The organism is Sphingopyxis sp. BE235, from assembly GCF_031457175.1.
Classification (GTDB): Bacteria; Pseudomonadota; Alphaproteobacteria; order Sphingomonadales; family Sphingomonadaceae; genus Sphingopyxis.
In genome coordinates this window covers 221,092-275,808 of record NZ_JAVDWC010000003.1, presented here as the reverse complement: position 1 = coordinate 275,808, position 54,717 = coordinate 221,092, and the positions used below count along the sequence as shown (strand labels likewise).

Sequence of the window (54,717 nt, the reverse complement as noted above, 5' to 3'; positions counted from 1 at the left end):
ATGTCCGACGAAACGCACCCCCGCGCTGCGGTCGATGAAGAAGGACAGCCCGCTCTGCGTCGTTTTCGCCATGCGGCCTTGCGTGAAATCCTCGCCCGCCGCGATTTGCGGCGCCCACATTTCCTCGAGCGAAGACCGTTTCAGCACCAGATCATAGTCGGCTTGGCGCGCCGGATCGCCGAGCAGGAACGCCGCATATTTTGCCATATCGGGCATCGGCGCGTTGAGCCCGCCATTCGACACCGTCACCCCCGTATCGACATCGAACGGCGCCGCGACCCGACGGCCGTCGCGAATATAGTAACTGTGCGACCGGTGCCGCAGCAGGTGCGGCGGGGTGCGATCGAAATAACTGGCATGCATGCCCAGCGGCTTCAGGATGTTTTTGTCGACATAGACTTCATAACCCTCGCCCGACAAACGCTCGATAACCTGCCCTAAATAGACGATGCCGGGATTGGAGTAGCCGAAACGGCTTCCCGGCTTAAACTCCACCCGAGTGTAGGGCAGCATCGCAGCCAACTGCGCCCAGCCCTTGGGCTCGAACGGCTGCCAGTCATGATCGCGCCACGGCCAGGTGCCGCTGCGAAAGCCCGCGCTGTGGCTCATTAGCTGGCGCAGCGTGATCGCTCCCGTGTCGCCATAGGGATTGTGGACGGCCGCCAGTTCGGGGACATAGCGAACGACCGGATCGTCGAGCGACAGCAGCCCACGATCGCGCAATTGCATGATCGCGATCCCGGTCATCGTCTTGGTGATCGATGCCCAATGATAGATGGTGTCGGCATCGACGGGGACATGCGCGTCGGCATCCTGCTCGCCCAGATGGTCGGCAACGACGGTCCGGCCGTCACGTACAACGTAGAAACTGCTTCCCGCGATCTTCGCCCGGCCGGCTTCGCTGCGGTGCAGCTCGCGAAAGTCGCCAAGCGCCGCATCGAAGCGCGACTCTTCGGCCGCCGCCGGATTGGCTATCAGAACAAGTGCGGCAGCAATCCAGCGCGACATGGCGATCCCTCCTGTTCAACCACGAAAGGAGACGGTGGCCGAAGGCGGTCAGAAATGGAAGTCGGGAAGCTCCGCGAGCGCGATGCCCAATGCCTCGGCCCAGCCGTCGGCGACGCTTTCGAAATAGGGGTCGTTGCGCTCGAACCGCCGTTCGCGCACCGTGGCAAAATCGTCGCGCTCATGGACGCGAAGGTCGATCGGCAGGTCGACGCCGGCATTGGCGCGGATCGTCGAATCGAACGAGACGCAAAGCAGCTTCACCGAATCCTCGAACGACATCGCCGGGTCGTACGAGCGCACGATGATCGGCCGCCCATATTTGGTCTCGCCGATCTGGAAGAAGGGATTATCCTCGCCCGCCTCGATGAAATTGCCCTCGGGATAGATCAGGAAAAGCCGCGGTTCGGACCCCTTGATCTGCCCGCCGACGATCAGCGACGCGCGGAACAGCGATTCCGCCGCGGGCCCTTCGTCGCTGTGGCGCATCACGATGTTGCGCAGCGTCTCGCCGACGATCGTCGCGACCGCGAACATCGACGGCGCGGCGAGGATCGAAGGTTGGCGTTCTTCGGGCGCCTTGGTGCGCTCGTCGAGCAGACTGACGACCGCCTGCGTCGTCGCCAGATTTCCCGCCGACATCAATGTGATCACGCGCTCGCCGGGCACGTGCCAGCTGCGCATCTTGCGGACCTGCGAAATGTCGTCGACACCCGCGTTGGTGCGGGTGTCCGACATGAACACCAGTCCCTTGTTCAAACGCATGCCAACGCAATAAGTCATCGAATCCCGTTTTCCCCGCCCGGAAAGTCCTGATCGTCCGGCCCGCTTATTGCTGGACCTGCAATTGAACAACCAGATTTTCCTGCGCCGCACCATAGCGCATGCCGCGAACCGGGGCAGCGTCGCGGTAATCGAGCCCCGTCGCGACGCGAATATAGCGCTGGTCGGGCGAATGGCCGTTGCTGACGTCGAAGCCGATCCATCCGATATGCTCGAAATGCGCCTCGGCCCATGCGTGCGTCGCATCCTGATGCGTGCGGTCGTTCATCATCAGATAGCCCGACACGTAACGCGCCGGATGGCCAAGGTGGCGCATCGCGGCGATGAAGATATGCGCATGGTCCTGGCACACCCCGCCCTCGCTGCCGAGCGCCTGTTCGGCGGTCGTCTCGGCATCGGTAAAGCCGATCCGGTACGCCAGCCGGTCGATGATCAGCGCCGACAGCGCATGCGCGCGCTCGATATCATTGCTGTAGTCGCGGCCGAGCTGTGCGGTCAGCGCGCGGACGTGCCGCCCCGCGCGCGTCAGCGGCGTGGGTCGCAGAAAGGTCCACAGCGGCATCGCGCCGCGATGCTGCCCGATCACGCCGTCCCAGGTTTCCAGCTCGACCTCACCCTGACAGCGGATGACCATCTCGCTCGCCCCGCCCTGCACCGCAATCAGGTCGACGCCGTTGCCGTGGTGGTCGGTGTAGTGCAGTTGCTGCGCGCCGCCCTCGACCTCGATCGTCCAGCCATGGACACGCTGCTGCCCCGGCCGGTCCTTCGGCGTGAGTTTCAGCTGCTGCAGCGCATAGCTGACCGGCGCATCATATTGATAACGGGTGGTATGTTCGACGCGCAGTTTCATTCCACAAACCTGTAATCGCGCTCGACCTGCCGTGCGAGAGCGGCGGTGTCGCGAAGAAAGCTGGTCACATATTGGTGCAGGCCGCCGTCGAAGATCGACTGGATCGGCCCGGCGAGCTTCTCATGGCTCAGCGCATGCGCCAGCCGCCAGCCCTCGGTCTCCTCGCCATAATGCCGCTGCAGCTGCGCCAGATGATCCTCCATCCGCTCGCAGCAGAAAGCGAGGCTGCGCGGCATCTGGCGATAGAGGATCAGGAATTCTGCGATCTTGAGCGCGCTGATCTCGGCCCCGTAAAGCCAGCGATAGGCGCGGTGCGCCGACACCGACCGCAAAATCGTTTCCCACTGCACATTGTCGATCGACGTGCCGATATGCGCGACCGACGGCAGCAGCAGATAATATTTGACGTCGAGGATGCGCGCGGTGTTGTCGGCGCGCTCCAGAAACGTACCGAGCAGCGCAAAATGATAGCCGTCGTTGCGCAGCATCGTGCCGTTCAATGCCCCGCGGACATGCGCGCTCTGCTGGCGGATCGTCGTCAGCACATCGGGCAGATCGTCCTCGCGCACCGGCCGCTTCAGCAGCGCAACCAGCGTCATCCAGCTCGTGTTGACCGCCTCCCACGTCTCGCGGGTCAGCGCGGTGCGCGCGGTGCGCGCGTTGTCGCGCGCGAGTTTGATCACCGAAAGGATGCTCGACGGATTGGCGGGATCGCGAAGCAGGAAGTCGATCACGCGCGCCGAGCTGTAATCGCCGTGCGCCGCCTTGAATGCCTGATTGACCCCCGCGGTCACGAGCACCGACTTCCATTCGGCCGCCGCCGTGCTCGACCGCGTCAGCGCGATGCGAAACCCCGCGTCGATCAGGCGCGCATTATTCTCGCTTCGCTCGAGGTAACGCGCCATCCAGAAGAGCGAGCCTGCGGTCTTGCCGAGCATCAGTCTTCCAATACCCAGGTGTCTTTGGTGCCGCCGCCCTGGCTCGAATTCACCACCAACGATCCCTTGGTCATCGCGACGCGCGTCAACCCACCCGGCGTGATCGTGACCCCCTGCGGCGACATCAGCACAAAGGGGCGAAGGTCGACGTGGCGCGGCGCGAGGCCCTTCTTCGTAAAGATCGGCACGGTCGATAGCGACAGCGTCGGCTGCGCGATATAATTGCCGGGGTTCGCCTCCAGCTTGGCACGGAAGGCCGCGAGCTCCTTTTTGCTCGCCGCGGGGCCGACGAGCATCCCGTAACCACCCGACCCGTGGACTTCCTTGACGACGAGTTCGGGCAGCCGGTCGAGCACTTCGCGCAAATGCTCGGGGTCCGAACAGCGCCACGTCGGCACATTGGGAAGCAGCGCCTTTTCGCCCGTATAGAATTCGATGATGTCGGGCATATAGCTGTAGAGCGCCTTGTCGTCGGCGATGCCGGTGCCGGGCGCGTTGGCGATGGTGATGCCGCCCGCGCGATACACGTCCCATATCCCCGGCACGCCGAGCATCGAATCGGGGCGGAAATTCAGCGGATCGAGGAAATCGTCGTCGACGCGGCGATAGACGACATCGATCGCCTTATAGCCCTGCGTCGTGCGCATCGCGACGCGCCCGTCGATAACGCGCAGGTCATGCCCCTCGACCAGTTCGGCGCCCATATGGTCGGCGAGGAAGCTGTGCTCATAATAAGCGCTGTTGTGGATACCGGGGGTCAGCACCGCGACGGTCGGCGTGCCGCCGCATGCGGGCGGTGCGCACGCGGCGAGCGATTTCAAGAGGTTGATCGGATAGTCGCTGACCTCGCGCACCGGCACTTTCGCGAACAGCTCGGGAAACATCTGGAGCATCGTTTCGCGGTTTTCGAGCATGTAGGACACGCCCGACGGGGTGCGCGCATTATCCTCGAGCACGTAGAATTCATCGGCGCCGGTGCGCACGATGTCGGTGCCGCTGATGTGCGTATAGATGCCGCCCGGCGGGTCGAGCCCCATCATCATCGGCAGGAACGCCTCGTTCCCCGCGATCAGGTCGGTCGGCACGCGCCCGGCGCGCAATATCTCCTGCCGGTGATAAATGTCGTGGAGAAAGGCGTTGAGTGCGCGCACGCGCTGTTCGATGCCGCGCGACAGGCGGCGCCATTCGCTCGCCGAAATGATGCGCGGCACGACGTCGAAGGGGATCAGCCGCTCGTCGCCGTCGGCGGCGCCATAGACGTTGAAGGTGATCCCGGTGGTACGGAACAGCGCCTCGGCCTGCTGCGCCTTGCGCTGGATGCGCGTCGCATCCTCGGCCTCGAACCACCCGCAATATTCGCGATAGGGCGACCGGGTTCCGCCCTCCTGGCTCGTCATTTCGTCGAAAAATGAAATGCGCCTGCCCTTTCCACGCAACATGCCATCATCCGCCGCGCGAGAGCGAGCGGCGCACTCATGTTCCTGCTGCTGCGCTACCTGACGGCTACGTGGCCACCAGGCTTGTGAGGCCAATGCTAATCGCGCCCGCGGGCCTTGGCAAGCGGGCGCGTAAGCCGTGGTGTTACCGTAACATCAAACACTTGCCCCGCGCCCGAAGGCGTGCGGCGAGCGCGTCAAATCGCGCCGTGGCAGTGCTTATACTTGCGGCCCGAACCGCACGGGCACGGCGCGTTGCGGCTGATGTCGAGCGTCGCATAGGGATTGTCTCCCTCGGGCATGTCCGGACGCGGGATCTGCATCGGCGGCAGCGTGTTCGCGATCACGCCCAACTGTCCACCGTCGAGATCGGCGCTGTTGTCCTCGCCCGTGAACGGATCGATGTGCGTGGTCAGGAAATCGGGCAGGTCGGGCAGCGGCATCGGCTCGGGCTCTTCGAAGCGCAGGTCGATCCGCGCCACGGTGCGCGTCACATCCTCGCGGATATTCTGCAGCATGCGCTCGAACAGCGCGAAGGCTTCCTGCTTATATTCGTTGATCGGCTGCTTCTGCGCATAGGCGCGCAGGAACACGACCTGACGCAGCGCGTCGAGCGTCGACAAATGCTCTTTCCAATGATGGTCGAGCGTCTGGAGCAGCACCGATTTCTCGATCCCCTTCCACGTTTCCTGATCGACGAGCGCCGCCTTTTCGGCGGCGACCGCGTCGGCTGCCGCCTGAATGCGTTCCTCGAACATTTCGGCGTCGACCGCGTCTTCCTGCATCCACGCATCGATCGGCGGCGAAAGGTCGAGGATGTTCTCTACCCGCTCCTTCATCTGTTCGACGTTCCACTGTTCGGGATAGCTGCCCGGGGGGCATGCGTCGGCGATGATCGAATTGACCGTTTCGGCGCGCATCGCAGTCATCACCTCGTCGACGGTCTCGCTGTCGATGATCTCGCCGCGTTGTTCATAGATGACCTTGCGCTGGTCGTTCATGACGTTGTCATATTCGACGACCTGTTTGCGGATGTCGTAGTTGCGCGCCTCGACCTTCTTCTGCGCGGTCTCGATCGCCTTCGACAGCCATTTCGATCCGATCGCCTCGCCATCCTCCAGATTCTTGTTCATCATCTTGGAGAACAAGGTGTCGGGGCCGAATATGCGCAGCAGGTCATCGTCGAGGCAGAGGTAGAATTTCGACAGGCCGGGGTCGCCCTGGCGCCCCGAACGGCCGCGCAGCTGGTTGTCGATGCGACGGCTTTCGTGACGCTCGGTCGCGAGCACGAACAGCCCGCCCGCGGCGAGCACCGCCTCACGCTCGGCGGCGACCTCTTCGTGGATGCGGGCGATCGCGGCGTCGCGCTCGGCGCCTTCGGGCAGGTCCTTCAATTCGTCGCCGATGCGGAATTCTTCGTTGCCGCCGAGTTTGATGTCGGTGCCGCGGCCCGCCATGTTCGTCGCAATCGTGACCGCACCGGTGCGGCCCGCCTGCGCGACGATATGCGCTTCGCTTTCGTGGAAACGCGCGTTGAGCACGCTATGCGGCACGCCGTCCTTTTCAAGGAAGGACGACAGCAGCTCAGACTTTTCGATCGATACCGTGCCGACGAGCACCGGCTGGCCGCGCTCGTTCGCCTCGCGGATCGTCTTGGCGATCGCGCCGAACTTGTCGGTGATATTCTTGTAGAATTCATCCTCGTCGTCGACGCGCGCGATCGGACGGTTGGTCGGGATGTTGACGACATTCATCTTGTAAATGTCGAAGAATTCGGCGGCTTCGGTCGCCGCGGTGCCCGTCATGCCGCTGAGCTTGGGGTACATGCGGAAATAATTTTGGAAGGTGATCGATGCGAGCGTCTGGTTCTCGGGCTCGATCTGCACGCCCTCCTTCGCCTCGACCGCCTGATGCAGTCCGTCGGACCAGCGCCGCCCGTCCATCATGCGGCCGGTGAATTCGTCGATGATCACGACCTTGCCGTCCTTGACGATATAGTCGGTGTCGATGCGGAACATCTGGATCGCCTTCAACGCCTGATTGACGTGATGCACGACCTGCGTGTTTTCGATGTCGTAGAGATTGTTGCCCTGGAGCAGGCCGGCGGCTTCGAGCAGGCGCTCGACATGCTCGGTGCCGTCCTCGGTCAGGTTGATCGACTTGGACTTTTCGTCCTTCTCATAATCATCATCGGTCAGGTTGAGGACGACTTCGTTGACGCGGATATAAAGCTCGGACTTGTCGTCGGTCGGACCCGAGATGATCAGCGGGGTGCGCGCTTCGTCGATCAGGATCGAATCGACCTCGTCGACGATGCCGAAGTTGAAGGTGCGGTGGACCATCTGCTGGCGGTCGAACTTCATATTGTCGCGGAGGTAATCGAACCCCAGCTCGTTGTTCGTCGCATAGGTGATGTCGCTGTTATAGGCGTCGCGGCGCTGCGTCTCATTAAGGTTCGGGACGATGATGCCGGTCGTCAGGCCCAGGAAGCCATAGACGGTGCCCATCCATTCGGCGTCGCGCGTCGCGAGATAGTCGTTGACGGTAACGACATGGACGCCCTTGCCTTCGAGCGCGTTGAGGTAGCAGGGCAAAGTCGCCATCAGCGTCTTGCCTTCGCCCGTCGCCATTTCGGCGATCTCGCCGCGGTGGAGGACGACGCCGCCGACCATCTGCACGTCGAAATGGCGCATGCCGAGCGTGCGGACCGCGGCCTCGCGCACCGTCGCAAAGGCTTCGGGCAGGATGTCGTCGAGCGTCTCGCCGGCTGCGAGCCGATCGCGGAACGCCTGCGTCTGCGCCTGCAGCCCGGCGTCATCGAGCGCCTGCATCGCGGGTTCGAACGCGTTGATCTTGTCGACGATCTTGCGGATCGAGGCGACATAACGGTCGTTGGACGAGCCGAACAGGCTCTTGGCAAGGCCAGAAAACATGGAATTTCCCTTGGGATTAGAATGAATTGGCGGCGCTTCGACCGCGCGAACATATGAAAAAGGCCCCTTTGCGGGGCGGCGCCTCAAGAAAGGCGCGAAAAAGCCGCTCTATTCGAGCGCGCGGTCGCTGCCGGTGAGCAGGCCGGGAAGATGCGGCGGGGCCGCCTTGCGCGGCTTGCCGCTCCCGCTGGAGACGCGGCGGGTCGGCGTCGTGGTGGTCGGGCGACGCTCGACGTCGCTCGTTTCGGCCTTGCCCGCGGTTTCGGCGAACATCACCAGCGACCCCATCGCCGCCGGAACGGCAGGCGCGGCAACGGCCCGGTCGGCGGTCGCCAGGCCGGTCAGTAATGCCAAAAGGGTCAGCAACAGCCGCAAGAATCGCCCCTAACTACATCCGGAGCCCTGATTATTGCGCCCCGTTCCCTGAACATAGGGTGAAAGTCGTGTGACGTCTAGGGCTGGCGGCTCATTTGGCGACCGCCGGGGCATCCTCGATCGTCAGGTCGCTTCGCAGAATCACCCGTTTCGCAACCTTCGTCCCATTGGCGTCGACGAAAGGCGTGAAACGCGCCTGCGAGCCGAACATGTCGCAGGGCGTCATTCCGTTCGGTGCAGCACCGAATTTGCCGGTGTTCGAAAAGCGGCATTCCTCGACGCGGCCGTCGGCGCCCAGCAGCACCGTCATCGTCGCGCTGCCCGGCTCTCCCAACGGGAAAGTCGGACCGGACGGAATCGATACGCCGGCGCCACCGTCCCCGGCGTCGCGTGGCAGCGCCCATTGGAATTTCGCCGCGACGACCCCCTTCGTCGGCTTTCCCTCGCTGTCGAGCGCCGGCAAGAATTTGCCGTCGCTGCGCATCAACGCGCATGCTGCCGCGTCGAGCGTGGCGGACAGGCTGCTTTCATTGACCTTGCAACCCGCGACCTGCCCGGCACTGTCGATATTGAGTTCCATGTGGACCACGCCCTCCTCGCGCGCAGCGCGCGCTGCCGCGGGATAGTGGGCGGCGGGGTCGATGCGCTTGAACGCGTCGTCGGGGATCGCACCGCGCGGCCAGCTTTCCTGAGCCGGGTCGAGGTCGAAGCCAGCAACCGCTACCGGATAGGTGCCTTTCCCGGGGATCTGCCAGCGTATCCGGTTGCTGTATGTCCCGCCGACAGCGTCGCCGCGCGCGTTGCGCCCCGGCGTAAAGCGCGCGCGTTGCAGGATCAGCTGGCAGGTCAGCGCATCGAGATCGCCATGGCCGCTCGGCGCGATGATGTCGCAGCCCGTGGGCAGACCGTCAGCGCCGATCGTCAGTTTGAATCCTGTCGTTCCTTCGCGCTCCTCACGCATCGCGCTCGCCGGATAGTCGTCGTTCGTGACCCAGCTTCCCGGATTGGTCGCCGGTGCCATCCCCTTTTCCACGTCTGCGGCGTCTCCTTGCGCCGCAGCCAGCGCCAGCACGATCGCTATCCCCGATTGCAACATTGCCCCCTCCCCCTTCATCCCAATTGTGGGTTCAAGCCCTTTACTTCGATCAGAAAGCTCTTCGGCTTCTTGAACAATTTGCTCTTCCGGTCGACCTTCAACCCGACGACTTCGGCCAGCTCCATCACGAAATGAACGCAGTTGCGCTTGTTCAGGCTGTAGCTCGGCTGCTCGCGGTCACGCCATTCGGCAACTTTGGCCATCACCAGCGCATAGGTTGCATCGTCGACCGTCACGTCGAACTGGCGATCGCTCTTGGCGATATAATCGGGCTCGGACGACTCCACCTTGCCCTTCACCGATCCCAGAAGGATCGCGGGGCTGACCGAAACCGCGGTGAAACCGTAATTGGCGTCGACCACCTCGCCCGTCGCATCGAGTGTGCCCTTCATCACGATGAAGGCATGCGGGAACCGGTCGCCGAAATCATGGCTGTAGAAACTCACGACCACCTCGGCGCGCGCCGGGGCGGTGAGGCCCGCGCACAGCATCAGCAACGACAGGAAGAAAAAGCGAAGGCCGCGGGTCATCATCGGCGCCCTCTTAGCGAGCCGTGCTTCGCCTTGCCAAGCCGCGATTGCCGCTTGACGGAAACGTCCACTTCGCATCTTGTCGCGCTGACATCAATGTAAGGAGGAGCCCCATGGCACGAAAGGCGATTTTCATCACCGGCGGCGGATCGGGGATCGGCCGTGCGGTCGCGCGCCATTTCGCCGGGCAGGGCTGGTTTGTCGGCATCGCCGACGTCAACCGCGCCGGGATCGATGAAACCGCCGCGCTGCTCGCCGAAGGCGCGTCGTCGCGCCATGTGATGGATGTCCGCGATCGCGACCAGTGGAAGGCCGCACTCGACGAATTTGCGAAAGCCAGCGGCGGCCGCCTCGACGTCCTCTTCAACAACGCCGGCATCGGCACGGGCGGGCAGTTCGCCGATATGCCCCCGGCCGAGGCCGATCGGTTGATCGCGATCAATTTCGGCGGCGTCGTCAACGGCATCTATATGGCGCTGCCGCTCCTGCGCGCGACCCCGGGATCGACAATCCTCAACACCGGATCGGCGTCGGGATTCTACGGGGTCGCGGGCCTCGCCATCTATTCGGCGACCAAGTTCGCGGTACGCGGCCTCACCGAAGCGCTCGAAATCGAATTCGCCAAACATGGCATCAAGGTCCGTTCGCTGATGCCGGGCTTCATCGACACGCCCCTGCTCGATCAGGTCAGCGCCGACAGCAACGAACCCGCGCGCACCCGCCTGTCCGACAGCGGCTTCGAAATCGTCCCCGTCGAGCGCGTCGCCGAAGCCGCGTGGGACGCGGTGCACGGGACGAGCGTCCACACCACGGTCGGCAAGATGGCAAAGCGCCTGTCACGCCTCGCGCGCTGGTTCCCCGGACTGATTGTCCGCCAGTCGAAGAAGATCGACGCGCTGGGCGCCGCGGCGCATTGAGCTATTCGGCAGTGGCGCCGGCTTCGGGGTGAGCAGGTGCGGTTCCCCCACGCACTTCGTCATCCCGGACTTGATCCGGGATCCACGACGATGGTGCGGCTACGGATCCCGGATCAAGTCCGGGATGACGATGATAGATAGGTCAGGTCGAAAACTTGCCGGCTATTTTTCGTTCCCGCACGTCACCGACCCACTACCCACATTGCGCACCGTACAGACCGGCCTACCCAGCACGACGGTCTTGCCGATCCCGCGCGAGGTGATCGCCGCGCTCTTCGCCGCGCGCAGGATGTGATCGCCCGCCCCCTCGCTGTCGCTGATCAGCTCGTCGACCGACAGCGCGCCCGCGTCGACCGCGCCCGCACCCGACAATGTCATCTGCGCGTTCTTGGCGGCGCCGCCGAGGGTCATCGTACCGTTTCCGATCATCGCGACCTGCAACCGATCGGTACTAATCTGGCCGACGACCAGCCGCCCGGGCCCGCGCAGGCCGACCATCGCGCGCTGTCCTTTCAGTCTGTCGATCTGGAGCGACCCCGCGCCCGAAAGCGTCGCCGCGCGCAGGTTCGCGGCATTGATGCGTACCGTCACGGGACCGCGCGGCCCGCGGCGCTTCTCGTCGCCCGCGAACTGGCGCTCGCTGATCACGAGCTTGCCGTCGCGCGCTTCGACGCTCAGGCGGTCGAGCGCATCCTGCGGCCCGGTAGCCACGGCGCTGACGGGCGCGCGCGTCACGACCTCGACCGTCACATCGGCGCTGACGTCGATCGTCTCGAAGCTGGTGAGGCCAAAACGCTTTTCGGCGCCCCATGCGGGGCCGGCAGCAAGCAGGGCGGCGGCCGCGATCGCGGCGCATCTTGTGGCAAGCGTCATGGTGCCGCCTTACCCCGTACGGGCAGGCGGCACCAGTATTGCATCATTTACAGGTCGCGGTGCCCGAACCCATTTGCCGCGTCGAACAGCTCGCGCCGCCGCCAAGCGTCACATCGCCCGACCCGAGGATGCGGATATCGGCCTTGCCGGTCGCCTGTGCGTCGACATTGCCCGATCCGGTGACCGATACCTCGAGCGTCGTTGCGACGAGCCCGTCGGCGTCGATATCGCCCGACCCGGTGACGCTGAGCTCGCCCGACCCGATCGTGCCGCCGCCAATCTCGATATCGCCCGATCCCGACACGGTGATGTCGGCGCGCTTGCCCGTCAGCTTCGCGACCTTGAGGTCGCCCGATCCGGTGACCACGGCCTCGACAGCGTCGCCGTCGACATTGTCGGCGTCGATCGTTCCCGATCCGGTCAGGCGCACCTTGTTCAGCCGAGGCAGGGTGATCGCGATATCGACGTCATCCTCGTCGTTGCTCGAAAAGCTGAAACCCTCGCGCTTGCGGCCGATCTTCAAATCGGGACCGTCGAGTTTGATCTCGAGCCGGTCGAGCGCTTCCTTGCGGCCACGCGCGCTGATCGAGAAGCTGTCGCCCTGACGGATGGTGACGTCGTCGGGACCCGAAACCTCGACCGCGGTAAAGCCGGTCAGATCATAGGTCTGCGTCGTGATCGGACCGACGCTGGCCGGCGGCCCGCGCCGTTCGGCCGGCTTGTCGTTGCTCGGCGCCGCGCCGTTACAGCCGGTCACAAGCGCCAGCGGCAAAATCGCCATCATCCAGTTCCGCATCATCAATCTCCTCTGTGTATTGCTTACATAACACACGATGTCGGACGCTGTCCAGCGGTCTGCCATCTTGTCGCCACCTTCGGCGTCCAGAGGGCAATTTCTCCCCGAAACCGAAAGCCCGACCATGAGCGTAGCCTTTCGCCGCGAGAGCGACGACGAGCATAAGGAACCCGAATTCGAGCTGCCCATCGCGGTCGGCCCGAACCTGGTGACCCCGCGCGGACTGCGCCTGCTCGGCGAAGAGGTCACGCGGCTTGAGCGCGAGATCGCGGGAACCGCAGACGAGGACGCGCGCAAGAAGTTGCAGCGCCGCCTGCGCTATTTCCATACGCGGCAATCGACCGCCGAGGTGCAGGCGCCGCCCGCCGATGGCAGCGTCGGCATCGGCAGCCGCGTGACGTACCGGCTGAACAAGGCCGAAAAGACGATCACCATCGTCGGCGGCGACGAAGCCGACCCGGCACGCGGCCATATCGCCTTTTCCGCTCCGCTCGCCCGCGCGCTGATGGGCGCCGAGGCCGGCGAGAGCGTCGAATATCAGGACCGCGAGGATGCGATCGCGATCCTCGCCGTCGAAACCGATCCGGAGACGCAGGCATGAAAGACAAGTTCGAACGCCACAAACAGCCGTGGACCCCGACCGAGATCGACAAGCTCCACACGCTCGCCAAAAAGGGCATGCCGCTGAAGTCGATCGCGAAAGCGCTGACGCGCAGCGAGGAGTCGGTGAAGGCGCGCGCCAAGGCCGACAGCCTTCCGATCGCAAAGCTGCACTGATCCACCATGTCCACCAATGAATTTGATGCCATCGTGCTGGGTGCCGGCGCGGCCGGGCTGATGTGCGCCGCGGTCGCGGGCGCGCGCGGCCGCCGCGTGCTGCTGCTCGACCACGCCGACGCGGTGGGCAAGAAGATCCTCATCTCGGGCGGCGGGCGCTGCAATTTCACCAATGTGAATAGCGCGCCCGACCGCTTCATCTCGGCGAACCCGCATTTCGCGAAATCGGCGCTCGCACGCTACACTCCCGCCGATTTCATCGCGCTCGTCGAACGCCACGGCATCGCCTATCATGAAAAGACGCTCGGCCAGCTCTTCTGCGACGGCTCGGCGAAACAGATCGTCGCGATGCTGCTCGAAGAGGCCGCAAAAGCCGGCGTCGAGGTGCGTACCGGTCAGCCGGTGAGCGATGTCACCCACGCCGACGGCAAGTTCACCGTCCGCTTCGGCGATCAGAGTTTCACTGCCCCAGCGCTCGTCATCGCGACCGGCGGGCCGTCGATCCCCAAGATGGGCGCGACGGGCTTCGCTTATGACCTCGCGCGTCAGTTCGGATTGAAAGTGGTCGAGCCGCGCCCCGCGCTCGTTCCGCTGACGCTGGGCGGCGACGATGTGCTGTTCCGCGAATTGTCGGGAATCGCCGCCCCCGTCGAAGCGCGCGCGGGCAAGGCCGCCTTCCGCGAAGCCGCGCTGTTCACCCATCGCGGCCTTTCCGGCCCCGCGATCCTGCAGGTCAGCAGCTATTGGCGCCACGGCGAACCCGTGACGATCGACCTCTTGCCCGATGCCCCGCAAGGCTGGCTGCACGACGCCAAACGCACCCGTCCCCGCATCACCCTGCGCGCGGCCCTGGGAGCGTTGCTTCCCGACCGACTCGCCGAAACCCTCGCCGAACGCCTTGCGCTTCCCGGCGAACTCGGCGCCCAGACCGACCGCAAACTCGCCGATGCAGAGGCGCAGCTAGCGGGCTGGATTTTCCGCCCCAACGGCACCGAAGGCTTCGCCAAAGCTGAGGTCACGGTCGGCGGAATCTCGACTGCAAACCTATCCTCGCAAACAATGATGGCCAAAACCGTCCCGAACCTCTATGCGGTCGGCGAAGCCGTAGATGTCACAGGGTGGTTAGGCGGCTATAATTTTCAATGGGCCTGGGCCAGCGGACACGCTGCCGGACAGGTGATTTAAGCCCATTGAGCCCCTTTTCCGTCGGCCCGTCACCGCACCGGTGACCGCCCATATTATTGAGATAAAAATGCCTTTCGAAAATCTTTCTCCCGTCCTTTCGGACGCCCTTGTCGCGCGCGGCTATGAAGCGCTCACCCCCGTCCAGACGCAAGTCACCGAAGGCGAGGCCAAAGGCCGCGACCTGCTCGTCTCCGCACAGACCGGCTCGGGCAAGACCGTCGCGTTCGGCCTCGCGATGGCCGACGAGCTGATCGAGGACGGCCGCCTGCCCTTCGCGACCTCGCCGCTCGCATTGATCGTCGCGCCGACGCGCGAGCTTGCGCTGCAGGTCAGCCGCGAACTCGGCTGGCTCTATGCCAAGGCGGGCGCGCGCATCGCGACCTGCGTCGGCGGCATGGACGCCAGCAAGGAACGCCGCGCGCTCGGTCAGGGCGTGCAGATCGTTGTCGGCACCCCGGGTCGCCTGCGCGATCACCTCGAACGCGGCGCGCTCGACCTCACCGCGCTCCGCGTCGCGGTGCTAGACGAGGCCGACGAAATGCTCGACATGGGCTTTCGCGACGACCTTGAGGAAATCCTCGACGGCACCCCCGCAACGCGCCGCACGCTTCTCTTCTCGGCGACGCTGCCGAAGCCGATCGTCCAGCTCGCCAAGCGTTACCAGCAGGATGCGCTGCGCATCTCGACCGTCGGCGAAGACCGCGGCCATGGCGACATCGCCTATCAGGCGGTAACCGTCGCTCCCGCCGACATCGAAGGCGCGGTCGTCAACCTGCTCCGCCTCCACGATGCCGAGACCGCGATGCTGTTTTGCGCGACGCGCGACAATGTCCGCCGCCTCCACGCCAGCCTCGTCGAGCGCGGGTTCGCCGCGGTCGCGCTGTCGGGCGAGCATAGCCAGAATGAGCGTAACGCCGCGCTGCAGGCGCTCCGCGACCGCCGCGCGAAAGTCTGCGTCGCGACCGACGTCGCCGCGCGCGGCATCGATCTTCCGACGCTCAGCCTCGTCATCCACGTCGAAATCCCGCGCGACGCCGAAGCGCTCCAGCACCGTTCGGGCCGCACCGGCCGCGCGGGCAAAAAGGGCACCGCGGTCATCATCGTCCCCTACCCGCGCCGCCGCCGCGTCGACGGCATGCTGCGCGGGGCGCGCATCGAGGCCGAATGGATGGACGCGCCGACCGCCGCCGACGTGCGCAAGCGCGATCAGGAACGGTTGATGGAGAAATTGCTCACGCCGGTCGAGCATGAGCCCGAGGATATCGAACTCGCGCAGCGCCTGATGGCCGAGCGCACGCCCGAGGACATCGCCGCGTCGCTCGTCCAGGCGCACCGCGCGCTGATGCCGCCGCCCGAGGATCTTCTCGACAACAGCCCGCGCGGCCGCGACGCCGCCGGCCGCCCCGAGCGCGGCGAACGTTTCGAACGTCCGGAGCGCGGTGGCGATCACCGCGAGGGCTTCGAGGACAGCGTCTGGTTCCGCCTCAATATCGGCCGCCACCAGAATGCCGACCCGCGCTGGATCCTGCCTTTGCTCTGCCGCCGCGGCCATGTGAGCAAGAACGAGATCGGCGCGATCCGCATCGGTCCCAAGGAAACGATGTTCAACATCCCGCGTGGCATAGCCGATCGCTTCGCCGAAGCGGTGGTGCGCAGCGCCAACGCCGATGGCGAGGACGACAGCGGCGTGTCGATCACGCCAGCGCCCGACGGCCCGACCTATCCGCCGCGCCGCGACAAGGGTCCGCGCGACAACGCGCCCCGCAGCACGCTCGGCCGTGCGCCCGGCGGCGATCGCGGTTTCGGCGATCGTTCGGGTCCGCGCGGCCCGCGTGGCCCCGGCGGTCCCGGCGGCAACGAACGCTACAAGCCCAAGCCCTTCGGTCAGCGCAGTCCGCGCCGTCCGTCGAAATAAACCCTGAACCCCTCCCCCGACGGGGAGGGGCTTTTATCGCACCGCCCTTGCGCTCTTCCGTCCGGCCCACCAGATGGTCCGGACAGCAGGAGAGCGGCGCATGCAAGCGATCGAAGCCTTTATCGAAAGCCAGGGCGGACCCGAGGTCATCGACTGGCGCGAGGTGACGCTTGGCGAACCCGGCCCCGGCCAGGTGCTGCTGCGACAGACCGCGGTCGGGCTCAACTATCTCGACACCTATCACCGCGACGGCACCTATCCCGTTCCGCTGCCGAGCGGGCTTGGCGTCGAATCGGCTGGTGAAGTCATCGCCGTCGGCGCCGACGTCCACGGCCTCCAGCCCGGCGACCGCGTTGCGACCTTCGGCCCCGAACGCACCGCCTATGCCAGCGCGCGGATCGTCGGCGCGGCCTCGCTGTTCAAACTCCCCGCCGACATCGACGATGAAACCGCCGCCGCCGCGCTGCTCAAAGCCTGCACCGTCGAAATGCTCGTCGAACGCTGCGCGAAGGTTCAGGCCGGCTCGCCCGTGCTCGTCCACGCCGCCGCGGGCGGGGTCGGGCTCATCCTCGTCCAGTGGCTGAAGGCGATCGGCGCGACTGTGATCGGCACCGTCAGCACCGAGGCCAAGGCGCACACCGCGCGCGAAGCCGGCGCCGACCATGTGCTGATGTACAAGGCCGACGACGTCGCCGCGCACGTCCGCGAAATCACCGACGGCCAGGGCGTGCCCGTGACCTTCGACGGCATCGGCATGGCGACGTGGGACGTCTCGCTAAAGGCCACCGCGCGGCGCGGGCTGATCGTCAGCTATGGCAATGCCGGCGGGCCGGTGACCGGCGTCAACCTCGGCGTGTTGGCGCAGCATGGGTCGCAGTTCGTCACCCGCCCGACCCTGTTCGACTACTACCACCTTCCCGGCGAACGCGCCGCGGGCGCCGCGCGCGTGTTCGAGATGATCGCATCGGGCGCGGTGAAGATCACCGTCGGCCAGCGCTACGGGTTGCAGGATGCGGCAAGAGCGCACGCCGATTTGCAGGCGGGGCGCACGACGGGGTCGACGCTGCTGATTCCGGAGCATTCCTAACCGTCGCCCCCGAGAAGGCGGGGGCCGCTGGAGATGTAGCAAAAGGCCGATAGCGGCCCCCGCCTTCGCGGGGGCGACGTTACGCCTTCAACCGCTCCGCATGCCACGCAACATGCTCGGCCAAAAAGGTCGAGATGAAATAATAGCTGTGGTCATACCCGGGCTGCATCCGGATCTCGGCCTTCTGCCCCGCGCGTTCGCACGCCGCGACCAGCAATTCGGTCTTGAGCTGCTCGGCGAGGAAATTGTCGGCGTCACCCTGATCGACGAGCAGGTCGGGCACGCGCAGCCCCTGATCGAGCAGCGCGCACGCGTCATAGGCGTGCCAGTCCTCGCGGTTGTCACCGAGATAATTGCCGAGCGCCTTTTCACCCCACGGGCATTGCAGCGGCGCGACGATCGGCGAAAAGGCCGAGACCGAACGAAAGCGATCCTGATTGCGGAGGCCAATGGTCAGCGCGCCATGCCCGCCCATCGAATGGCCGGTGATCGCCTGCCGGCTCAGGTCGGCCGAAGCGAAATTGCGCAGCACCAGCGAGGGCAGCTCATCCTCGATGTATGAGCGCATGCGGTAATTCTTCGCCCACGGCTCTTCGGTCGCATCGACATAGAAACCCGCGCCCAGCCCGAAATCCCATGCGGCATCGGGATCGTCGGGAACACCCTCCCCGCGCGGGCTGGTGTCCGGCGCGATGAAGATCACGCCATGTTCGGCGCACGCCGCGCGATATTCGCCCTTTTCCATCACATTGGCGTGGGTGCAGGTCAGCCCTGACAGATACCAGAGGACCGGCAGCTTGGCCCCCGGCGCGTGATCGGGGATGAAGACCGCAAAAATCATGTCGGTGCCGGTGGTCGTGCTCGCATGCTTGTACACGCCCTGCGTGCCGCCATGGCTGCGAACGGTGGAGAGGGTTTCGAGGGTCATGATTCTTCCTGCACAGGGATGGCGGCGACAAGTGGCTGATGCCCCCAATGACGCAGCAGGTCGAGGATCGTTGCGCCCGGCAGCCCGAGCGTCGCGGTGTTGCGCAGCGGGTGGACGTTGACCGTTTCCGCTATCGCCAGCACTTCGTCGAGCACGATGGTGATGCTCCCCGGCACGGCGTTGATCGCCGCGAGCGGCGTCACCGACCCCGGCGAAATGCCAAGCAACCGCTCCATATCCTCGGCCTTGCCGAAGCTCACATGCTTGCATCCGATCGCGCCGGGCAGTGCCTTCAGATTGACGTGCGCGTCGGACGGCACGGTGACGAGCCAGAAGGCGCCGCTTTTGTCCTTCAGGAACAGATTCTTGGTGTGCGCCCCCGGCATCGCGGCGTGCACCGCGTCGCTCTCGGCAACGGTGAACACCGCTTCATGCTCATGCGCGGCAAAGGGGATCGCGAGCACACCCAAATCGGCCAGCAATCCCGCTTCGCCTCGCATCATGCTATCGGCTCAGACGACGCGGTGGAGCGCGCAGAGCTTGTTGCCCGAGGGATCGCGCAGGTAAGCGAGATAGAGCTGGCCGAACCCGCCTTCGCGCACGCCCGGCGGGTCTTCGATCGAAGTGCCGCCGTTGGCGACGCCGGCGTCGTGCCACGCCTTGGCCTGCTCGGGGCCTTCCATCGCAAAGCCGATCGTGCAGCCGTTGCCCGCGGTCGCGGGTTCGCCGTCGATCGGCGCACCGACGAGGAACAGCCCGCCATTGTACATATAGATCAGGCGGCCCTTGTCGTCGGTGATCGCGGGCTTGCCGCCGATCGCCTGAAAGGTCGCGTCATAGAATTTCTTGGCGGCTTCGAGGTCGTTCGCCCCGACCATATTGTGACTGTACATCGCCTTTTGCTCCTCCTGATTTTGGTTGCGAATCGATACCTACGCTGTCCCGCCGGGCAGGACCAGCCGCCTTTCTGTTCCGGATTCGTCAAAAATGACGAACCGGCGCGCCGCTTAAGGCTCCTAACGGAAAACCACGGTTTTGCGGCCATCGATCAAAACGCGCTGCTCGGCGACCCAGCGCACCGCGCGCGCCAGCACCTGCGCTTCGGTATCGCGCCCGATGCGGATCAATTCGTCGACCGAATCGCGGTGGTCGACGCGCTCGACCGCCTGTTCGATGATCGGCCCCTCGTCGAGGTCGCTCGTCACGAAATGCGCAGTCGCGCCGATCAGCTTGACCCCGCGCTCGTGCGCGCGGTGATAGGGTTTGGCGCCCTTGAAGCCCGGCAGGAAGCTGTGGTGGATGTTGATGCAGCGCCCCGACAGCTTCGCCGACAGATCCTGCGACAGCACCTGCATATAGCGCGCGAGCACCAGATGCTCGGCGCCCGCATCGGCCATGATCTGCAGGATCGCGGCCTCTTGTTCGGCGCGGTTGGCGTCGCTGACCGGCAAGTAGTGGAAGGGCACGCTGTGCCATTCGGTCAGCCGCCGCTGATGCTCGTGGTTCGACACCACCGCGGCGATGTCGATCGCGAGATTGCCGGTCGACCAGCGGTGGAGCAGGTCATTGAGGCAATGGCTGCCCTGCGACACCGCGATGACGAAGCGCGGCTTGACCCGGCTGTCGCTGATCCGCGCATCCATCGCGAAACGTTCGATGATCGGTGCGAACGCTTCCTGCACCGCGGCCAGTTCGCCGGGAAAGCGTGGCCCGGCACCGCGGAACTCGACGCGCATGAAAAAGCGCCCCGAATCGAGATCGGCATATTGCTGACTGTCGAGGATGAAGCCGTCGCGTTCCGCGAGCAGCCCGGTCACCGCCGCGACGATACCGACCGCATCGACGCAGCTGAAAGTCAGGACAAAGGCGGGCTGGTCCATTTCCATCACGCCAGCCGGTGCGTCGCGCACAGCTTGTTGCCGGCAGGATCGCGCAGATAGGCGAGATAGACCGTCCGCCCCGCGGTGACCTGACGAATGCCGGGCGGGTCCTCGATCGTCGTGCCGCCGTTCGCCGCGCCCGCAGCGTGCCACGCATCGACCGCCTCGGTCGACGCCGCGACGAAACCCAGCGTTCCGCCATTGGCCCCGCTCGCGGTTTCGCCATTGAGCGGCTTCGTCAGCAAAAAGCGCCCGCCGGCGTGCGAATAGATGAGCCGGCCCCATTCGTCGACGACGCCCGGCGGCACCCCGAGCGCGCCCAGCGCGGCGTCATAGAAACGGCGCGCGGCTTCGATATCGTCGGCGCCCAGCGCCACATGGCTGAACATGCCGGCCTCAGAACACCACGACCGAACGAATGCTCTCACCCGCATGCATCAGGTCAAAGCCCTTGTTGATCTCTTCCAGCCCCATGACGTGCGTGATCATCGGGTCGATCTCGATCTTGCCCGTCATATACATGTCGACGATCTTCGGCACGTCGGTGCGCCCCTTGGCGCCGCCGAACGCGGTGCCGCGCCAGTTGCGCCCCGTGACGAGCTGAAACGGACGCGTCGCGATTTCCTTGCCCGCCTCGGCCACGCCGATGATGATCGAGGTGCCCCAGCCGCGGTGGCAGGCTTCGAGCGCGGTGCGCATCACTTCGGTATTGCCCGTGGCATCGAAGGTGTAATCGGCGCCGCCGTCGGTCAGCTGGACGATCGCGGCGACCGTGTCTTCGCGGCTCATGCCCTTGGTATTGAGGAAATCGGTCATCCCGAACTTGCGGCCCCATTCCTCGCGCGCGGGGTTGATGTCGACGCCGATGATCCTGTTGGCACCGGCCAAACGAGCGCCCTGAATCACGTTGAGCCCGATGCCGCCGAGCCCGAAGACGACAACATTGTCGCCGACCTGCACCTTCGCGGTATTGATCACCGCGCCAACCCCCGTGGTGACGCCGCAGCCGATGTAGCAGCTCGACTGGAACGGCGCGTCCTCGCGGATCTTCGCGACCGCGATCTCGGGCAGCACGGTGAAGTTCGAGAAGGTCGAGCAGCCCATATAATGGAAGATCGGCTGGCCCTTGTAGCTGAAGCGCGTCGTGCCGTCGGGCATCAGCCCCTTGCCCTGCGTCGCGCGGATCGCGGTGCAGAGGTTGGTCTTGCCGGACAGGCAGCTTTTGCACTGGCGGCATTCGGGGGTGTAGAGCGGGATCACATGGTCGCCGGGAACAACGCTCGTCACGCCCGCGCCGACTTCGCGCACGATTCCCGCGCCCTCATGGCCGAGCACGCTCGGGAAGATGCCTTCGCTGTCGAAGCCGTCGAGCGTGTAGGCGTCGGTGTGACAGATGCCCGTCGCCATGATCTCGACCAGCACCTCGCCCGCCTTCGGGCCTTCGAGGTCCAGCTCGACGATCTCGAGCGGCTTCTTCGCTTCGAACGCAACGGCGGCACGGGTCTTCATGGCGTATCTCCCTTTCGCGCGTTCCCATCCCGCAAACGCCGCCGCAATGCAAGAGCAAGCCCGCGGAAACATAGCTATGGCATCGCTGTCAGAAGATCAGCGCGTCAGCACTCCACCACGCTGACCGCGAGCCCGCCCTTCGACGTTTCCTTATATTTGTCGCGCATGTCGCGTCCGGTCTGCAGCATCGTCGCGATCACCGTGTCGAGGCTGACGACATGCGTGCCGTCGCCGATCATCGCGATGCGGCTCGCGTCGATCGCCTTGATCGACCCCATCGCGTTGCGCTCGATGCACGGGATCTGGACGAGCCCCCCGATCGGGTCGCAGGTCAGGCCGAGATTATGCTCCATGCCGATTTCGGCGGCATTTTCGACCTGTGCGTTGGTGCCCCCCAAAGCCGCGGTCAGCCCCGCCGCCGCCATCGAGCAGGCGACGCCGACCTCACCCTGGCAGCCGACCTCGGCGCCCGAGATGCTGGCGTTGCGTTTGTAGAGCGCGCCGACCGCACCCGCGGCGAGCAGGAAGGTGCGCACCCCCGCATCGTCGCCGCGATAGCCGCGCCGGTAGAAGCGGATCACCGCCGGAATGATCCCCGCCGCGCCATTAGTCGGCGCGGTGACGACCTTGCCGCCCGCGGCATTTTCCTCGTTCACCGCCATCGCCCACAGGTTGATCCAGTCCATCATCGCGAGCGGATCGGTCAGATTCGCCTCGTGGCGGTTGCGAATGTCGTCGGCGATCTGCGGCGCGCGGCGCTTGACCTTCAGCCCGCCGGGCAGGACCCCCGTGCTGCAGCAGCCCGCATCGATCGACGCGTCCATCGCACCCGCGATCGCATCGAGCCCCGCCTCGACCTCTTCGAGGCTGCGGTGCGCAAGTTCATTCTCGAGCATCATTTCGGCGAAGCTCTTGCCCGACGCCGCGCCCATTTCGAGCAGGTCGGCGCCCGAGGTGAAGGCGAAGGGCAGTTCGACCTCATCCTCCGCGCCGCGGCTGTTGCGCCCCGCCTCATCCTCGTCGACGACGAAGCCGCCGCCGATCGAAAAATACATGCGCTTGGCGAGGATTTCGCCATCGCCGTCGCGCGCGGTGAAACTCATGGCATTGCTGTGAAAGGGCTGGCGCTGGCGCATCTGGAAATGCAGGTCGCTTTTCGGTTGAAAGCGTGCGCGCTGGCGGCCGAGCAGGTAGATAAAGCCTTCGCTCTCCGCCCGGTCCCAATGCGCCTTGATCGCGGCGAGGCTGGTCGATGCGGGGATTTCGCCGGCGAGACCTGCAACGATCGCGGTGTCGGCGGCGTGGCCCTTGCCGGTCAATGCGAGCGAGCCATAAAGGTCGGCTTCGACATGCACCGTCTTGCCAAGAAGCCCGGCCTCGTCGAGCCAGACGGTGAAACGCCGGGCGGCAACCATCGGGCCCACGGTATGCGAGCTGGAGGGTCCAACACCGATTTTGAAGAGTTCGAACAGGCTGATCGTCATGGCGGCCCTATAGGAGAAGGCGGACGATCCCGATAGGCCCACGCGGGCCAATTTTCGTTACGGCTTGCAATAAATCCTCCCTGTCGCGCAGCGATGGGGAGGGGGACCACCGAAGGTGGTGGAGGGGCAGCGACGGTGCGTCATTGCCCCTCCGTCAGCGCTTCGCGCTGCCACCTCCCCATGGCTTCGCCACAGGGAGGATCATCAGATCAGGCCGGATAGGTCCAGGTCGTATCGCGCGCGAAATTCTCCGCCGCGAAATCCCAGTTGAGCAGGTCGTCGACCACCGCGTCGACATAGGCCGGACGCAAATTCTTGCGGTCGATATAATAGGCATGTTCCCACACGTCGATCACGAGCAAAGGCTTGATGCCCGCAACCAGCTCGGTGCCCGCATCGTGCGTGTCGGTGACCGACAGCGTGCCGTCGCGCGAGACGAGCCACGCCCAGCCCGACGCGAAATGGTTGACCGCGGTTTCCTTGAGCTTCTTTTTCAGGTCATCGAGCGAACCGAAATCGCGTTCGATCGCGGCGAGCAGATCATCCTTCGGCGCGGTCTTCGACGGGCTCAGGCTTTCCCAATAGAAAGCGTGGTTCCATGCCTGCGCGGCATTGTTGAACAGGCCCTTGTTGCCCGATCCTTCGGCGTGGTGGACGATTTCCTCGAGCGGCTTCGACGCGAGGTCGGTGCCTTCGATCGCGGCGTTGGTCTTGTCGACATAGGCTTTGTGATGCTTGCCATGGTGCGTCGCCAGCGTGTCGGCCGAGATATGCGGCTCGAGCGCGTCCTGGGCGTACGGCAGGGGAGGATGGGCGATCGTCATGGCAGTCTCCATTTTATTATCGAGGGGGTTTGCGGCCTTAAACTCGGTATCGCGGCCGCGGGTTGCAACCCTGTGACCGCAAATTTTCCTATTGTTCCCCTCCCTTTTAGGGAGGGGTTAGGGGTGGGTCGCCGCAGGCGTTCTTCCTTGGCCGCCTACCCACCCGTGCTGCGAGTCACGCGCCTCGCAACACCCCCTCCCTAAAAGGGAGGGGAGAATTACGTCACCATTGCCTGCAATGTCGCGATCCGGTCGGCCTCTTCGGAGGGCTTGTCGCGGCGGATGCGCGAAATGCGCGGAAAGCGCATCGCGAGCCCCGACTTGTGGCGCTTAGACGCGTGGATCGAATCGAAGGCGACTTCGAGCACGAGCGATTTTTCGACCTCGCGCACCGGGCCGAAGCGGTTCAGCGTGTTGTCGCGCACGAACTTGTCGAGCCACTTCAATTCCTCGTCGGTGAAGCCCGAATAGGCCTTGCCGACGGGTAGCAACTCGCCCGCGTCGGACCAGCAACCGAAGGTATAGTCCGAATAGAAGCTCGCGCGGCGTCCATTGCCCCTTTGGGCGTACATCATCACGCAATCGGCGGTAAGCGGATCGCGCTTCCATTTATACCAGAGACCCGCGCGGCGCCCCGCCACGTAAGGGGCGTCGCGGCGCTTGAGCATCACCCCCTCGATCGCCGCATCGCGCGCACCCGCGCGGCGCTCGGCGAGGTCGCCGAAATCGGCGGCATCGATTACTTGCGACAGGTCGAAATGGCTGTCGGCGAGCCGCGGGACGAACGCTTCGAGCTGCCGACGCCGTTCGGTCCAAGGCAGCCCGCGCAGATCATTGCCGTCGACCGCAAGCAGATCGTACACGCGCACGAACGCCGGATAATCGGCGAGCATCTTCTTCGAGACGGTCTTTCGCCCGAGCCGCTGTTGCAGCGCGTTGAAGCTCGCGGCTTCGCCGCCCTGCACCTCGCCGCGCACAAGCAGTTCACCGTCGATCACCGCATTCTGATCGAACGCCGAAACCAGTTCGGGGAACGCCCCGCTGATCTCCTCGCCGCCGCGGCTATAGATCCGCGTCTCACCGCCACCGCGCACGATCTGGACGCGGATGCCGTCCCATTTCCATTCGGCGGCATAGTCGGCGAGGTCGACGCTTTCTTCTTCCAATGGATGCGCGAGCATGAAAGGACGGAAGAAGGCGACGTCGGCAAGGTCGGGCCGCTCCGCCCGTCCCTCGCCCCACGCAAACAGCGGCGCATAGGGCGGCGGGATCGCGTGCCACAGCTCCTCGACATCGTCGACGGGCACGTCGAACGCCTGCGCGAACGCCTGTTTCGCAAGCCGCGCCGACACCCCGACGCGCATCCCGCCCAAGGCCAGTTTCAGCAGCGCATAGCGCCCGTCGGCGTCGAGGCGGTCGAGGAGCGAGGCGACGACCGCAGGCGCATCGCTGCGGCTCGCGGCCGACAGCGCGTCGACCGCCGCCGAAACTGTGAGGTCTTCCTTCTTCCCCGGCGCATCGGGCCAGAGCAATGCCGCTGTCTCCGCCGTATCCCCCACAAAGTGCCGCGACAGACGAAACAATTCCTCGTCGACGCGGGTCGCCAGCAACGTCCGCACCGTCCCCGCTTTCACCGCCGGGAAATCGAGGCTCTCGGTCAGCGCCGCGATTGCCCAGCCGCGGTCGGGATCGGGGGCATGCCGCAGATAATCGACGATCAGCGCGAGCTTGCTGTTGCGCGAGCGTGTGTAGATCAGCCGGTCGATCAGGGCCGCGAAGCGCTTCACGCCTCCTCCTCCAGATCGCGGCCGACGAGGTGCAACGCGCGCGCCTTGCGTTGATGCAGCTCGCACCAGCGCAGCAGCCCGTCCTCGCTGCCGTGCGTGATCCAGCTTTCCTTTGGGTTCACCTCCGAAATCGTCGTCGTCAGTTCGTCCCAGTCGGCATGATCCGAAATCACCAGCGGCAGTTCGACCATCCGCTGCCGCGCGCGCTGGCGCCCGCGCATCCAGCCCGACGCCATCGCGGTCACCGGATCGGGCAGCCGCCGCGACCAGCGATCATTCAGCGCCGAGGGCGGCGCGAGGACGATCTGCCCCGCCATCTCGGCTTTGTCCGTCTCGCTCACCAACCGGAGCTCGCCGAGATCGACGCCGTGCACCGCATAAAGCTGGCACATACGTTCGAGCGCGCCGTGGATGAAGATCGGCGCATCCCATCCCGCACCGCGCAATTCGGCGATCACCCGCTGCGCCTTGCCGAGCGCATAGGCGCCGACGAGTATCGAGCGATCGGGCTCGGCGCGCACCGCGCCGATCAGCTTCGCGATCTCGTCGGCGGTTGGCGGATGGCGAAACACCGGCAATCCAAAGGTCGCCTCGGTGATGAAGATATCGCACGGCACGACCTCGAACGGGGCGCACGTCGGATCGGGCCGCCGCTTGTAATCACCGGTCACCACGATCCGCTCGCCTTGATATTCCATCAAGATCTGCGCGCTGCCGAGCACATGCCCCGCGGGATGGAAGCTGAAGCGCACCCCGCCGCGCTCGAACCCGTCGCCATATTCAAACGCCTGATTATGGCTCGCCTCGACATCGACGCCGTACCGCAACGCCATGATTGCGAGCGTCTCGGGGGTCGCGAATACCGCGCCATGGCCGCTACGCGCATGGTCGGCGTGGCCATGGGTCACCGCGGCGCGCTCGACAGGGCGCGAAGGGTCGATCCACAGGTCGGCGGGTTTCACATAAATGCCGCTCCCTTGCGGCTCGATCCAAGATTTGGGCCTGGCCATCAGGCGGCGAGTTTCCGCGCGCGGATCAGGTCGGCGACGAACGCTTTGCGCTCCGCAGCCGCGCGTTCACGGTCGGGAAGACGCAGCAGGAAAGACGGATGGATCGTCGCGACCAGCTTGCCGCCTCCCTCCAGTTCATGCACCGAACGGCGCATCGACTTGATACTCGCGCTCTTGCCCGTCACCCCGCGCAGCGCGCTCGCGCCCAGTGTCACGATCAGGTCAGGCTGAACAAATGCGCGTTCCTTGTCGAGCCACCAGCGGCAGACGTCGATCTCGCCCGTCGTCGGGTTCTGGTGGAGGCGGCGCTTGCCGCGTGGCTCGAACTTGAAATGCTTGACCGCGTTGGTCAGGAACAGCCGCGCGCGGTCGAGCCCCGCCTCCTCCAGTGCCTCGTTCAACACCTGCCCCGCGGGTCCTACAAACGGCCGCCCCTGCAAATCCTCCTGATCGCCCGGCTGCTCGCCGACGAGCATGATGCGTGCATCCTTCGGCCCCTCGCCCGCCACGCCTTGCGTCGCGTTGCAATAGAGCGGGCAGCGCGTGCAGCGATCAACCGCGCCCGCGACGTCACTCAGCGTCTTCACATCGTCGTCGAGGGCCAATTCGTCGGGCACGCGCGTCCGCCATTTATCGGTCAAGGGGTTCGCGAGAGAAACGGCCGCTTCGCGCATGCGTTCCACCCGCGCCCCGGCGCCCGCGAGCAACGGCGCGATATCCTGCGCCTCGGGAAGGTTCTTCCAATATTTCTTGGGCATTTCGGCGCGCATCGCGTCGATCTTCACCCGCGCGGGGTTGAAGATCGCGCCATAGTAAGTGCGCCACTGATCCTCGACGATATCGCTGTCGGGCACCTCCTCCTTCGTCCCGCGGGGGCCGTAGCTCAGATTCTCGCCCTGCCAGATCGCGCGCGCATCGGGCGTCACGATCGCCCAGTCCATGCCATAGAAGCGGCGCTGGAAAAATGGCGCGGTCAGCCGCAGGATGCGATGCGACGGTTCGAACCACGCCGCGAAACTCTCGCGTCCCGCCTCCTCGCCGAGCCGCCGGAAGCGCACGAACGCATGCATCTTATGCACATCGCGGCGGATCGCCTTGTCGGCCTTGCGCAGCCAGTCGACCTCGGCATCGGTGGTGCGCGCCAGCAATTGCCGGTCGCGCGCCGCGCGCCAGATGATCCGGTAGAGCCGCGCCGGGACTTCGGCATCGCGATGGCAGATCACGCGCTCGGCGATTTCGAGCAATTCGCGCGGCAGCGACACCGCGCCCGCGGGCGCTGCCATCACCGCGTCGCCGAACAGCGATGCGCCGTCCTCGCCGCCACGCCAGCTGACATCCTCGGGCGCCACGCCGCCCGCGAGCAGACTTCTCGCCGCACTCCGCCATTCGGCAAAATCGCCGGGCTGGGCGAGAATGACCTCCCTCACAGCGCCAACGCCAATTGCTCGGGCGGCGGCGCAAACCGCGCGCGCAGGTCCGCGCTGTCGGTGAGCTTCCCCGGCCGCCAGTCGAGGGTAACGATGAAGGGCAGAACTTTCTTCACCGACGCGGTCAGCTTCGCGAGGTCGCCGAGCCTGAGCTTGCCCAGCCGCCGCGCCGTAACGATGCGATCGACCGCGCGCGTGCCGAGCCCCGGCACGCGCAGCAGCAGCTCGCGCGGCGCGCGGTTGATGTCGACCGGAAACGCCTCGCGCCGCATCAGCGCCCATGCGAGCTTGGGATCGATCGCGAGGTCGAGCATGCCGCCGCTCGCACCCTCCATGATCTCGGCGCGCTCGAAGCCATAGAAACGCAGCAGCCAGTCAGCCTGATATAAGCGGTGCTCGGGCATCAACGGCGGACGCACCGGCGGCAGGTCGCTGCTCGCATCGGGGATCGGGCTGTACGCCGAATAATAGACGCGGCGGAGCTGATAGCCCGAATAGAGGTTCGTCGCGGTCTTCAAAATGTCGTCGTCGCGCGCCGCATCGGCGCCGACGATCATCTGCGTCGATTGCCCCGCGGGCGCGAAGCGCGGCGGGGTCGCCTTGCCGATCAGCCGGCTCTTCGCCGCCTCGATCGCATCCTCGGCGCCGACGCGCACCGACGCCATCGTCTTGCGGATCGTCTCGGGCTTTTTCTCGGGCGCGAAGCTCGACAGGCCCGCCTCCGTCGGCAGTTCGACATTGGTCGACAGCCGGTCGGCATAGAGTCCCGCTAGCGCGATCAGTCCGGGATCGGCGCCCGCGATCGTCTTCAGATGGATATAGCCCTGAAAGCGATGCTCCTCGCGCAAGATACGCGCGACCTCGACAAGCTGCTCCATCGTATAATCTTCAGAGCGGATGATCCCCGACGAGAGGAACAGCCCTTCGATATAGTTGCGCTTGTAGAAATCGAGCGTCAGCCGCACGACCTCCTGCGGACTGAAACGCGCGCGTTCGACATTGCTCGACGCGCGGTTGATGCAAAAACGGCAGTCGTAAATGCAGAAGTTGGTCAGCAAGATCTTGAGCAGCGAAATGCATCGGCCATCGGGAGCATAGCTGTGGCAGATGCCCATGCCCTCGGTCGACCCGATGCCCTTGCTCGCGACAGAGTCGCGCTTTACCGTCCCTGACGACGCGCACGACGCGTCATATTTCGCCGCATCGGCCAGCACGGCCAGCTTTTCCAGAATCGGTTTAGCGGACATGTCTCATGTCTAGCATGGGAACATAGAGAGAACAAATAGGTTCGGCGCGTTTAGGCCTCGCGCCACTTTGCGGGCAGCGCGATGTCGACCACCAGCCCGGTCGGCTCCCAGTGGCGCGCGATCGAGCCGCCCAGATTGTTGCGCACGCTGCGTTCCATCAGCAACGTGCCGAAACTGGTACGGTCGGGCGGCCCGACCAACCCCTGCGTTCCGGTTTCGGTCCAGGTCAGGCGAAACATCCGCGACTCGTTGCCTTCCGGGTCCTGCGACCAGTGGATCTCGACGCGTCCTCCGTCGTTCATCAGTGCGCCATGCTTGACCGCATTGGTCGCGAGTTCGTTGAACACCAGCGCCATCGCGACCAGCGCATTTTCGGGCAGCAGCAGGTCGGGACCCGACCAGCGGATGCGCGGAAAGGCCGCCTCGACCTCGCGCATCAGCGCGTGCATCGACCCGGTCATGAAATTGGCGCCGAGCAGCACATTCTGTGCGCGGTTGAGCGCGTCGAGCCGGCTGCTGATCCGTTCGACATAATCGTCGACGTCACGCGCGGCGTGGCGGGTCAACGAGATGATCGCGCTGACCGTCGCGAACAGGTTGCGCATCCGGTGGTGCAGTTCGCGCATCAGCAGATTGGCATTTTCCTGCCGGCTCTTCTGTTCGGTGATGTCGATGCTCACCCCGGTCAGCATCGCATCGTCCGCCCGCACGTCCCAGTCGCCGCGCACGGCATTCCAGCGCAGCCCGCGCTCGGGATTGAGGACGCGATATTCGGCCGCATAGGGCGTGCCGTTCGCGATCGCTTCCTTCAATATCTCGCGCAACGCGGCGCGGTCGTCGGGATGCACCAGGTCGAAAAATCCGTTGCCGGTCGCCAGCATCGCCTGGAATTCGGAACCCCATAGTTCGGCGCCGGCGCCCTGCGTGCGCAGCCGGTCGGTCCGCGGATCATATTGCCACGACGCGATTCCCGAAAAATCGAGCGCGCGTTCGAGCGTGCGGCGCGCCTCGTCGCGCTCGGCGCCGATCCGGCGCAGGTCGGCTTCCGCCATGATGATCCCGGCGAAATCCTCGAGCCGTTCGAGCTCGATATCGGTGAGCGCTTTGCGCTCATCGCGGTCGATCACGCAAAGGCTGCCCAGGATCGCGCCGTTATAAGCGCGCAGCGGCACCCCGGCATAGAAGCGGATGTGCGGTTCGCCGGTCACCAGCGGATTGTCGCGAAAGCGCGGATCGCCCAACACGTCGGTCACCATCACCGGCCGGTCGTCGGCGATGACATATTGGCAAAAGCTCCACTCGCGCGGCGTTTCGGGGGTATCGAGACCATAGGCCGACTTGAACCATTGGCGGCAATCGTCGACGAGCGAGACCAGCGCGATCGGCACGCCATACAGGTCGGCGACCATTTTCGTCACACGATCGAACGCCTGTTCGGGCGGAGTGTCCATGATGCGATATTCGCGAAGCGTGTCGAGACGCAGCCTTTCGGCGCGTGCTGCAGCTTCGTCTCCCCCGTCCGCCAAACCTCGTCCCTCGCTGCCCTGCGATGCTGATGGCCCCGCATCGCTCATATCCTCGGGGCGCCGCTCTGCCATGAAAATGGTCCCTACAAAAGCATGCTTGCGGCGATACAGGAAAGCGGTGATATTCCACTTACTTACGCCGCATTTTCATCGCGTCCCGGCTGACTCTACGCATTGGGGCGCGACAAGTTGCAACGGCCGGCGTCGCTCTTTACGCCGCCAGGCGGAACCGACCCGCGCCGGGAGGCGTATGACTGGTCACAAGAGGGAGCAATTTTGATGACATTGGGTGAGGAACTTCGCGGGCACCTGCCTTTCCTGCGCCGTTACGCGCGCGCGTTGACGGGCAGCCAGCAGCATGGCGACAATTTCGTCCACACGACGCTCGAAGTCATCGTCGCTGCCCCCGACGAATTCCACAGCGGCGACGGCACCCGGATCGACCTTTACCGCAATTTTCACCGCATCTGGGAAAGCGCCTATATCGACGAGGGCGAAGACAGCGATGAGGGCGAGCACCCGCTCGTCCGCGCCGCGCATCGGCGCCTCGTCCAGATCACCCCGCTCGGCCGGCAGATTCTGTTGCTCACCGCGCTCGAGGGCTTTTCGGTCGAGGAGGCCGGGCTGATCACGGGCACCGACGGGCCGACGGTCGAAACGCTGCTCGCCGATGCGGTCGGCGAACTCGACCGCGAATCGCAAACCTCGGTGCTGATCATCGAAGACGAGCCGCTGATCGCGATGGAGCTCGAACAGATCGTGCGCGATCTCGGCCACCGCGTCGCGGGCATCGCGACGACGCATGAGGATGCGGTCGCCGCGTTCGAACGGACCGACGCAGGCCTCGTTCTCGCCGATATCCAGCTTGCCGACGGATCGTCGGGGATCGACGCGGTGCAGGACATTTTGGCGATCGCGCCGGTCCCGGCGATCTTCATCACCGCCTTTCCCGAAAAATTGCTCACGGGCGGCCGCGTCGAGCCGACCTTCCTGATTTCAAAGCCGTTCCGCGAAAACACCGTGCGCGCGGCGATCAGCCAGAGCCTGCTCTTCACCCCGCAGCTCGCGGCGTAAAGGCTCCATTTCTCCCAATTCGTCATTCCCGCGAAGGCGGGAATCCCGCTTTATCCTGCCTGCGATACGGGTAGCCGTCCTACCAGACGCGGCACAAGGAGCGGGATTCCCGCCTTCGCGGGAATGACGGCAATTTTCGTCAATCGCCGGCGGGACCGTTCGCGGTCAGCTGATCGACATTGTCCATGATCGTGCGAAACGCCTCGCTCGATGGCATGACGTCGGTACTGCGCCGCGGCATTTCGCCGCTCTCCAATATCGCCTGCAGCGCGGTACGGCCGCGCGATACGCGGCTCTTCATCGTGCCCACCGCGCAGCCGCAGATCGCCGCACCTTCCTCATAGGATAATTGCCCGGCCCCGATCAGCACGAGCGCCTCGCGCTGGTCGACCGGCAGCATCATCAGCGCGCGCTGCACGTCGGCCAGGTGCAGGCTGTCGTCCTGATCGTCGGGCGCGACGAGCAACCGCTCGGCGGCGAGCTCGTCATATTCGGCGGTGAATTTCTTGCGCCGCATCTGCGACAGGAAACAATTGCGCAGGATGACGAACGCCCAGCTCTTCATGCTGGCGGGCCCCGGCACATATTGCGCGCGCGCCTTCCACGCCTTCAGCATCGTTTCCTGCACCAGGTCATCGGCAAGGTCGGCGTTACCCGTCAGGCTGCGCCCGAATGCGCGCAGATGCGGCAACATCGCCGCGAGTTCACGCTTGAAGCTGGCATCGTCGAGCGGCTGAGGCGTTTCGTCGCTAGTCACACAATCCTGATCGCTTGGGCGCCCTGAAGCACCGCTGAATAGACCAGGGGCTTAGCGGGTTGAATCCCTTATGGGAACCAAAAGCGCACCCAAAGAGGCAGTAACCGACGCCGGCCGGGCCTGACATTGTGCTTTTATCGCAACACCGTTCGTCGAAAAAACCAGCAAGCGGGGAACCCCCGGCCGTTTTCGTCGTTGCTCCGGCATGGCTACGCAAGGCAACAACAGGATGAACGGCAAGGGCCCCCTCCCCCCCGGCGCCGATGCACGTCGCACGCCGGGAAGCTTTCCCGGCACGACTGGCGACCAGTGGCATCGCACCTTGACCGGGCGGCAGGCGCCCGAGCCGGTGAGCGCGAAGCTGCGCATGATCTATGGCAATGTCGTCGCCGAAAAGCTGCCCGACAATATGCTCGACCTTCTTTCTCAGCTCGATCAGAAAAGCCCGAAGCAATAATGACCGGACCCACCGCCGCTGCTTCGCAGCCGCAGGCCGAAACCCTGTCCGACAGCGAATTCAAGACGCTGCTTGCCGGTGTCATCCCCCACCTGCGCGCCTATGGCCGCAGCCTGTCGGGCAACCCCGACCTCGCCGACGATCTGACGCAGGACACGATGGTCAAGGCGTGGGCGTCGCGCGAGCGGTTCGAACGCGGCACCTCGATCAAGGCGTGGACCTTCGTCATCCTGCGCAACACCTTTCTGTCGCAGATGCGCCGCAACAAATTTGTCGGCGAATATGACGAGACCGCGGTCGAGCGCACGATGTCGACCCCCGCCAGCCAGGAAGACAGCGGCGAGATGGCCGACCTCCAGCGCGGGCTCATGGAATTGCCGCAGGACCAGCGCGAGGCGCTGATCCTCGTCGGCGCCGGCGGACTGTCTTACGAGGAAGCCGCCAGCATCTGCGACTGCGCGCTTGGCACGATGAAAAGCCGCGTCTCTCGCGCGCGCGCGGCGCTTGAAGAGATTATGAACAGCGGCCAGTTTTCGCAGAAACGCGCCGACGCGCCGCCGTCGAGCGAAGCGGTCGATGCGATCATGGACAGCGTCGAGACGATCACCGCGCGGCGCGAGGCCGCGAGCCGCTAGTTCCCCGTCGCCCCCGCGAAGGCGGGGGCCGCTGGCTACATAGCGCAAGGCCGACGGCGGCCCCCGCCTTCGCGGGGGCGACGATATGCTCGTACCTCTCGACAACCGGCAGCCGTCACGTCAGAACGACGCGTCCTTCCCCAGCAAAGCGAGCCCCTTTCGATGAAAAACCTGCCGCATCTTGCCCTGATTTCCGCGCTGGCCGTCGCCGCCTGCTCGGCCGCTCCCGCATCGACCGAAGCGGCGCCCGCCGACACTGCCAAACTCGACGCATCGGGCGCGCAGCCCGCGACGCCGCTCGCCGACGCGCCCTTCACGGTCAAGGAAATCGCGAGCTTCAACGAACCCTGGGCGATGACCTTCGTCCCCGGCACGCGCGCGGCGCTGATCACCGAGCGATCGGGCAAATTGAAACTCTGGCAGGAAAGCGGCCCGACGCTCGACGTCGCGGGTGTCCCCGCGGTCGCCTTTGGCGGTCAGGGCGGCTTCGGCGACGTGATCGTCGCGCCCGACTTTGCGGCGAGCGGCACGATCTATTTGAGCTGGGTCGAACCCGGTCCGGGCAAGACCTATGGCGCGGTCGTCGGCAAGGCGAAGCTGAAGCAGGGCGCCGCTCCTGCGCTCGAGGGGCTCCAGATCATCTGGAAACAGTATCCGAAGGTCACCGGACAGGGCCATTATTCGCACCGCCTTCTCTTCTCGCCCGACGGCAAATATCTCTTCATCGGATCGGGCGAGCGCCAGAAGTTCACGCCCGCGCAGGACATGACGGGCAACCTGGGCAAGATCCTGCGCCTCAACGCCGACGGCAGCGTCCCCGCGGATAACCCGTTCGCCAGCGAGGGCGGCGTCACCGCGCAAATCTGGTCGCTCGGCCACCGCAATATCCTTGGCCTCGCCTTCGACGGCACCGGCAAGCTCTGGAACCAGGAAATGGGGCCGAAGGGCGGCGACGAGGTCAACCTCGTCGAGGTCAAGGCGAATTATGGCTATCCGATCGTGTCGAACGGCGACCATTATGACGGCAAGGATATTCCCGATCATCCGACGCGCCCCGAATTCGCCGCGCCCGAACTCTGGTGGAACCCGTCGGTCTCGCCCGCCGGGCTCGTCTGGTATGACGGCGACCTCTATCGCGGCTGGAAGAACAGCCTCTTGATGGGCGCGCTGTCGGGCGAAGGGCTGATCCGCATGGCCGTAGACGGCGACAAGCTGCACAAGTCCGACCGCTGGGACTTCGGCCAGCGCATCCGCGAAGTCGAGGTGCGCGACGACGGCTCGGTCTGGCTGCTCACCGACGGCGAGGACGGCAAGCTGGTGAGGCTGGTTCCGAAGAAATAGCGCCTGCCCTTTTTGTTCCCCGGCGGAGTCGCAGACGGCGCGTAGCGCCACGCCGGGGCCAGACCCCTTTGCCTTACCTCTGGTGGGCTGCGCCCGGAGTCACGCGCCTCCGGGCGCCTTTCGCCGGGGACCAACCATGACTATATGCTTCCGATGATCCGCGGCTTCCTCACCCGGCGCGCCGAATGGCCCGCGCGCATTCCCGATCCCGACGCACTGCCGCCGCTGGCGTTGCTGTGGCGCGAGATCGGGTCGCTCGCGCGCGCCATCGGCGGCCGCATTCGGCCGCTGCCCCCCGAGCCCAATCCCGACAGCGAGCATCCGCCGGTGATGGTGCTTCCGGGCTTCCTGTCGGGCGACTGGGCGACCAAGGGGCTGCGCGCCGACCTCCGCCGCTCGGGCTTTCGCTGCTACGCCTGGGGCCTCGGCTTCAATCGCGGCGCGACCCCCGACATCATCGATCGCATCGACACGCGCGTGCAGTGGATCATCGACCGCACCGGCTACGCCCCCGCACTCGTCGGATGGAGCCTCGGCGGCATCTATGCGCGCGAATATGCCAAGCATCACCCGGACAAGGTCGCGCGCGTCGTGACGCTCGGCTCACCCTTTTCGGGCAGCCGCCGCGCCAACCGCGCGTGGCGCCTCTATCACCTCGTCGCGCGCCACCCGGTCGACAATCCGCCGATCGACTTCCACCCCGCGCCGCGTCCCGAAATGCCGACCTTTGCACTCTGGTCGAAGCATGACGGCGTCGTCGCGGTCAGCAGCGCACGCGGCCAGCCACACGAAAGCGATCGGCAGGTCGAGGTCGACTGCGGCCATATGGGCTTCGCCTATGCGCCCACGTCGGTCGCGGCGATCGTCAAGGCGCTGACCGAAGAGGTGTCAGAGCCCGACTAAACGATCCTCCCCGTGGCGAAGCCATGGGGAGGGGGACCGCGCCCGAAGGGCGTGGTGGAGGGGCCGCGACGTCGCACCATCGCCCCTCCGTCAGCGGCTGCGCCGCTGCCACCTCCCCATCGCTTCGCGACAGGGAGGATCGATCAGCAGACGTCGATGCGATAGGCGGGCGCCGCGCGCCACGCCATCAACATCCGCCCCGGCCGTTTCCCCGCGCGCCCCGTCGACACGAAACCGATCCGGCGCAGCAACGCGCGCGACCGCTCGTTGTCGGGATGGCATTCGGCGACGATCGAACAGCCCGGCCGCGACGTCGCGAGCGCCCCGACGACCGCGCGCACCGCCTCGGTCGCGATCCCCTTCCCGCGCGCCCGCGCCGCGAACCAGTAGCCGATCTCATATTCCTGCCCCATCCGGCGGTGGACCCCGATCACGCCGTTCAAATCGAGGCCGCTTTCGTCGCGTACCGCATGAAAGACATCGCCGCCTCCTGATTTGGCGATCAGCGCGCGCGCGTCGGCTTCGGTGAAGGGTGCGGGCAGGAAATGGACCTGCGACGTCACCGTCTCGTCGGTGATCGCGGACAAGGCGCGCGCATCATCGGCAAAGAGCGGCGTGATGCGGCAATGGTCGGTCGACAGGGCAAGCAAGGTATCGGTCATGTCGCGTCTTCTTCAAAAAGCGCACGCCGTGACCGGGGGTTGGTGGTGTGATGATGACCATTCGCCTTGTCCGAACACGGCGGCGATGGTCACAGGTGATGCCATGCCGCTCCTATGTAAAGGAGCGCCAATACGCCTTGAATCGGAGAGATTGGTCGTTGGTCATCGCGAGCGGACCTAACAGCGCCGCGTTTCCCGATCAAGCCCCGCCTTGACGACCACAATTCACGCACTATTTAAAGTTACATGAAACGCGACAGCCGACTCTCGGGCGTGCTCCACGTCCTCCTCCATATGGCCGACCAGGACACCCCGATGACCTCGGACCAGCTCGCGAAGGCGATGCAGACGCACCCGGTCGTGATCCGCCGCATCCTCGGCGGGCTGCGCGATGCGGGTTTCGTCCACAGCGAAAAGGGCCACGGCGGCGGCTGGACCATCGCGAAGGACCTTAGTCAAATCACGATGCGCGACGTCTATGACGCGATCGGCCGGCCCAGCCTGATGGCGATGGGCAACCGCACCGAAGCGCCCGGCTGCCTCGTCGAGCAGGCGGTCAACGCCGCGCTCGACACCGGCTTTCGCGATGCCGAGGCGCTGCTGCTCGCGCGTTTCGGCGAAGTGACGCTCGCGGCGCTCGCCGCCGATTTCCACGCGCGCATGGCCGCGCGATCCACCTCCCCCACCGCACAGGAGCATATCCATGGCTGAAGGCGCCCAGCATTTTCTCGACAGCTTCAAGGACCCCGCCGCGGTCGCGCGCTATACCGAAGGGCCGCGGCGCTTCGTCCCCGGCCTCGACGGCCTCCACCGCATGACCGGGCTCCTGCTCGCCGAGCGCGTCCCCGACGACGCGCATATCCTCGTGCTCGGCGCGGGCGGCGGCAGCGAAATGAAGGCGATGGCCGAGGCGCACCCCGGCTGGCGCTTCACCGGCGTCGATCCCGCGGGACCGATGCTCGAGCTCGCGGCAGAGGTTCTCGGCCCCGACGCGCACCGCGCCGAATTGATCGAAGGCTATATCGACAACGCCCCCGCGGGCCCGTTCGACGGCGCGACGTGCCTCCTCACGCTCCACTTCCTCGACATCGAAGAGCGCACCCGCACCGCCGCCGAAATCCAGCGCCGCCTGAAACCCGACGCCCCGTTCGTCGCGGCGCACGGCAGCTTCCCGCAAGGCGCACACGAACGGGACCGCTGGCTCGACCGCTACGCCGCCTTTGCCATCGCATCGGGCGGCGACCCCGAACAGGTCGCCAAGGGCCGCGAAGCCGTCGCCACCCACGTCGCGATGCTGAGCCCCGAAGCCGACGAGGACGTGCTACGCGCTGCGGGTTTCCACGATGTCGAGCAATTCTACGCCGCCTTCACCTGGCGCGGCTGGGTCGGCTACGCCTGACCTAATTCGCTCCCGGCCCAGGCAACCGCGCGAGCAGCGCGACGAGCTGCGCCTGCGTGGTCACGCCGGTCTTGCGGAAGATCCCTTTCAGAAGGAAGCGGACCGCGTTCACGCTGACCGCCCGCAGCGCCGCATAGTCCTTCAGCGTGTCGCCCGCGGCGAGCGCGACGGCGAGGCGGGCTTCGGCGGGGGTGAGCCCGAACCATTGCGCGACGCGGTCGATTTCGACCACGGGGGTTTCGCCCGGCGCGCTGCCGAGGGTGACGATCAGCGACGCGCCAAGGCGCAGGCCGCCGAGCTGCTGCGCCGACTGGCGCGTGACGCGCGCGACGAGCACGGGGCATTCGGCGCCCGCATCACCGACCGTCTGGAAAGCGAGGCCGGCGGGGTCGGAGCTTTTGACGAGGTCGAGCAAGTGTTTCTGGCTGGCGGGATGGGTGAAGGCGAAGCGGTCCTGCGAGATGCGGATGAAGCCCGCCTTTTCATAGCGCGCGGCGCGGCTGTTCGCGGCAAGGATATTGAGCTGGTCGTCGAGGCTGAAAATCGCGAAGGGCGCGGCGTCGGCAGCGGCGCGCGCGGCGCCCGCCGCAAGGTCGAGCGAGGCGATGCGGTCGCTGATCCGCATCGCGCGCTGGATATGCGGCGCAAGGACGCGGAGGCCGCGCTTCAACCGCTCGACGTCGCGGTCGCCGGGGCCGGGGATCATCAACCCGAGCCGGTCGCCGTCGCGCCGGTCAAGCAACACCCCGACAAGCCGGTCGATGCCATAGGGTTTCAGGAAATTGCGGAAGAACTCGCTCTCATAGAATTCCTCGCGCGTCATGATGTCATAGCTATCGATGACGCTGCCGTTGCCATAGCGCTGGAACTTGCGCGACCACGGATGGCTGCCGGCATAGACCGCGGTGTAGATTTCCTGGATGCCGGCGGCGAGGCCCGTCGCGGCGACGAAGCGCGCGCTCGGCGGATTGCTGCTTTCCCAGAGGATGAAGGCGGCTTCCCAGCTCAGCGGACAGAGCGTGCCGGTGATGCGCGCGAGGGTTTCGTTCCAGCTTTCGGGATGGAGCACCGAATCATAGATTTTGCCGATCAGCGCGTTGAGCACCTCCCATTCGGCCGGCGCATTATGGTCGGACGGAAAGGTCGATAGCTGGTCGCTCTGCATGCACTTCCCCCCAGAAGACCCGCAGCGATCTCATTTGAGAGGAGCGGAGACGCGAAGGCAAGCGCAATGCGATAAAACGAAAATATTATGTCTCCTACCCACGTGGGTAGTGAAACAATCCACCGAATCGGCCATTGAACGGGTGCGACCCGAGGAAGGTGGAACCAAGGCCATCTTGCTCTCTTGAAGTCCGTCGGCTTGCCGGCGGACTTCATTTTTATGCGCCGAAGACTGGCGGAACGGGCGCGATGGCCGGGGCGGCTCTACCCCAAGCGGACATCAACCTTCGAAGCGGATCTCCACCGACGGCGCGCTACGCTCATGCGCACCATGATAGACCGCCTCGATATTGTTGCCGTCGGGGTCAAGCAGGAAAGCCGCATAATAGCCCGGATGATAGGGCCGCTCGCCCGGTGCGCCATTGTCGCGCCCGCCCGCCGCGAGGCCCGCCTTGTAAAAGGCATCGACCGCAGCGCGGTCCGCCGCCTGAAACGCCAGATGGTGCCGCCCCGTCAGTTTGCCGAGCGCCGCTTGACTGTCTTTCGTCGATACGAACAGCTCATCGGCCCAGAAATAATCCTCGGCCTCTCCGCCAATCGGCACGCCGAGGACATCGAAGATCGCGCCGTAAAAGGCGCGGCTCGCCTTCAGATCGGCGACCACCAGCTGGATATGATCGATCAACCGCCCGCGGTGCAGCAATTGCGTTTCCATGGATCACTCCTCTCCTGCCCGCGCCGCACACGGAAAACCGCTTCGCACCCCGATGGTTCCCACGGCTTCCGCCGCCTCAATCGAGCGTGGGGCTTGCGTCGACGATAATTACAACATATTGCGCAATATATTGTACGAATCGCATAATGGACGGGAAAACGCATGAATATTCGGCATTGGGCTGCAATTCTGATCACCACCACCGCATGGATGGGAAGCGCCGCCGCAGCGCAAGACGCGCCGCTCACGGCCGCCGACAAGCGCGCGGTCGTCGAGCAGCTCGGCCAGACGCTTGAGGCGAACTATGTCTTTCCCGACAAGGCGAAGACCATCGCCGCGACGCTGCGCCGCCACCTCGACGCCGGTGATTATGATAAAGCGACCGACCGGCGCACGCTCGCCAGCGAGCTCACCGACGATCTGGTCGCCGCGAGCAACGACCTGCATTTCTCGGTCGGGGTCGATCCCGAATGGGTCGCCGACTATGCCGCGCGGCAGGATCCCGCCCGCGCCGCTGCGCTGCGCGAAACGGAACGGCGCGAAGAGGTGCGGAAAAATTTCGGCTTTGCCGGGCTTCGCTATCTCGACGGCAATATCGCCTATGTCGACCTCACGCATTTCGCCGACCCCGAACCCGGCTATGACGCGGCCGCGGCGGCGATGCGCTTTATCGAGAATGGCGACGCGGTGATTTATGACCTGCGCTACAATAATGGCGGCTATCTCGAGATGGCACAGCTGCTCGCGAGCCAACTCTTCCGCGGCGACAAGGATCAGGAACTCTTCGACTATTATTATAATCTCGACGGCCGCCGCGTCGAACGCGGCCAATGGGTGCTCCCCGCGCTGCCCGCGAAACGGCTGACCGGCAAACCCGTCTATGTCCTTACCGGCTCGACCAGCTTCTCCGCCGCCGAATGGTTCGCCTACACGCTCAAGAAACTGGGCCGCGCAACGCTGGTCGGCGAACGCACCGCGGGCGGCGCGCATCCGGTCGACCGCAAGCCCGTCGGCACCGACTTTTTCGTGCAGGTGCCGATCGGCCAGATCCGCGACCCTATCGATCGCAGCGATTTCGAAGGTCAGGGCGTCACGCCCGACCATCTGGTCCCGTCGGCCGACGCCCTCGCCGTCGCGCACCGCCTCGCGCTCGCTGAACTGGCCAAGGCCGATCCGGCGAAGCAGGCCGACGCCGACTGGCTAGCCCCCGAGCTCGCCGCGCGCCCGCAGCCGACCACGACCGCGCTCAAGGCCATCGCCGGCCGCTACGAAGGACGGCGCATCGACCTCGTCGGGGGCAAATTGCTCTACACCTGGCGCGAACGCTTTCGCCTGACGCTCGATCCGCTCGCCGGCGACCTGCTCGCGATCGAAGGCGTGCGCGACTTCCGCTTTCGCATCGTGCGCAAAGGCGGCAAGGTCACCGCGCTTGAACGCATCGACCGCGATGGAACAACCCAGACCTATGCCCGCCTCGACTGACATCTCGACCGATCTCGACGACATCTCGTTCCTCGGCCGCCTCAGCGAAGCGCTGAGCCAGCGGATCGAGGAACAGACGCGTCCCTTGTTCGACGAAGCCGGCATCATCGTCCCCGTGCGGTCCTGCTCGCTGCTCACCGCGCTCGTCGAAGCCGGTGAAGCCTCGGCCGCCGACCTTGCACGCGCGCTCGGCCAGTCGCACCAGCTGGTGATCCAGAAATGCCCCGCGCTGCTCCGCCTCGGCCTTGTCACCCAACACGCCGACCCCGCCGACGCGCGGCGCAAGATTTTCCGGCTGACCGATGCAGGCCGCGACCAGCTCGCCCGCATCGACGCCTATAGCGTGCGGATAAGCGAGGTCTATCGCACGCTCTTCGAAGAGGTCGGCGACGTTCATGGCGCGATACTGAAGGCGCTCAAGGCCTTGGCCGACAAGCCACTGCGCGAACGCATCCGGGAATAGTCAGAGCGTCCGGAACATCACCAGCGCATCGACGAAACCCTCGACCGGATGATCGAAAGCGCCCGGCAGGCGGCCGACGACTTCGAACCCCAGCGACTGCCACAGCCCGACCGCGCGCACATTCGCACTCACCACAAAATTGAACTGCATCGCGCGAAAGCCGCGCGCCTTCGCATGCGCGATCGAATGCAGGCCCATCGCCCGCGCGACCCCGCGCCCGGTTGCCGCCGCACCGGTCACATAGCCCGCGTTGGCGACATGCGCGCCGCCGCCGGTCTGGTTGGCGCGCAGATAATAGGTGCCGAGGATCACGCCGCCCTCTTCGGCGACGAACGCCTCCTTGTCGGTGTCGAACCAGTAAGCGAGCGCCGCCGCTTCGCTCATCCCGCGATCGAGCGTCAGCGTCTCGCCCGCGCGGATCACCGGCTCGATGATCGCCCAGATCGCGGCGGCGTCGTCGGGTCTGACAGGACGGATAACCAGCGCCGTCATGCCGCTTCGACCGCGCGCTGCATCAGGTGCGACCCCGGTCCATAGGGGCCTTCTATGGCGGTCCCGACATAGGCGAACCCTTGCGCGTGCCAATAGCTGTCGGCGCCCTGGATCGCGACCAGCCGGATATCGCGGCAGCCTTCGACTTCGGCCTGGTGGACGACGAAAGCGGTCGCCGTCGCCCCGGCGCCGGTTCCGCGCGCCGCGGGCAACAGCGCAATGTCGTGGAGATAATAGCTGTCTGACACCGGAATTGCCCCCAGCAACGCACCAAGCTTTGGCGGCGCAGCATCGCGCGGCCAGGGGTGGCTGATCAGATAACCCAAAGACGCACCGTCGCGTTCAAGGATCGCGCACCCCGCCGGATAATGCGCGAGGCGGTCGGCGAAGGTTTCCAACGGCTCGGTAAAGGCACCGTGCACCGCGTCGGAAATCGTGACGACGACCGACAGGTCGGCCTCACGCATCGGCCGCCATTGTCCCGCGCCGCTCATGAAGCATCGCCGACGAACGGCGCGACCACGTCGGCCGTCACGCGCAGCGGCCGCCCGCTCGCCTTGTCGAGCAGCGCCCACACCGTCCGCGCGCGGACATGGACTTTGCCGTCGGCGCCGGTGAATTCCATGAAGCGGTCGAACTTCGCGCCCTGCGGCTTGTCGGCGACCCACGTCCGCGCGGTCACCGTCTCGCCCGGCCCCAGCGCGCGCAGATAATCAATCTCGTGCCGCACCACGACCCAGATATAGGCGTTCTTGTGGCTCTGCGGGGCCGCCGCGTCCCAATGCCCCGTCGCGACCTGCTGGATCCACTGGACCCAGACGGCATTGTTGACGTGGCCAAGCTCGTCGATGCTCTCGGGCGTCGCAGTGAGTTCGAGACTATATTCCTTCATCGGCCGCCCAGACTATGTCGAGATTCAGTTCGTGGTGGAGCGAGAATGGCTGGCTCCGAGAATCGGAGCGCAGCGTATTTTTGTACGTGAGCACCGGAAGCGCAGGAGACGGCCGTTCGCAGCCCGCCACGGGCTGAATATCGGCATAGTCTATGCGAGTTCGACGGTGGTCACCATATAGCCAGCATCGCGGAGCGCCGCGACGAGGCTGTCGAGATGCTCGCGGTCGCGCGCTTCGCACTCGATGTCGGTGATCAGCCCCTTGGCGGGCAGCGTCGTAAAGATGCGCTGGTGATAGATTTCGATGATGTTGACCTGCTTCTCGTCGAACAGCTTCATCACCTTGAACAGCGCGCCGGGACGATCCTGCAACCGGATGCGCAGGCGCGCGATACGGCCCGAGCGCGCAAGGTCGCGCAGCAGCACATTCGCGAGCAGGCGCGTATCGATATTGCCCCCGGTGAGCACCAGCCCGACCTTGCGCCCCGCAAACTCTTCCGGGTGCGCGAGCATTGCCGCCAGCCCCGCGGCGCCCGCGCCCTCGACCACCGTCTTTTCGATCTGCAGCAACAGGCTGACCGCACGCTCGAGATGGCGCTCGGCGACCAGCACGATATCGTCGTTGAGTTCGGCCACCAGCTTGCGCGTATAGGACCCCGGTTCCTTGACCGCGATGCCCTCGGCGAGCGTGTCGCCCTCGCACGCCATATCGACGCCGTTGAGCTCCGCGTACATCGACGGATAGAGTTCGGCCTGCACGCCGATCAGGCGCATGTCATTCTTGATCCCGCGCGCCGCGGTGCCCATGCCCGCGAGCAGCCCGCCGCCGCCGATCGGCACGATCAGCGTGTCGAGCTCGGGCACATCCTCGAGCATTTCGAGCGCCACCGTCCCCTGCCCCGCCGCGACGTGCGGATGGTCGAAGGGATGGACGAAGGTCAGCCCGCGCTCGACTTCCAGCTCGCGCGCATGCGCATAGGCATCGTCGAACTTCTCGCCGAACAGCACGATCGTCGCGCCATGGCTCGCGGTCTGCGATACCTTCACTTGGGGCGTCGTGCTCGGCATCACGATGGTGACAGGGACGCCGAGGCGCTTGCCATGATAGGCGAGCCCCTGCGCATGATTGCCCGCCGACGCGGCGATCACACCGCGTTCGCGCGCTTCCGGGTCCATCAACAACAGCGCGTTCAATGCGCCGCGTTCCTTGTACGCCGCGGTGAACTGCAGGTTTTCGAACTTCAGCCACACCTCGGCGCCGACCATTTCGGACAGCGTCTGCGAATGGAGCGTCGGGGTGCGCACGACCGCGCCGTTAATTCGCTCTGCCGCCGCGCGCACATCGTCCAATGTGATCGCCGGTAAATCGGCGGCGGAGGTCAGGGTGAGTTGATCTGTCATAACGGCAAGCGCACTAGCCTATCTGGCGCGCCGCGCAAACTATGCTTATGGACTTGGCCATGAGCGAACAAAAATTGCGCATCAGCTTCATCGGCACCGGCGTCATGGGCGGACCGATGGCAGGCCACCTCGTCAAGGCGGGCCACCACCTCACCGTTTACAACCGCACGCGCGCCAAGGCGGACGCCTGGGTCGCGCAATATGGCGGCGCGGCGGCATCGACCCCGGCCGAAGCGGCAAGGGATGCGGATGTCGTCCTCACTTGCGTCGGCAACGACGACGATCTCGCGCAAGTGACGCTCGGCCGCGACGGCGCGTTCAGGGCGATGCGCAAGGGCGCGCTGTTCGTCGACCATACCACCGTCTCCGCGCGCATCGCGCGGCAATTGTCGGTCGAGGCCGAGGGGCTCGGCCTGCTATGCGTCGATGCCCCCGTCTCCGGCGGCGAAGCCGGGGCGCAGAACGGCACGCTCTCGATCATGTGCGGCGGCACCAAGGCCGCGTTCGACGCCGCCGCACCGGTGATGCAGGCCTATGCCGCGCGCATGGTGCATATCGGTGGCCCCGGCGCGGGGCAGACGACCAAGATGGTCAACCAGATCGCCATCGCCGGGGTCGTTCAGGGACTCTCCGAAGCGCTGCGGTTCGCGCAGGCGTCGAAGCTCGACACCGACAAGGTGTTCGAGGCGGTCTCCGGCGGCGCCGCGGCGAGCTGGCAGATGCTCAACCGCTGGGGCACGATGGCGAAGGACGAGTTCGATTTCGGCTTCGCGGTCGACTGGATGCGCAAGGACCTCGGCCTCGCGCTCGACGAAGCGCGCGTCAACGGCGCGACCTTGCCGGTCGCCAGCCTCGTCGATCAATTCTACGCCGATGTGCAAAAGGCCGGCGGCGGGCGAAAGGACACCAGCTCGCTCGTGACGAGGCTCCCCAAGTGAAGCGCCTGATCCTGACCGCCCTCGTGCTGTCCCTCGCCGCCCCCGCGCACGCCGATACGCTCGTCGACAATGTCAACGGCATCACGCTCGACAAGGACGGCAAGCTCGTCCGCTTCACCGGCCTCGTCATCGATACACAAGGCAAGGTCAAGCAGCTGCTCGACCGCAAGGACAAGCGCCCCGAACGCCCCGATTTCAAGGAGGATGGCAAGGGCCGCACGCTGATCCCCGGCCTGATCGACGCGCACGGTCATGTCATGGGTCTGGGCTTCCAGCTGATGCTGCTCGACCTGTCGAACACCAGCAGCCTCGCCGAAGCGCAGGCGGCGATCCGCAAATATGCCGCCGACAATCCCGAAATGCCCTGGATCATCGGCTCGGGGTGGAATCAGGAAAAATGGGGCCTCGGCCGCTTTCCGACCGCCGCCGATCTCGACGCCGCGGTGCCGAACCGCCCCGTCTGGCTCGAACGCGTCGACGGCCACGCGGGCTGGGCCAACACGGCGGCAATGACCGCCGCCAGGATCACGCCCGCGAGCAAGGCGCCCGAGGGCGGGCGCATCGAGATGGAAGCCGGCAAGCCGAGCGGGGTGTTCGTCGACGCCGCGATGAGCCTGATCGACAGCGCCAAGCCCAAACCGCTCGCGCGCGACCTCGACCGCGCGCTGTACCTCGCGCAACAGAAATTGCTCGAACAGGGCATCACGACGATCGCCGACATGGGCACCAGCATCGCCGACTGGCAGGCGTATCGCCGCGCCGGCGACAAGAAACAGCTTTCGGTGCGCATCCTCAGCTACGGCGCCGACATCGACAATATGGCGATCATCGCGGGGTCCGAACCGACGCCCTGGCTCTACGACGACCGCCTGCGCATGGTCGGGGTGAAGCTCTTGCTCGACGGCGCATTGGGTTCGCGCGGCGCATGGCTGAAGGCGCCGTACAGCGACGCGCCGGGACAAAAAGGCCTGCCGCTGCTCACCCCCGCGCAGCTCCGCAACAAGATGGTGCGCGCGTCGATGGACAAGTTCCAGGTCGCGATCCACGCGATCGGCGACGCCGCCAACGCCGAGGCTTTGGACGCGATCACCGACCTCACCGCCGACCTGCCCGGCGAGCGCCGCTGGCGCATCGAACATGCGCAGATCATCGACCCCGTCGACATCCCGCGCTTCGCGACGCTCAAGGTCATCGCCTCGATGCAGCCCGTTCACCAGACGAGCGACCGCGTCATGGCCGAAGCCCGCCTTGGCCCCGACCGGCTCAAGGGCGCCTATGCCTGGCGCAGCCTCGAAAATGCGGGCGTCCGCCTCGCCTTCGGCTCCGACGTCCCGGTCGAAAGCGCGAACCCCTTCCCCGGCATCGCCGCCGCGATTTCGCGCACCGATGCCAAGGGTGAGCCCTTCGGCGGCTGGCGTCCTGAGGAGATCGTCACGCGCGAAACCGCGCTCGACGGCTTCACGCGCACCGCGGCCTTCGCCGGTTTTGCCGAGGACCGCATCGGCACGCTGATGCCCGGGATGCGCGCAGACTTCCTGATCGTCGAGGCCGACCCGATGCTCGCGAGCCCTGACGAAATTCGTAAAATGACCCCACTCGAAACATGGATCGGCGGCTATCGCTATTACAAGAAGAAGGAGGGCGCGACCGTTGGCCGCTGACGTGCCGACCCGGCGGGCGCTGCTCACCGGCCTCGCGGCGCTGCCTGTCGCCGCGGCGGCCGCCGCGGCCGCCGAGCGCAAGGAACGCAAGCCCAAGAAACGCAAACCCGCGAAGCCCAAGGTCCAGCATGTCGATGTCGCGATCATCGGCGCGGGCGTGTTCGGCGCGTGGGCCGCGTGGCATCTGCTGCGCGCGGGCAAGACGGTGCGGCTGTTCGACGCCTATGGTGCGGGCCACGCACGCGCCTCGTCGGCAGGCGAAAGCCGCGTCATCCGCATGGGATACGGCGCCGACACCATCTATTCGGAGATGGCGCGCGACTCGCTCAAATATTGGAAAGACCTCTCCGACACCGCGAGCGCGCCGATCTTCCACAACACCGGCGTGCTGTGGTTCGCACCGCAGGACGACGCCTACACCGCGCAGTCGCTCGCCTGGCTGCAGGCGAACCGCGTCGGCCACGAGCATGGGGACGTCCGCTGGCTGCAGGAAAAGTACCGCCAGATCCAATTCTATCAGGGCGAGACCGGCATTCTTGAGACCGAGACGGGCGCGCTGATCGCCGCGCGCGGCGTGCAGGAAGTCATCGCCGACGCCCAGATCGAGGTCGAGCGCGTCGTGATGCCCGCACCGCTCTTTTCGAAGCGCATCAAGAAGCACAGGCTCCCCGACGGCGGCACCGCCGACCATCTCGTCTATGCCGCGGGCCCGTGGCTCGCCGAACTCTTCCCGCAGCAATTGATGAACAAGATCGTCGCGACGCGGCAGGAGGTCTATCATTTCGGCGCGCCGCAGGGCGACAGCCGCTTCGCCCCGCCCGAGCTTCCGGTGTGGGCCGATTTCAACAATGGCCGCATCGTCTATGGCATCCCCGACCTCGAAGGCGCGGGATTCAAGATCGCGATCGACGTCCATGGTCCGGCGATCGACCCCGACACGATGGAACGCCAGCTCTCCCCGGCAGGGATCGCCGAGGCGCGCGCATACATGCAGCGCCGCTTTCCCGGACTCGCCAATGCACCGCTGATCGGCGGTCGCGTCTGCCAATATGAGAATAGCTCGAACGGCGATTACCTCATCGACCGTTTCCCGGGGCAGGAACGCGTCTGGCTCGTCGGCGGCGGCTCGGGCCACGGGTTCAAGAATGGCCCCGCGGTCGGCAAGCGCGTCGCAGCCCATATCCTCGACAAGAATCTCGCGGTCGAACCGCGCTTCAGCTTCGCGTCGAAGGGGACGGTGGCGGCGCGCACGGTGTTCTGATGACAAGCTGGATTTCAAAACCCGTTCGTGTCGAGCGAAGTCGAGACACCCATCGGCGGCGCATGCCTTCACGGCATCTCGACTTCGCTCGATGCGAACGGAAATCCAGAACATGAAACTCACCGACTGTCACAATATCGACGACTTCCGCGCGCTCGCGAAGCGCCGCCTGCCCTGGCCGGTGTTCGACTATATCGACGGCGCCGCCGACGACGAAGTCACCCGTCGCCGCAACCGCGAAGCCTTCGACAGCTGCGACCTGATCCCGCGCGTCCTCGCCGGGGTCGAAAGCGTCGACATGAGGACGACGCTGTTCGGGCGCGAGATCGCGATGCCGCTCTTCCTGTCGCCGACCGCGCTCCAGCGCCTGTTCCACTGGCAGGGCGAGCGCGCCGTCCTCCGCGCCGCCGCGAACGCGGGCACCGTCGCGGGCATATCGAGCCTCGCGACGATCAGCCTCGCCGAAGCCGGCGCGCTGACGAATGGCCCCAAACTGTTCCAGCTCTACGTCCACCACGACGAGGGGCTCAACCAGGCGATGCTCGACGCCGCGCGCGATGCGAAGTTCGACGCCGTCGCGCTCACCGTCGATACGATCGTCGGGGGCAATCGCGAACGTTGCCTGCGCTCGGGTTTCACCTCGCCCCCGCGTTTCACCGCATCGAATATGCTGAGCTACGCCGCCAAGCCCGGCTGGGGTCTCAACTATGTCCTCCGCGAAAAATTCAGCCTGCCGAACCTTGCGACGCACGTCTCCGAAGGGTCGAGCGTCCCCAAATCGGTCGCCGAATATTTCACCTCGATGCTCGACCAGAGCCTCGACTGGAAGCGCGCCGAGGCGATCCGAAAGAAGTGGGACGGCCCCTTCTGCCTTAAGGGCATCGTCGCGGTCGAGGATGCGAAACGCGCCGCCGACATCGGCGCCACCGCGATCATGGTCTCCAACCACGGCGGGCGCCAGCTCGACGGCAGCATCTCCCCCTTCGACGCGCTCGCCGACATCGTCGACGCGGTCGGCGACCGGGTCGAGGTCATCTGCGACGGCGGCATCACGCGCGGCACCCATGTGCTGAAAGCCTTGTCGGTCGGCGCAAAGGCCTGCTCGGGCGGCCGCCTCTATCTCTACGCGCTCGCCGCGGCGGGCGAGGATGGCGTCGCGCGCGCGATCGCGCTGCTCCGTGCAGAGATGGAGCGCGGCATGAAATTGATGGGGGCCAAGACCCTGTCGGATCTCGGCCCCCAAAATCTTCGCTGGCGGTAACACCGCCGTCTTTCGCGCACGAAAAAGGGGACGGCCTCCCCCGAAGCCGTCCCCTTAGCGCGTGGTCGCTGACCCGCTAGGCGATCAGAAAGATGCGCCCAGCGTAAAGACCACGGTTGGATCGTAAAGCGTATCGAGCGCCTTGATGCCCGACTTTTTGACGTCGGTGTCGATATATTGGACCGAGAAGGTCGCCGGCCCGGCGACGAAGGACGCGCCGACCGACCAGTCGATATATTTGCCGTCGGGCGACACAAGGCCGAGCGATCCGTCGTTATAGCCGACGCCCGCGGTCAGCGTGACCGGCGAGTTGGGAATGCCAAATCCGGCACCGAGGTTCAGGTAGATATTGTCCTCGTCGCCGAGCGAATTCTGCTTCGGCGCATAGGCGACCATGCCGGTGACCGAGACGGGACCGATGTCGTGCGACAGCTTGCCGATGCCTTCGAAATAGTCGGTCGGCGCGCCGCCGTCATGGCTGCCCGGATAGGTGTAGTAGGTCACGCCGATGTCGGCCGTCGTGCCCGAGGCGATTTCGGTGTTGAAGCCCGCGTAGAGGTCGAGTTCGAACTTGCCATAGGCATCGCTGTCGGGGAGCGAGGAGCCCCAGACGCCGGCGTAGAGGCCGCTTTCATGGCTGAGCGTCAGCGTCGGCTGCACGGCGACCTTTTCGTTCGACAGCGAAATGCCGCGGAAGCGATAGTCCGAGGTGACCGCGATGCCGCCCGAAAGCGTGAACGGGCCGCTGGCCGCTTCTTCTTCCTGGGCGAAGGCGGGCGTCGACAGGGCCGATGCGGCGAGCAGCATGCCGAAACACGCCTTGGTAAGAAACTTCATGGGTGATCCCCCTAAATAAAAAACGGATCGTCCCAGCCTGCCGTTGCGTGTTCACGCCTCTTCGTACGGGCCTGTAACGTCGAACGCGTATGAAATTGCCGATTTTGCTGCGACGCACAAACAAAAATTGCTCAACAGTTGCTAATCTGTGTCAAACTGTGTCTTTCGAGCAACAATCCGCCTCGCACACGCCGGGCTTTGCCAAGCGGCCCACGGGCGGCTAAAGAGCGGCGGAGATCTCCCTTTTTTGTCGAGCCCACACCATGAGCGATCACAACCCCGGCCTGCGCCCCTGGCGCGACATTGCGCGGCGCGAATGCCGCCAGATCATGGTCGGCAATGTCCCCGTCGGCGGCGGCGCGCCGATCAGCGTGCAGACGATGACGAACACGCTGACCAGCGATCCGGTGGCAACGATCGACCAGATCCGCCGCTGCGAGGAAGCCGGCGCCGACCTGATCCGCGTCTCGTGCCCCGACGTCGAGTCGACCGCGGCGCTCGGCAAAATTGTCCGCGCGTCGCGCATCCCGATCATCGCCGACATCCATTTCCACTATAAGCGCGCGCTCGAAGCCGCCGACGCCGGCGCCGCGTGCCTGCGCATCAACCCCGGCAATATCGGCTCATCGGAGCGTGTCGGCGAAGTCGTCCGCGCCGCAAAGGCAAACGGCTGCGCGATCCGCATCGGCGTCAACGCGGGCAGCCTCGAGAAAGACCTGCTCGAAAAATATGGCGAGCCATGCCCCGAGGCGCTCGTCGAAAGCGCGCTCGACCATATCAAGCTGCTCCAGGATCACGACTTCCACGAATATAAGGTCGCGGTGAAGGCGAGCGACGTCTTCCTCGCGGTCGCCGCCTATGCGCAGCTCGCCGACGCGGTCGACTGCCCGCTGCATCTCGGCATCACCGAAGCCGGCGGGCTGATCGGCGGCACCGTCAAATCGGCGCTCGGCATCGGCAACCTCCTGTGGGCGGGCATCGGCGACACGATCCGCGTCAGCCTCTCGGCCGAACCCGAAGAGGAAGTGCGCGTCGGCTACGAAATCCTCAAATCGCTGGGCCTGCGCACCCGCGGCGTCCGCGTCGTCTCCTGCCCCAGCTGCGCGCGGCAGGGCTTCGACGTCATCCGCACCGTGCAGGCGCTCGAAGACGCGCTCAGCCACATCAAGACCCCGATGTCGCTCTCGGTCCTCGGCTGCGTCGTCAACGGCCCCGGCGAAGCGCGCGAAACCGACATCGGCATCACCGGCGGCGGCAATGGCAAGCATATGGTCTTCCTGTCGGGGGTAACCGATCATCATGTCGAGGACGCCGACATGATCAGCCATATCGTCAAGCTCGTCGAAGCGAAGGCGGCCGAGATCGACGCGGGCAGTTCGGTGAGCATGGACACGCTGCACGGCAAGGCGGCGTAAAGCTTTTTACATTCGTGTCAGCAGGGACTAGCCTCGCGCCATTCTGATCGAGGAGGCGAGACATGACCGCTAAGTTCGACGCCCTCGACCGGCTTGCCCAGCTCCTGCTGCTCATCGCCGCAATCACGACGATCGCCAACGGCATCTTCATGCTGGTCAAGCCGCTCGACTGGTATGTCTTCGTGCCGACTGTCGTCACCACCGGCCCGCCCAACGCGCATTTCATCCGCGATATCGGGCTCGCCTATCTGGGGTCGGGGCTGATCCTGCTCTATGCGACGATCAACCCCTCGCTCCGCTGGCGCGCCGCCCTTGTCGGCGGGCTGTGGCTGACCTTCCACGGCCTGCTCCACATCTATGAAGTTGCCGCCGGCATCTGCGGTCCCGCGACCTTCTGGGCCGATGCGCCCGCGGTGATCGGCCAGCCCGCGCTTGTCATCATCGCGCTCGCGATCGTCTTTTCGCGCCGGAACGCGCGCGCCGACCCGCGCTAATCCGGAAGGCGCGTCAGCTGGGTGTAGGCGATGCGCCAGCGGTCGCCCTGCCTGACCCAGACATGGCCGATGCGCAGGCGGCGGCTCTCCGGCCGTCCGCGCTGCGTCCAGCGCAGCGTCATTAGCCCGCCCGTCACTGCCGCGTCGTCATCGACGCGATAGGTCGGTTGCTCGATCGTGAACGGTTCGATCCGGAAATCGGGCATTTCGAAATCGGCGAGGTAGGAGCGCTTGTCCTGCGTCGTCGCGTCGGAATTCACGAGCAGATAATCGTCGGTCACCAAGTCGCTTAGCGCAGCAATGTCCTTGGCCACCGTCGCGCGATTGTGGGCTTCCACCGCCTGCGCGAGACCGGCGGGCAAGGCGGCCGCCGATTTCACGCGCCGGTCGACCGCGATCCAGTTCACTTCCCATGTCGCGCCGTCGTCGGCGGAAAAAGCCTGCTCGAAGCGTGCTTCGTCGGCCGAGACCTGCGTGATGACGAACCGCACGCGGATCGGGCGCTCGCCCAGCTTGTCCACGCCATAAAAGACCCCTCGCCCGTCGGGGCCGAAACCGCCGACCACCGGCGGGGTCAGCGCCCCGTCGCGCAGGCTGGCGAAGTTGAGGCTCCATCGGCGGGCACCAGGATCGTAAAGCCGCAGCGAGATGCCCTCGATCTTCCCCGCGGGCCCCGCAACCGACAGTTCGACGCTGTTCGCGCGGCCTTCCATCAGGCTTCGGACGAGGCTCGTGCCGCGATACTCGGCCCAGACCGGCGGCTTGCCCGAAAGCGGATTGCGCAACACACGCACCTCGGTTGCCCACGTCCCGATTTCGAAATCGAAATCGCGCTGACCGTCGCGGATGATCTGGGCGGGCGGAGCGACCGGCGCCGAATGCGCAATGGCGGAAACGCCCGCGCCCCCCACCAGCAACGCCAGCACCAGCAATCGCGCGCTCACCATCGGCATCGGCATCTCCCGTCGTTTGCGCCACCCTGTCGCCGTTCCTGATTACAGGGTGCTGGCGCGGCGACAAGGGCGCACCTTCTCGCTGACCGGATAAGCGCCATTGCCCCCTGCCCTCCGCTCGTTAAAAGCGCCGCAACGTCCCCCTCAGCAGGATAGCCCGGTGACCCTTTCGATCCGCCCCGCCACCCCCGCCGACCTGCCGCTGATCGCGCAGTTCATCCGCGACCTCGCCGATTATGAAAAGCTCGCGCACGAAGTCCGCTTCGACGAGGCGAAGCTCGGCGAGAAATTGTTCGGCCCGCGCCCCTATGCCGAGGTGGTGATCGGCGAGATCGACGGGAGCCCGCAGGGCTTCGCGCTCTTCTTCCACAATTTCTCGACCTTCGAGGGGCGCCCCGGCATCTATCTCGAAGATCTGTTCGTGCGCCCCGAAGCGCGCGGATCGGGGCTCGGCAAGGCGCTGCTCGCGCATCTCGCCAAGCTCTGCGTCGAACGCGACTGCGCGCGCCTCGAATGGTCGGTGCTCGACTGGAATGCCCCGGCGATCGGTTTTTACCAAAGCCTCAGCGCGAAGCTGATGGACGAATGGACGGTGATGCGCGTCGATGGCGATGCGCTGACGAAGCTAGCGACCTCCTAGATTTCGTCACCCTCTAACGAGACACGTGGCTCGTTAGACTTGATCCGGGGTCCCGCTTCTTCAACGTGGCAAAGCGGGATACCGGATCAAGTCCCGCATGACGAAAGAGGGAAGCTAGCGCGCCCCGCGTGGTTTCCGCCGCTCCATCGGCCAGCTCGGCATATGCGCGTCGGACAGCGTCTTCGCCTCCGCCGGCGCCACGCCCAGGTCGGTGAGCACGCGCACGAGCGCGTCGGCGGGCGCAACCGCGATGTCGGGCAAAACGCCCTCGCCTTCCCAATCCTTGCCCGTCCCCGGATCAT

The 54,717-nt window shown here is 65.5% G+C and carries 57 protein-coding genes (2 of these 57 cut by a window edge); 22 read left to right on the top strand and 35 right to left on the bottom strand.

All coding sequences use genetic code 11. The annotated features are described in order from the left end of the window. From J2X38_RS14970 to J2X38_RS14930, 9 genes are all read right to left on the bottom strand, one after another. Positions 1–1,008, bottom strand: the 5' portion of a protein-coding gene (locus J2X38_RS14970; RefSeq protein WP_310255211.1) for a serine hydrolase domain-containing protein. The gene continues 180 nt to the left of window position 1, outside the view; the window shows 1,008 of its 1,188 coding nt (coding positions 1–1,008); its start codon is at positions 1,006–1,008; its stop codon lies off the left edge, out of view. A 48-nt stretch (positions 1,009–1,056) separates the two neighbouring features. Further along, a complete protein-coding gene (locus J2X38_RS14965; RefSeq protein ID WP_037518395.1) occupies positions 1,057–1,788 on the bottom strand; it encodes a peptidase in 732 nt (243 codons plus the stop codon). A 46-nt stretch (positions 1,789–1,834) separates the two neighbouring features. Further along, positions 1,835–2,638: a transglutaminase family protein gene (locus J2X38_RS14960; RefSeq protein WP_310255210.1), complete on the bottom strand. Its 804-nt coding sequence runs from the start codon at positions 2,636–2,638 to the stop codon at positions 1,835–1,837. Then, positions 2,635–3,576, bottom strand: a complete 942-nt coding sequence (locus tag J2X38_RS14955; RefSeq protein ID WP_310255209.1) for an alpha-E domain-containing protein — start codon at positions 3,574–3,576, stop codon at positions 2,635–2,637. The genes J2X38_RS14960 and J2X38_RS14955 overlap by 4 nt, the downstream gene beginning before the upstream one ends. After that, positions 3,576–5,015 carry a circularly permuted type 2 ATP-grasp protein gene (locus J2X38_RS14950; RefSeq protein WP_058537347.1) on the bottom strand — a complete coding sequence of 480 codons (1,440 nt, stop codon included), beginning with the start codon at positions 5,013–5,015 and terminating at the stop codon, positions 3,576–3,578. Before J2X38_RS14950 ends, J2X38_RS14955 begins: the two co-directional genes overlap by 1 nt. A 194-nt stretch (positions 5,016–5,209) precedes the next feature. Continuing rightward, on the bottom strand, positions 5,210–7,945 hold the full coding sequence (gene secA, locus J2X38_RS14945; protein ID WP_310255208.1) for a preprotein translocase subunit SecA: 2,736 nt from the start codon (positions 7,943–7,945) through the stop codon (positions 5,210–5,212). A gap of 108 nt (positions 7,946–8,053) precedes the next feature. After that, positions 8,054–8,320 (bottom strand): hypothetical protein, encoded by a 267-nt coding sequence (locus J2X38_RS14940; protein WP_058537349.1) that lies wholly within the window; start codon positions 8,318–8,320, stop codon positions 8,054–8,056. Between the two features lie 91 nt (positions 8,321–8,411). Then, entirely contained in the window at positions 8,412–9,416 is a 1,005-nt protein-coding gene (locus J2X38_RS14935; RefSeq protein WP_058799863.1) for a TonB family protein, read from the bottom strand. Positions 9,417–9,430: 14 nt separating this feature from the next. Beyond that, entirely contained in the window at positions 9,431–9,946 is a 516-nt protein-coding gene (locus J2X38_RS14930; protein WP_310255207.1) for a hypothetical protein, read from the bottom strand. Positions 9,947–10,059: 113 nt separating this feature from the next. Between J2X38_RS14930 and J2X38_RS14925 the strand changes: the two genes are divergently transcribed. After that, positions 10,060–10,863: an SDR family oxidoreductase gene (locus J2X38_RS14925; protein WP_310255206.1), complete on the top strand. Its 804-nt coding sequence runs from the start codon at positions 10,060–10,062 to the stop codon at positions 10,861–10,863. 162 nt (positions 10,864–11,025) lie between these two features. On the opposite strand, the gene J2X38_RS14920 is transcribed toward J2X38_RS14925, so the two are convergent. Together J2X38_RS14920 and J2X38_RS14915 are read right to left on the bottom strand one after the other, a co-directional pair. Next, positions 11,026–11,736, bottom strand: coding sequence for a head GIN domain-containing protein (locus tag J2X38_RS14920; protein ID WP_310255205.1), 711 nt, complete (start codon positions 11,734–11,736; stop codon positions 11,026–11,028). Between the two features lie 43 nt (positions 11,737–11,779). After that, positions 11,780–12,535: a head GIN domain-containing protein gene (locus J2X38_RS14915; RefSeq protein ID WP_310255204.1), complete on the bottom strand. Its 756-nt coding sequence runs from the start codon at positions 12,533–12,535 to the stop codon at positions 11,780–11,782. Between the two features lie 121 nt (positions 12,536–12,656). Between J2X38_RS14915 and J2X38_RS14910 the strand changes: the two genes are divergently transcribed. From J2X38_RS14910 to J2X38_RS14890, 5 genes are all read left to right on the top strand, one after another. Continuing rightward, positions 12,657–13,133 carry a GreA/GreB family elongation factor gene (locus J2X38_RS14910; protein WP_310255203.1) on the top strand — a complete coding sequence of 159 codons (477 nt, stop codon included), beginning with the start codon at positions 12,657–12,659 and terminating at the stop codon, positions 13,131–13,133. Further along, complete coding sequence (locus J2X38_RS14905; protein WP_293969336.1) at positions 13,130–13,309, top strand: hypothetical protein; 180 nt, start codon at positions 13,130–13,132, stop codon at positions 13,307–13,309. The genes J2X38_RS14910 and J2X38_RS14905 overlap by 4 nt, the downstream gene beginning before the upstream one ends. Positions 13,310–13,315: 6 nt before the next feature. Then, on the top strand, positions 13,316–14,494 hold the full coding sequence (locus J2X38_RS14900; protein WP_310255202.1) for an NAD(P)/FAD-dependent oxidoreductase: 1,179 nt from the start codon (positions 13,316–13,318) through the stop codon (positions 14,492–14,494). 67 nt (positions 14,495–14,561) lie between these two features. Further along, the gene (locus tag J2X38_RS14895) at positions 14,562–16,409 is read left to right on the top strand and encodes a DEAD/DEAH box helicase (protein WP_058537356.1); all 1,848 of its coding nucleotides are present in this window, start codon (positions 14,562–14,564) and stop codon (positions 16,407–16,409) included. Between the two features lie 100 nt (positions 16,410–16,509). Further along, positions 16,510–17,496 carry a quinone oxidoreductase gene (locus J2X38_RS14890; protein WP_310255201.1) on the top strand — a complete coding sequence of 329 codons (987 nt, stop codon included), beginning with the start codon at positions 16,510–16,512 and terminating at the stop codon, positions 17,494–17,496. Positions 17,497–17,575: 79 nt separating this feature from the next. On the opposite strand, the gene fghA is transcribed toward J2X38_RS14890, so the two are convergent. From fghA to J2X38_RS14825, 13 genes are all read right to left on the bottom strand, one after another. Beyond that, positions 17,576–18,424 (bottom strand): S-formylglutathione hydrolase, encoded by an 849-nt coding sequence (gene fghA / locus J2X38_RS14885; protein ID WP_310255200.1) that lies wholly within the window; start codon positions 18,422–18,424, stop codon positions 17,576–17,578. Continuing rightward, positions 18,421–18,927 carry a prolyl-tRNA synthetase associated domain-containing protein gene (locus J2X38_RS14880; protein WP_405053461.1) on the bottom strand — a complete coding sequence of 169 codons (507 nt, stop codon included), beginning with the start codon at positions 18,925–18,927 and terminating at the stop codon, positions 18,421–18,423. Before J2X38_RS14880 ends, fghA begins: the two co-directional genes overlap by 4 nt. Positions 18,928–18,936: 9 nt before the next feature. After that, on the bottom strand, positions 18,937–19,317 hold the full coding sequence (locus tag J2X38_RS14875) for a VOC family protein (protein WP_058537359.1): 381 nt from the start codon (positions 19,315–19,317) through the stop codon (positions 18,937–18,939). 123 nt (positions 19,318–19,440) lie between these two features. Then, positions 19,441–20,310, bottom strand: coding sequence for a formyltetrahydrofolate deformylase (gene purU, locus J2X38_RS14870; protein WP_310255474.1), 870 nt, complete (start codon positions 20,308–20,310; stop codon positions 19,441–19,443). Beyond that, positions 20,310–20,693 carry a VOC family protein gene (locus tag J2X38_RS14865; protein WP_310255199.1) on the bottom strand — a complete coding sequence of 128 codons (384 nt, stop codon included), beginning with the start codon at positions 20,691–20,693 and terminating at the stop codon, positions 20,310–20,312. The genes purU and J2X38_RS14865 overlap by 1 nt, the downstream gene beginning before the upstream one ends. A gap of 7 nt (positions 20,694–20,700) precedes the next feature. Continuing rightward, positions 20,701–21,813 carry an S-(hydroxymethyl)glutathione dehydrogenase/class III alcohol dehydrogenase gene (locus tag J2X38_RS14860; protein WP_310255198.1) on the bottom strand — a complete coding sequence of 371 codons (1,113 nt, stop codon included), beginning with the start codon at positions 21,811–21,813 and terminating at the stop codon, positions 20,701–20,703. A 104-nt stretch (positions 21,814–21,917) separates the two neighbouring features. After that, the gene (locus J2X38_RS14855) at positions 21,918–23,297 is read right to left on the bottom strand and encodes an L-serine ammonia-lyase (protein ID WP_310255197.1); all 1,380 of its coding nucleotides are present in this window, start codon (positions 23,295–23,297) and stop codon (positions 21,918–21,920) included. A gap of 209 nt (positions 23,298–23,506) precedes the next feature. Then, the gene (locus tag J2X38_RS14850) at positions 23,507–24,121 is read right to left on the bottom strand and encodes a superoxide dismutase (RefSeq protein WP_310255196.1); all 615 of its coding nucleotides are present in this window, start codon (positions 24,119–24,121) and stop codon (positions 23,507–23,509) included. Positions 24,122–24,339: 218 nt separating this feature from the next. After that, entirely contained in the window at positions 24,340–25,908 is a 1,569-nt protein-coding gene (locus J2X38_RS14845) for a cisplatin damage response ATP-dependent DNA ligase (RefSeq protein WP_310255195.1), read from the bottom strand. Next, positions 25,905–26,918 carry a ligase-associated DNA damage response exonuclease gene (locus J2X38_RS14840; RefSeq protein ID WP_310255194.1) on the bottom strand — a complete coding sequence of 338 codons (1,014 nt, stop codon included), beginning with the start codon at positions 26,916–26,918 and terminating at the stop codon, positions 25,905–25,907. The genes J2X38_RS14845 and J2X38_RS14840 overlap by 4 nt, the downstream gene beginning before the upstream one ends. Next, on the bottom strand, positions 26,918–28,345 hold the full coding sequence (locus J2X38_RS14835) for a UdgX family uracil-DNA binding protein (RefSeq protein WP_310255193.1): 1,428 nt from the start codon (positions 28,343–28,345) through the stop codon (positions 26,918–26,920). The genes J2X38_RS14840 and J2X38_RS14835 overlap by 1 nt, the downstream gene beginning before the upstream one ends. Further along, positions 28,342–29,592 (bottom strand): putative DNA modification/repair radical SAM protein, encoded by a 1,251-nt coding sequence (locus J2X38_RS14830; RefSeq protein ID WP_310255192.1) that lies wholly within the window; start codon positions 29,590–29,592, stop codon positions 28,342–28,344. Before J2X38_RS14830 ends, J2X38_RS14835 begins: the two co-directional genes overlap by 4 nt. A gap of 50 nt (positions 29,593–29,642) precedes the next feature. Next, the gene (locus J2X38_RS14825; protein WP_310255191.1) at positions 29,643–31,190 is read right to left on the bottom strand and encodes a GAF domain-containing protein; all 1,548 of its coding nucleotides are present in this window, start codon (positions 31,188–31,190) and stop codon (positions 29,643–29,645) included. Positions 31,191–31,397: 207 nt separating this feature from the next. Between J2X38_RS14825 and J2X38_RS14820 the strand changes: the two genes are divergently transcribed. Further along, complete coding sequence (locus J2X38_RS14820) at positions 31,398–32,192, top strand: response regulator (RefSeq protein ID WP_058537368.1); 795 nt, start codon at positions 31,398–31,400, stop codon at positions 32,190–32,192. A gap of 139 nt (positions 32,193–32,331) precedes the next feature. Here the strand turns inward: J2X38_RS14820 and J2X38_RS14815 are convergent, their stop codons facing one another. Then, the gene (locus J2X38_RS14815) at positions 32,332–32,886 is read right to left on the bottom strand and encodes a sigma-70 family RNA polymerase sigma factor (protein WP_082639700.1); all 555 of its coding nucleotides are present in this window, start codon (positions 32,884–32,886) and stop codon (positions 32,332–32,334) included. 292 nt (positions 32,887–33,178) lie between these two features. Here J2X38_RS14815 and J2X38_RS14810 point away from each other — a divergent pair, with 292 nt between their 5' ends. The 4 genes from J2X38_RS14810 to J2X38_RS14795 all read left to right on the top strand — a co-directional run bounded on the left by J2X38_RS14810 (position 33,179) and on the right by J2X38_RS14795 (position 36,285). Further along, the gene (locus J2X38_RS14810; RefSeq protein ID WP_058537370.1) at positions 33,179–33,406 is read left to right on the top strand and encodes a NepR family anti-sigma factor; all 228 of its coding nucleotides are present in this window, start codon (positions 33,179–33,181) and stop codon (positions 33,404–33,406) included. Then, complete coding sequence (locus tag J2X38_RS14805; protein WP_058537371.1) at positions 33,406–34,041, top strand: sigma-70 family RNA polymerase sigma factor; 636 nt, start codon at positions 33,406–33,408, stop codon at positions 34,039–34,041. The genes J2X38_RS14810 and J2X38_RS14805 overlap by 1 nt, the downstream gene beginning before the upstream one ends. 162 nt (positions 34,042–34,203) lie before the next feature. Continuing rightward, on the top strand, positions 34,204–35,382 hold the full coding sequence (locus J2X38_RS14800) for a PQQ-dependent sugar dehydrogenase (protein WP_310255190.1): 1,179 nt from the start codon (positions 34,204–34,206) through the stop codon (positions 35,380–35,382). 144 nt (positions 35,383–35,526) lie between these two features. After that, complete coding sequence (locus J2X38_RS14795; RefSeq protein ID WP_310255189.1) at positions 35,527–36,285, top strand: alpha/beta fold hydrolase; 759 nt, start codon at positions 35,527–35,529, stop codon at positions 36,283–36,285. 143 nt (positions 36,286–36,428) lie between these two features. On the opposite strand, the gene J2X38_RS14790 is transcribed toward J2X38_RS14795, so the two are convergent. Further along, a complete protein-coding gene (locus tag J2X38_RS14790) occupies positions 36,429–36,947 on the bottom strand; it encodes a GNAT family N-acetyltransferase (protein WP_310255188.1) in 519 nt (172 codons plus the stop codon). Between the two features lie 246 nt (positions 36,948–37,193). Here J2X38_RS14790 and J2X38_RS14785 point away from each other — a divergent pair, with 246 nt between their 5' ends. Together J2X38_RS14785 and J2X38_RS14780 are read left to right on the top strand one after the other, a co-directional pair. Then, entirely contained in the window at positions 37,194–37,658 is a 465-nt protein-coding gene (locus tag J2X38_RS14785; protein ID WP_310255187.1) for an Rrf2 family transcriptional regulator, read from the top strand. After that, positions 37,651–38,346, top strand: a complete 696-nt coding sequence (locus J2X38_RS14780) for a methyltransferase domain-containing protein (protein WP_310255186.1) — start codon at positions 37,651–37,653, stop codon at positions 38,344–38,346. The genes J2X38_RS14785 and J2X38_RS14780 overlap by 8 nt, the downstream gene beginning before the upstream one ends. A 1-nt stretch (position 38,347) precedes the next feature. On the opposite strand, the gene J2X38_RS14775 is transcribed toward J2X38_RS14780, so the two are convergent. Next, complete coding sequence (locus J2X38_RS14775) at positions 38,348–39,511, bottom strand: hypothetical protein (RefSeq protein WP_310255185.1); 1,164 nt, start codon at positions 39,509–39,511, stop codon at positions 38,348–38,350. Positions 39,512–39,790: 279 nt separating this feature from the next. Then, positions 39,791–40,225, bottom strand: coding sequence for a VOC family protein (locus J2X38_RS14770; protein WP_058537378.1), 435 nt, complete (start codon positions 40,223–40,225; stop codon positions 39,791–39,793). Positions 40,226–40,387: 162 nt separating this feature from the next. Between J2X38_RS14770 and J2X38_RS14765 the strand changes: the two genes are divergently transcribed. Next, positions 40,388–41,707, top strand: a complete 1,320-nt coding sequence (locus J2X38_RS14765; RefSeq protein WP_310255184.1) for a S41 family peptidase — start codon at positions 40,388–40,390, stop codon at positions 41,705–41,707. After that, positions 41,691–42,170, top strand: coding sequence for a MarR family winged helix-turn-helix transcriptional regulator (locus J2X38_RS14760; protein ID WP_310255183.1), 480 nt, complete (start codon positions 41,691–41,693; stop codon positions 42,168–42,170). Before J2X38_RS14765 ends, J2X38_RS14760 begins: the two co-directional genes overlap by 17 nt. Here the strand turns inward: J2X38_RS14760 and J2X38_RS14755 are convergent, their stop codons facing one another. The 4 genes from J2X38_RS14755 to J2X38_RS14740 form a co-directional block, all read right to left on the bottom strand. Next, on the bottom strand, positions 42,171–42,662 hold the full coding sequence (locus J2X38_RS14755) for a GNAT family N-acetyltransferase (protein ID WP_310255182.1): 492 nt from the start codon (positions 42,660–42,662) through the stop codon (positions 42,171–42,173). Next, positions 42,659–43,156, bottom strand: a complete 498-nt coding sequence (locus J2X38_RS14750; protein WP_310255181.1) for a GNAT family N-acetyltransferase — start codon at positions 43,154–43,156, stop codon at positions 42,659–42,661. The genes J2X38_RS14755 and J2X38_RS14750 overlap by 4 nt, the downstream gene beginning before the upstream one ends. Then, positions 43,153–43,554 (bottom strand): acyl-CoA thioesterase, encoded by a 402-nt coding sequence (locus J2X38_RS14745; protein WP_310255180.1) that lies wholly within the window; start codon positions 43,552–43,554, stop codon positions 43,153–43,155. The genes J2X38_RS14750 and J2X38_RS14745 overlap by 4 nt, the downstream gene beginning before the upstream one ends. A gap of 150 nt (positions 43,555–43,704) precedes the next feature. Beyond that, positions 43,705–44,955 carry a threonine ammonia-lyase gene (locus tag J2X38_RS14740; protein ID WP_310255179.1) on the bottom strand — a complete coding sequence of 417 codons (1,251 nt, stop codon included), beginning with the start codon at positions 44,953–44,955 and terminating at the stop codon, positions 43,705–43,707. Positions 44,956–45,014: 59 nt separating this feature from the next. On the opposite strand from J2X38_RS14740, the gene J2X38_RS14735 reads away from it, so the two are divergent. The 4 genes from J2X38_RS14735 to J2X38_RS14720 all read left to right on the top strand — a co-directional run bounded on the left by J2X38_RS14735 (position 45,015) and on the right by J2X38_RS14720 (position 50,076). Next, entirely contained in the window at positions 45,015–45,893 is an 879-nt protein-coding gene (locus J2X38_RS14735) for an NAD(P)-dependent oxidoreductase (RefSeq protein WP_310255178.1), read from the top strand. Next, positions 45,890–47,554 (top strand): amidohydrolase, encoded by a 1,665-nt coding sequence (locus J2X38_RS14730; RefSeq protein WP_310255177.1) that lies wholly within the window; start codon positions 45,890–45,892, stop codon positions 47,552–47,554. Before J2X38_RS14735 ends, J2X38_RS14730 begins: the two co-directional genes overlap by 4 nt. Next, positions 47,544–48,815, top strand: a complete 1,272-nt coding sequence (locus tag J2X38_RS14725; RefSeq protein ID WP_310255176.1) for an FAD-dependent oxidoreductase — start codon at positions 47,544–47,546, stop codon at positions 48,813–48,815. The genes J2X38_RS14730 and J2X38_RS14725 overlap by 11 nt, the downstream gene beginning before the upstream one ends. A gap of 112 nt (positions 48,816–48,927) precedes the next feature. Continuing rightward, positions 48,928–50,076, top strand: coding sequence for an alpha-hydroxy acid oxidase (locus J2X38_RS14720; RefSeq protein WP_058537386.1), 1,149 nt, complete (start codon positions 48,928–48,930; stop codon positions 50,074–50,076). A gap of 84 nt (positions 50,077–50,160) precedes the next feature. On the opposite strand, the gene J2X38_RS14715 is transcribed toward J2X38_RS14720, so the two are convergent. Then, positions 50,161–50,913 (bottom strand): TorF family putative porin, encoded by a 753-nt coding sequence (locus J2X38_RS14715; RefSeq protein ID WP_058537387.1) that lies wholly within the window; start codon positions 50,911–50,913, stop codon positions 50,161–50,163. A gap of 263 nt (positions 50,914–51,176) precedes the next feature. Here J2X38_RS14715 and ispG point away from each other — a divergent pair, with 263 nt between their 5' ends. Further along, positions 51,177–52,328 carry a flavodoxin-dependent (E)-4-hydroxy-3-methylbut-2-enyl-diphosphate synthase gene (gene ispG / locus J2X38_RS14710; RefSeq protein ID WP_058537388.1) on the top strand — a complete coding sequence of 384 codons (1,152 nt, stop codon included), beginning with the start codon at positions 51,177–51,179 and terminating at the stop codon, positions 52,326–52,328. A gap of 62 nt (positions 52,329–52,390) precedes the next feature. After that, entirely contained in the window at positions 52,391–52,822 is a 432-nt protein-coding gene (locus tag J2X38_RS14705; protein ID WP_310255175.1) for a hypothetical protein, read from the top strand. Here J2X38_RS14705 and J2X38_RS14700 read toward each other — a convergent pair. Beyond that, entirely contained in the window at positions 52,819–53,775 is a 957-nt protein-coding gene (locus J2X38_RS14700) for a nuclear transport factor 2 family protein (protein WP_310255174.1), read from the bottom strand. The genes J2X38_RS14705 and J2X38_RS14700 overlap by 4 nt on opposite strands. A 160-nt stretch (positions 53,776–53,935) precedes the next feature. Here J2X38_RS14700 and J2X38_RS14695 point away from each other — a divergent pair, with 160 nt between their 5' ends. Continuing rightward, complete coding sequence (locus tag J2X38_RS14695; protein ID WP_058537389.1) at positions 53,936–54,415, top strand: GNAT family N-acetyltransferase; 480 nt, start codon at positions 53,936–53,938, stop codon at positions 54,413–54,415. 114 nt (positions 54,416–54,529) lie between these two features. Here J2X38_RS14695 and J2X38_RS14690 read toward each other — a convergent pair whose 3' ends face one another. Further along, positions 54,530–54,717, bottom strand: partial view of a S41 family peptidase gene (locus tag J2X38_RS14690; protein ID WP_310255173.1) — the 3' portion only. Its footprint extends 922 nt past the window's final position; the window shows 188 of its 1,110 coding nt (coding positions 923–1,110); its start codon lies off the right edge, out of view; its stop codon occupies positions 54,530–54,532.

What these genes read in the sequence shown, in the direction of transcription:
- J2X38_RS14965 (WP_037518395.1), bottom strand. Translation starts at nt 1,788, where the DNA reads ATGACTTATTGCGTTGGCATGCGTTTGAACAAGGGACTGGTGTTCATG.
- J2X38_RS14960 (WP_310255210.1), bottom strand. Translation starts at nt 2,638, where the DNA reads ATGAAACTGCGCGTCGAACATACCACCCGTTATCAATATGATGCGCCG.
- J2X38_RS14955 (WP_310255209.1), bottom strand. Translation starts at nt 3,576, where the DNA reads ATGCTCGGCAAGACCGCAGGCTCGCTCTTCTGGATGGCGCGTTACCTC.
- J2X38_RS14950 (WP_058537347.1), bottom strand. Translation starts at nt 5,015, where the DNA reads ATGTTGCGTGGAAAGGGCAGGCGCATTTCATTTTTCGACGAAATGACG.
- secA (WP_310255208.1), bottom strand. Translation starts at nt 7,945, where the DNA reads ATGTTTTCTGGCCTTGCCAAGAGCCTGTTCGGCTCGTCCAACGACCGT.
- J2X38_RS14935 (WP_058799863.1), bottom strand. Translation starts at nt 9,416, where the DNA reads ATGTTGCAATCGGGGATAGCGATCGTGCTGGCGCTGGCTGCGGCGCAA.
- J2X38_RS14930 (WP_310255207.1), bottom strand. Translation starts at nt 9,946, where the DNA reads ATGACCCGCGGCCTTCGCTTTTTCTTCCTGTCGTTGCTGATGCTGTGC.
- J2X38_RS14925 (WP_310255206.1), top strand. Translation starts at nt 10,060, where the DNA reads ATGGCACGAAAGGCGATTTTCATCACCGGCGGCGGATCGGGGATCGGC.
- J2X38_RS14920 (WP_310255205.1), bottom strand. Translation starts at nt 11,736, where the DNA reads ATGACGCTTGCCACAAGATGCGCCGCGATCGCGGCCGCCGCCCTGCTT.
- J2X38_RS14915 (WP_310255204.1), bottom strand. Translation starts at nt 12,535, where the DNA reads ATGATGCGGAACTGGATGATGGCGATTTTGCCGCTGGCGCTTGTGACC.
- J2X38_RS14910 (WP_310255203.1), top strand. Translation starts at nt 12,657, where the DNA reads ATGAGCGTAGCCTTTCGCCGCGAGAGCGACGACGAGCATAAGGAACCC.
- J2X38_RS14905 (WP_293969336.1), top strand. Translation starts at nt 13,130, where the DNA reads ATGAAAGACAAGTTCGAACGCCACAAACAGCCGTGGACCCCGACCGAG.
- J2X38_RS14900 (WP_310255202.1), top strand. Translation starts at nt 13,316, where the DNA reads ATGTCCACCAATGAATTTGATGCCATCGTGCTGGGTGCCGGCGCGGCC.
- J2X38_RS14895 (WP_058537356.1), top strand. Translation starts at nt 14,562, where the DNA reads ATGCCTTTCGAAAATCTTTCTCCCGTCCTTTCGGACGCCCTTGTCGCG.
- J2X38_RS14890 (WP_310255201.1), top strand. Translation starts at nt 16,510, where the DNA reads ATGCAAGCGATCGAAGCCTTTATCGAAAGCCAGGGCGGACCCGAGGTC.
- fghA (WP_310255200.1), bottom strand. Translation starts at nt 18,424, where the DNA reads ATGACCCTCGAAACCCTCTCCACCGTTCGCAGCCATGGCGGCACGCAG.
- J2X38_RS14880 (WP_405053461.1), bottom strand. Translation starts at nt 18,927, where the DNA reads ATGATGCGAGGCGAAGCGGGATTGCTGGCCGATTTGGGTGTGCTCGCG.
- J2X38_RS14875 (WP_058537359.1), bottom strand. Translation starts at nt 19,317, where the DNA reads ATGTACAGTCACAATATGGTCGGGGCGAACGACCTCGAAGCCGCCAAG.
- purU (WP_310255474.1), bottom strand. Translation starts at nt 20,310, where the DNA reads ATGGAAATGGACCAGCCCGCCTTTGTCCTGACTTTCAGCTGCGTCGAT.
- J2X38_RS14865 (WP_310255199.1), bottom strand. Translation starts at nt 20,693, where the DNA reads ATGTTCAGCCATGTGGCGCTGGGCGCCGACGATATCGAAGCCGCGCGC.
- J2X38_RS14860 (WP_310255198.1), bottom strand. Translation starts at nt 21,813, where the DNA reads ATGAAGACCCGTGCCGCCGTTGCGTTCGAAGCGAAGAAGCCGCTCGAG.
- J2X38_RS14855 (WP_310255197.1), bottom strand. Translation starts at nt 23,297, where the DNA reads ATGACGATCAGCCTGTTCGAACTCTTCAAAATCGGTGTTGGACCCTCC.
- J2X38_RS14850 (WP_310255196.1), bottom strand. Translation starts at nt 24,121, where the DNA reads ATGACGATCGCCCATCCTCCCCTGCCGTACGCCCAGGACGCGCTCGAG.
- J2X38_RS14840 (WP_310255194.1), bottom strand. Translation starts at nt 26,918, where the DNA reads ATGGCCAGGCCCAAATCTTGGATCGAGCCGCAAGGGAGCGGCATTTAT.
- J2X38_RS14830 (WP_310255192.1), bottom strand. Translation starts at nt 29,592, where the DNA reads ATGTCCGCTAAACCGATTCTGGAAAAGCTGGCCGTGCTGGCCGATGCG.
- J2X38_RS14825 (WP_310255191.1), bottom strand. Translation starts at nt 31,190, where the DNA reads ATGGCAGAGCGGCGCCCCGAGGATATGAGCGATGCGGGGCCATCAGCA.
- J2X38_RS14820 (WP_058537368.1), top strand. Translation starts at nt 31,398, where the DNA reads ATGACATTGGGTGAGGAACTTCGCGGGCACCTGCCTTTCCTGCGCCGT.
- J2X38_RS14815 (WP_082639700.1), bottom strand. Translation starts at nt 32,886, where the DNA reads ATGTTGCCGCATCTGCGCGCATTCGGGCGCAGCCTGACGGGTAACGCC.
- J2X38_RS14810 (WP_058537370.1), top strand. Translation starts at nt 33,179, where the DNA reads ATGAACGGCAAGGGCCCCCTCCCCCCCGGCGCCGATGCACGTCGCACG.
- J2X38_RS14805 (WP_058537371.1), top strand. Translation starts at nt 33,406, where the DNA reads ATGACCGGACCCACCGCCGCTGCTTCGCAGCCGCAGGCCGAAACCCTG.
- J2X38_RS14800 (WP_310255190.1), top strand. Translation starts at nt 34,204, where the DNA reads ATGAAAAACCTGCCGCATCTTGCCCTGATTTCCGCGCTGGCCGTCGCC.
- J2X38_RS14795 (WP_310255189.1), top strand. Translation starts at nt 35,527, where the DNA reads ATGCTTCCGATGATCCGCGGCTTCCTCACCCGGCGCGCCGAATGGCCC.
- J2X38_RS14790 (WP_310255188.1), bottom strand. Translation starts at nt 36,947, where the DNA reads ATGACCGATACCTTGCTTGCCCTGTCGACCGACCATTGCCGCATCACG.
- J2X38_RS14785 (WP_310255187.1), top strand. Translation starts at nt 37,194, where the DNA reads ATGAAACGCGACAGCCGACTCTCGGGCGTGCTCCACGTCCTCCTCCAT.
- J2X38_RS14780 (WP_310255186.1), top strand. Translation starts at nt 37,651, where the DNA reads ATGGCTGAAGGCGCCCAGCATTTTCTCGACAGCTTCAAGGACCCCGCC.
- J2X38_RS14775 (WP_310255185.1), bottom strand. Translation starts at nt 39,511, where the DNA reads ATGCAGAGCGACCAGCTATCGACCTTTCCGTCCGACCATAATGCGCCG.
- J2X38_RS14770 (WP_058537378.1), bottom strand. Translation starts at nt 40,225, where the DNA reads ATGGAAACGCAATTGCTGCACCGCGGGCGGTTGATCGATCATATCCAG.
- J2X38_RS14765 (WP_310255184.1), top strand. Translation starts at nt 40,388, where the DNA reads ATGAATATTCGGCATTGGGCTGCAATTCTGATCACCACCACCGCATGG.
- J2X38_RS14760 (WP_310255183.1), top strand. Translation starts at nt 41,691, where the DNA reads ATGCCCGCCTCGACTGACATCTCGACCGATCTCGACGACATCTCGTTC.
- J2X38_RS14755 (WP_310255182.1), bottom strand. Translation starts at nt 42,662, where the DNA reads ATGACGGCGCTGGTTATCCGTCCTGTCAGACCCGACGACGCCGCCGCG.
- J2X38_RS14750 (WP_310255181.1), bottom strand. Translation starts at nt 43,156, where the DNA reads ATGAGCGGCGCGGGACAATGGCGGCCGATGCGTGAGGCCGACCTGTCG.
- J2X38_RS14745 (WP_310255180.1), bottom strand. Translation starts at nt 43,554, where the DNA reads ATGAAGGAATATAGTCTCGAACTCACTGCGACGCCCGAGAGCATCGAC.
- J2X38_RS14740 (WP_310255179.1), bottom strand. Translation starts at nt 44,955, where the DNA reads ATGACAGATCAACTCACCCTGACCTCCGCCGCCGATTTACCGGCGATC.
- J2X38_RS14735 (WP_310255178.1), top strand. Translation starts at nt 45,015, where the DNA reads ATGAGCGAACAAAAATTGCGCATCAGCTTCATCGGCACCGGCGTCATG.
- J2X38_RS14720 (WP_058537386.1), top strand. Translation starts at nt 48,928, where the DNA reads ATGAAACTCACCGACTGTCACAATATCGACGACTTCCGCGCGCTCGCG.
- J2X38_RS14715 (WP_058537387.1), bottom strand. Translation starts at nt 50,913, where the DNA reads ATGAAGTTTCTTACCAAGGCGTGTTTCGGCATGCTGCTCGCCGCATCG.
- ispG (WP_058537388.1), top strand. Translation starts at nt 51,177, where the DNA reads ATGAGCGATCACAACCCCGGCCTGCGCCCCTGGCGCGACATTGCGCGG.
- J2X38_RS14705 (WP_310255175.1), top strand. Translation starts at nt 52,391, where the DNA reads ATGACCGCTAAGTTCGACGCCCTCGACCGGCTTGCCCAGCTCCTGCTG.
- J2X38_RS14700 (WP_310255174.1), bottom strand. Translation starts at nt 53,775, where the DNA reads ATGCCGATGGTGAGCGCGCGATTGCTGGTGCTGGCGTTGCTGGTGGGG.